A 57,280-nucleotide genomic window follows, 5' to 3' on the forward strand; every position below is an offset into this window, starting at 1 on the left:
ATCGACGCCGTCGGCGATCTGCCGCAGGATCTTCACGCTCCGCTTCACCGGCAGCGTGCCCTCGCGGCGAAGAAGCCGATGGAGCGTTTCGCCCTCGACGTATTCCATCACCAGATAGAAGATGCCTTCGGACGACTCGCCAAAATCGGTAACGCTGACCGTATTCGGATGCTGGATCGAGGCCGCGGCTTGAGCTTCGCGTTCGAATCGGGCGATCGCCTCGCCTTCCTGAAGATCGTCGCTGCTCAGGATGTCTTGCCGAACCGTCTTGACGGCGACCTTGCGGGCGGCGAACTTGTTGTCGTTGGCCAGATAGACCTGCCCCATCGCTCCGCGTCCGAGCCGCTTGGTCAGCAGATATCGCTCGGCAAGAAGTTGCGTTCCCGGAAGGCTATGCTTCGTCGGCGTTTCGTCCTGCGGACAAACGTCGACGGCGTCCGGGTAACACTGTTCACATTTTGGGCACTCTTTCATTCAGCGGCGTAGCCCGCAGCGGGCTCGAGGTGATCGATAGACAACAAACGAGTATTCTACGTCAGAACGCCGTGAATTAAAAAAACCGCCGGCGGGCCGGGCGATGCAACTTGTTTCGTTTCAGTTAACTGGCGGCTTTACACAAAGAAATTCGAGTTGCTATACTTCAAACCTTGGGTCGATAGCTCAGTCGGTAGAGCAGCGGACTCTTAATCCGCGGGTCGCAGGTTCGATCCCTGCTCGGCCTACCATTTCAAAACCGCACAAACCGAATGTGCAAAAACAAAAGGCGTGATCGAAACACTCGGTCACGCCCTTTTTTGTTTTGAACCAGCCCCGATGCCGTAAAATCAGCACACTTCCGCGTAAACCTCACGATTCTAACGAAAATTATCGGCTTAATGAGAGAAATGTTGGCGAACTCTAGAGAAAAGTTGGTCAACTCTAGAGAAAAGTTGGCCAACTCTAGAGAAAAGTTGGCGAACTCTAGAGAAAAGTTGGTGAACGTTTCTTCGGAAAGACGCTTTCAAGAGCGGACACAGGGCATTTCCCGATTCACCATTCACCATTCACCATTCACCAATCAAACCTTGTCCCGCCACCTTAAAACCTCTTCGCGAAGTAATGGATTCTGTTGAAAGCTTCCGGTCTGGCCTTGGGCGGCGGTTGCTCGCTGAATGTGCCAGTAGCTGAGCCCGAGGCTTCCCATAGCTCGTAGATATCTGCTCCGCGCACGGTACTTTCCGGCGAAGATGCCGCTCAAAAGCCATCCAGTGCTCTTAAATGCCGACGTCGCATATTTCGCGTGTTCTTCCGGGATCAGGCCGCGGGCGACGTCGATGGCAAGCATATCTTTGAGTATCCTGCCCTGCCGATACATCACATAAAACGCGAACGCGACGAAGATCAGGAAGAACGGTATTTGAAGGATTACGTAGCCGACCAAGAAGCCCTCGAGCCCGAGGAAGGTTGCCATTCCGTTCCAGAGTGCGTGAAGAAACACGGCGCCGAGATAGCCGAGGAACGGTAGGGCGATCTTGACGAAGGTGTTGTGCGATTCGCGGGCAATTCCGCAGCCGATACCCATCATCGCCGTAAAGGTCACATGAGCAAAGGGCGAAAGTATCCCGCGAAGAACGAAAAGTATGAAGAGCCCGCCAAAGCCGGCCTGGCCCAGAGCTCGGCCATAATACAAAACGTTCTCGACCGTCGCAAAGCCGAGAGCGATAACGCCCGCGAAGACGATGCCGTCAAGAATGTCGTCGAAATAACGGCGGAAGAAGATCAGCAGGATCAACACGCCGGCTCCTTTTGAGGCCTCTTCAACGACCGGTGCAGAGATCACGGCACCGATGATGTCGCCGAGTATCATTCCTTCCTGCCCGCCAATACCGAGCGCAACGCCGATGCCGACGCCTGTATTGATGACGAAGGAAATGATCACTGCAACCAAACCGCCCCAGGCGAAAGCGAGTGCAAGCAGCCAAAGCGGCTCGGGGTCATAGCGGTCGATCCAAATAAGCGGCAGAAGATAGATCATCGCCGGAGTGAACGCAACGACCGCCGCGATGATGGCAGGGATCGGCCCGACGCTTAGGAACATCAGCCCTATGACGATCAGCGAAAGAAAGATTATCGCGAAGAGCGTAATACCGATGCCGAGCATTTTGAGGGCATTACTCTTCGGCGGCTCCGGCGGCTTTATCTCGATCTGGCCGAGGCCGATATTGGCGAGCGACGTCTGCACGCTCTCCACCTTATGAGCCGCGGCCTGCTCAAACTCGCGGATCTGCATCTCGCGGAAATCGATGTTCGCGTTTGCCGTCGGTACGGAATCGAACGAATCGATCTGCACCGTTGCGGTCACGCCATTGCGGCCAAACTGGACCGTATCGCCATTGTTGAGCTTCTGACGCTGAGCCCTCGTCCCGTTGACGATAGTCCCATTCGTACTGTTGTTATCGACGATATAGAAACCATCCGGCCCGGCCTCGATTATCGCGTGCTGTTTCGACGCGATCCTTTCATTGTTCGGGTCAAACCGGACGGTGCACGTCTGCCCGCGGCCGATGGTCATAAAACCCGTATCGAGGTCAAACGATTGGCCAGAAAGCCCGCCGCTGGTGATCGTCAGTTTGAGATGCATAGGGCAATAATAGAAATAAAATGCCCGATGTCAAGCAGACGCCTGACACCGGGCCGTATGTTGTTCAGATAGAAAAGTTTATTGTGGCTGAACCGACGAAGGTGCCGGCCTGTCAGCGGGCGATCCGAAGACGCGGGACGAGATCGCCTGGTCCGAGCTGTTTACCCGATACCAAACGTTCGTGCTCGGCCGGTAAACCGAGATATCTGCCTTGCCGTCGCCGTCGTAATCGCCGGGAACCGGAATGTCCTCTTCGATGCCGAACTGGTAGGCCGTGAAGTTACCCGTGGTGCTGAAAAGCTTGTACCAAACACCGGTCGAAGGCCGATAGACCGTGTAATCTGCCCGCCCGTCGCCGTCAAAATCGCCAAAGAGCGGCTTGTCGCCGTCGGCTCCGAACTGCGTGTAGATCGGCAGGCTCGACGAGCTCTGATTCACATACCAGACGCCGTTCGAAGGCCGCCATACGGCGAAATCCGCCTTGCCGTCGCCTTCAAAATCGCCGACGACCGGGATATCCGTTGAGACGCCCCACTGAACGAACCGCAGCCCGAGCGTGCTCTGGTTGATGTACCAAACACCGTTCGAAGGCCGCCAAACGGCGAAATCGGTCCTGCCGTCGGCATCGTAATCTCCGGGTACAGGCACATCCCCATTTTGCCCGAACTGCAACGCCTGAAATCCGCCGGTGCTCGGCAGGATATACCACGTGCCGTTCGAAGGCCGCCAAACGGCGATGTCCGACTTTCCGTCTCCGTCATAATCTCCGGCTACGAGTCGGTCTTCGGCAATGCCGAAATAGGCTGACGTCATCTGACTGTTCGAGCTGGTCTCGACCTGCCAAAGTCCTGCGTCTGGTGTGTAGACCGAAAAGTCGGTCTTCCGGTCTCCGTCGAAATCCGCGACGCGGTTACTGGCGGGAGCATTGAGCCCGGTTACATCCACAAAGATCAGGCCCGAAGTAAGATCGCCGATGAGCACCTTATCTTCGCCGAGGAACGGATAAACGGCCCAAAGGCCGCCATACGTTGTCGGCAGCGTCATCCCAAAGCTGTCGCGGCCGCAGAAAATGTCCCACGGCTCGACCGAATTATCGAATGCCGATTCCTCCGGAACGAACGCGGGCGTAAAAGTATCGTACTGGCCGGTCCGGACCGGATTTACCGGGTCCGTAATATCGAAAACCTGAAGCCCGGCCTGATACCAAGAGACATATAGCTTGTTGCCCATCACGACCGGGTTGTGCGGCGTCACGGCATTGATGCCGAGGTCGGTCATCGTTATCCGGTTGACGAGCGTCGGAGCAGCCGGATTTGAGACGTTATAGATCCGAATATCGCCTGGGCTCGCGCCGTTGCTCAGCGTCGTTTCGCGGGCACTGTAAAGATAGTTTCCGTCCTCGGTGGTCCAAGCGCTGTGGTTCGACCCCAGGCCGACGGCGACCGAGCCCAAAAGAGCCGGTGCCTGAGAAGCCAGGTTTGAAATGTCGAGGATGTCGATCTTGGTCGTTTGCGAAAATCCGGAGAGAAACAATCGATTTCCGCGAATGTGCATGGCGTGGACCCATCCGTTGTCGCTTGCGCTAAATTCCCATTTCAGCACCGCAGCCGCAGGGTTCGTTACGTCAATGATCCGAAGCGGCCTTAGCGAGGTCGAATTTGAGTTCTCGAGCAGGTAACGCGCATTTCCCTGATCAAAGACCATCATTTCATGGATCGTCGAATAACCGCCACCATTTGAAGCATTAACGATGCCAAGAAGTTGCGGACTCCCCGGGTTCGTCAGATCGACAATATGGACGCCGCCGGTATTTCCGGTTCCGAAATAGCCACGGTTGCCGATGACGATAGCCTCGAGGAACTGAAGGTTCGCTCCCGGATTGTACCAATTTGCGAGGACCGGGTTATCCGGGTCGGAGATATCAAAAATGAAGACGCCGCGGCAGTTGAAGCTGCCGAGAACGGCGATGTTTCCGTCCGCGTGCAGGTCAGCGAATTTCATCGAGGATGAGGTAGCGCAGGCCGGTACGGTTTGGGACCGAAGTTTGACCTTCTGTGCAGAGGAAGCGAGCGGAAAGAGGATCGAGATACAGACCGCCGCGAGTAAAGCGCCAAGCAGGCGAGATCGGAAAATGTTCATTTGAATTCGACGTTCCTGAAACGTAATGGCCCGAATGAACGGGCCGGCAATTTGCTAAGCAGGGTCAAAAAAACAACTGTGAAGATTATAGCGGAAAGTCGCCGCACGTCTACTAGAAAAAGCTCGTTTAAGATGCAGCCTGCAAGGCCTCGCGCATTACAAGGTCAAAGGTCCCCGGCCCGACTTTGCTGAACCGCCGATTTCGGTTGAGCGAAACGGCGACCGAGATGGTCGGATTATTGCCCTTGAACTGCATTCCGCCCGCGACCAGCAGGTTATAAAGCTCGTTAACATGGAGCGGCCGGCCCGCCTCGCGGAGCAGGAGCGTGCATGCCTGTGTGATCGTCCGGTCTGCAAATCGCTGGCTTAGAGCCTCGACGTTTACGGAACGCGACGGCACCGACCGATGCCGGTCAAAATAAGCGACCGAACCCTGCCTTTCCCGCGGCTCCTCGCTGTAACTTCTGCCGGGCGGTGGCAACTTGGCTTCGATCTCGGAAACGTCATCTTCGATCTGTATCGTCGTTCCGAGACCCTTACGGCCTGTTGATGAGCCCATCATCACCAGCAGGCGATCGATCGAGGACTCAGTTTGCGAGGCGAAATTTTCGAGCTCACGGATCTCGCTTCGCAGTTTGTCGGCTTCACTTTCAACCTCGTTAAGGCGCGCCATTAGCCGATGCTGGGCGTTGCGTGTCTGGCGCAGGCTCTGCTCGAGCGTTGAAATAAGGTTCTCGTCTAACATCGGAAATTAATTTGCGAGGGACGGCCGCCGCGTCGCGGCGACGATGAAAACTCAGCGATTTCGCTCGATAACGTAGTCAAGTATCGAGCTTAAAGACTCACGATACTCGTTTTTGGGCAGAATTTCAAGATTTTTTCTCGCGGCCTGTGTATGTTCCGCCGCGATATCCCTTATCTTGTCAAGGATTTGCAGTGACCGCATTTCTTCCGAAAGCCGTTCCCTTACGCCCTCCGGATAGCTACCCGCGTACATTATCGCTTCGAGTTCGGCACGAAGGCTCGGTCGCTCGCGCATGAGGAGTATCAGCGGCAGAGTTACCTTGCCTTCCAAAAGATCGGAACCCGCGGCCTTGCCGAGCGATGTATCGTCGGAGGTCAGGTCCAGAAGATCATCGGCAAGTTGAAACGCGATGCCGAGGTTCATCCCGTAGTCTCGCACCGCGACCTGTACCTCGGGCCTCGCGTTACCGAGTATCGCACCGATCTCGCAACAGCCCGAGAAAAGATACGCCGTCTTTCGCCGCAGAATGTCGTAATATTCATCCTCGCTGATCTCGACGTTTCCGATCATCGTTAGCTGGATCAGCTCGCCTTCGGTCATCTTGCGGGTCAGCCGCGTCAGGATGTCGAGGATCTCAAGCGACCGTTCGCGGAGCGATGTCTCGAACGCCGACATATAGAGCCAATCGCCCATCAGCACGGCCGTCTGATTGCCGAAGCGTGCATTGACCGAGGAACGATTGCGGCGAAGGTCGGCGTTGTCGATGATGTCGTCGTGGACGAGCGTCGCCGTATGGAGCATCTCCATCACGGTCGCCAGCCGAATGACATTCTCCGCCGAGCCGCGGCCACCGACGGCATGATTGGTGAGGATCAAAAGAGCCGGACGCACCCGCTTGCCACCCGAGGAACGCAGGTAGTCGCCAAGATAATTGATGACCTGAATGTTTGATGCCGCCTGCCGCTCGAACTCGTCCTCAACCAGCGACATTTCGCGCTTGATAAGGCCGAAGATCCGGCGGGCGGTCGAATCGGGAAAGAGTTCCCTCTTTGTAGCCGCAAACGTCTGCATATGGTCTTACCGACTTGAACCTGACGCGTACTTCCAATAATACTTTCTCTCTATAAGCGATTCTTCGACGGTTCCCCATAATCGAGAATCCGATGAATTATCTCGATTGTCTCCGAGAACATAATAATGACCATGCGGGATCAATCGTGGTGGGACAGCGGTTTTCATTTGGTTGTACTGAGAGTCAACGTAAGGTTCATCCAAGCGAACGTCATTAACAAAGACCTCTCCATCCCTGATCTCAATCGTTTCCTGCGGCAGGCCGACAACCCGCTTTACGTAAGACTTCTGTGGTTCCTTTGGGTGTCTGAACTGGATGATATCTCCACGTTCAACCTCACTCACATACATTGAGAAAAGAATCCGATCGCCATCTTCGATCGCCGGACTCATCGACATCCCCTCAAACACAACCGGCACCAAGCAGGAACTCGCCACCATGCTAAGTGCCAAAATTGCTAGTAAACGAAACGACGATCTCATTCCCCAAAAAAAGGTATTCAGTTACTCCGATAATTATCAAACTGCATATCGATGCCAAAGTCGGTTGCCTTTAGCTTCGCGATCACGTCCTGGAGCGTGTCGCGGTCCTTGCCGGAAACGCGGACAGTCTCGCCCTGGATCGACGCCTGGACCTTCAGCTTCTCGTCTTTGATGAACTTGACGATCTCCTTTGCCTTGTCGATGGGGATTCCCTGTTGGATCTTTACCGTTTGACGAACCGTGCTGCCGGCGGCGGCTTCGACCTTTTGATAATCAAGAGCCTTGAGCGAAATCCCACGTTTGACCAGCTTGCCCTGCAGGATGTCGTTCATATTGCGGAGCTTCGTTTCGTCCTCGGCCGCAAGCAGAAGGTCCTTGTCCTGAAGCTCGACCGTCGCCTTGCTGCCCTTAAAATCGAACCGCTGCGAGACCTCTTTTGTCGTCTGGTTTATCGCGTTCGTTACCTCGGCGTAGTCGGTCTTAGAAACGATATCGAATGAGTTTTCCTTTGCCATATGAGTATTCTGCCACAGAGCGTACGGAGAAGGTATTCAATAGGACTAGCTTGTCGCAACCGATGGATCGATGCGGAAGAGGCTCGAGAAATTTTCGGTGGTCTGCCTGGCCAGCACATCGAACTCAACGCCCTTTAGCTCCGCCAAAAACTGCGCAGTATGCACGACCATCGCCGGTTCGTTCCGCTTGCCGCGATGCGGGACCGGCGTAAGGAACGGACAATCTGTTTCGACCAGCAGACGCTCGAGCGGGACGACCCGCGCCGCCTCGCGAAGCTCCTCAGCCTTTTTGAACGTAACGTTCCCCGCGAAGGAGATGAAAAAACCAACTTCCATTAACGCCAACGCCATCTCCGACGTCCCGCCAAAACAATGCATTATTCCCGGAGCGCGGACACTCTTGTCCGCATCGCCGGTTCCCCCGGCGACAACACCGTTAACACCAACACCTTCTAATTCAGCCGCGCTCTTTCGCGTCGAAACGACGCTCATGCGGACAAGAGTGTCCGCTCTCCGTCCGAATTCCTCGGTTAATATTTCTACCGTGTCGTCGTTGGCGTCGCGGCTGTGGACGATGATCGGCAATTCAAGCTCTTTCGCGAGCCGGATCTGCCGGCGGAAGACCTCGCGTTGGACGTCCCGCGGGCTGTGGTCGTAATAATAATCGAGGCCAATCTCGCCCCAGGCGATGACCTTCTCTGAGCTTCGGGCAAGTTCGAGCAAGTGCTCCTCGGCCCGATCATCATAAAGCTTCGCATCGTGGGGATGAACCCCAACGCTTGCCCAAACGTTTTCATACTTTTCTGCCACCTGCACGGCACGCCGAAAATCATCAGAATGCGGGTCGCCCGTCCCAACATTGAGCATCGCCGATACTCCGGCCTCCATCGCCCGCTGAACAACATCATCGCGGTCCTCGTCGAACTGCGGCCCGTCAATATGGCAATGCGAATCGATCAGCATTACTTTTCGAATTCGATCTTAGAAACCGCTTCGAGCGCGGTCGTACAGTCAGCCGCCACCGTGCATGTGACCGTGATACCAAGTACACGGCCGCGTCTCAATAGAAAAAAGAAGTACTGATCCTGAGAAGCTCCAGCTAAGGTTATCCGATTTTTCATTCGCATCGCCGAAATATTCCCAAGGTTCACCTGCGTCGGGGGCTCAACGACCTTATAGGATGAAATTCCTGAAAGAAGCGTCGCGGTCACCCCGGACAATCGTTTGACCTCCGCGAACGAGCTCGCTTCATTCGCAACAGTGATGTTGATCATCCCAAGCCCATCCATTCCGATCGGTCCGGAAAGGAACGCCGCGAGATTTGTTCTTCTTTGAGGCGCCGGCAGCGTTCGCCCGCCCGTCTCATCTCGGATGGTTGAGCGGCCCCAGTTTTGAATGTCTGCGACATCTTCCTGTGTGATTCGGATCCAGCCTTCTGGAACGCTTAACTTGAATCTAAAGAAATTGCTCCGAAAAAGCTGGCTCTCAAATGTGGCTACGAAGATCGGCGGGTCAGGCGTCGGAGCCGGAGAACCCTGCTCGCTGATGACGATAGAATTGAAAAATCTCTCAAACTCGGCGGTGCGGGCCTTGATCAATTCTTCCGAGGGCGGTTCGTCATCTTCTTCATCCTCAACGGGCATTGCGATCATTATGAACACATCACGCCCAACGATAAATGCCCGGCTTAACGTCGATTGAAAACGGACGTCATTCGGCAGCGAACGCAACTCGACCGCAAGATTTCCGGCGATCTCAAGATCCCTAATGTGCTGAAAAGGAGACGGCCCTTCCCCTGACATTCCATTGGCAAACTCACGGTAATAATCTCTAAGCAACTTCGGATCCGTAACCCGATAGGGCAACGATGTTTTGCCTAGCACATAGACCGCATTTTCCCCAACCGATAGGTAAATGATCGAAGTCATCCGTCCAAGCCCAACCTGGAAACCCGTCTCGGTCTGTCGGATCGGTTCCCTTGGCATCAAGGCCTTTACAGAAAACCCCTCGAACTCCCTAAGTTTCCACTCGATCGGTTCTTCGGCGGAACGTATGATCTCCGCGGCGAACTCCTCGTCGGTTTTCTCGAGAGTTTCCGCCGGTGTCGGTTTTGCAATCGGTGGCGGCGGTGCCGGTTTTGGAGGTGGTGGCGGCGGTGCTTTTTGGGCGAAAGATGTCAGGCCGAGAAAGACAAAGAGTGCAAATGCAGGAGCAAGTCTTTTCATTACAATCTGAACCCCTAATACAAACGATCGCCAACCGAAGCACGAACGAGCTCTGGGAGACGGTGGATTCCGGAACTTTCGCTATTCTAACCTCGATCCGCCATTTTGGGAAGAAAATTGTTTAATGCCGGAAAGGCTCTACTACTTGAGTCGGGCGCCGATATCGACGTTCTCGAAAAACGTTGTGAGGGCCGGTTTTTCGCCGGTGCCGTCTTCGAGCGAGGCGGCGCAGATCATTCCTTGCGATTCGAGGCCGCGCATTTTTCGGGGCTTGAGGTTTGCGACCACGCCTGCTTGGCCCGCCCTCGTGGCAACCTCATCCCGATCCTCATCGAACTGCGGCCCGTCAATATGGCAATGCGAATCGATCAACATCAGCGCGCTGGAATCTCGGGTTTCTCTTGGCGGGTGATCCGGATGTAATCCCTTAACGCTTCATTGACGGATTGTTCTGTGGGAAATTCCTCGGCAACATCGGGAGCCAATCCGACCCTTACGACCATACGATTGTAGGCCGCGGCAAATCGATTCGGTTTCGATTTCGCAAAATCGAGATCGTACTCCGGGAGGAGATCATCATTCTCGTCAAGTTCAATTTGCATACCTTCGGCTCTCTTTAGGCGTAGCTTGCCTTGCACTAATAATCCTGATTTTATCACCACCGCGTTCGGTAAAGCCCACAATTAGCAAATTATTCAAAGACGAATGTCCGAAGATCACATGCCGTTTTTCCTCGAAGGAGTGAATTTCATCATCAAAGATGCGTGCCAATTCGTCTCCAAACACCGTCTGAGCCTCGTCAAAGCTAACTCCGTGCTTTTTCAGATTTCTCTCGGCCTTTTCTTGATCCCATTCAAATCGCATTCTTCGTAAACAATGAGCAATTCCCCGTCATTGTGGCGGTGGGAGTCCAGGAGTGTCATTTCAATCTGGCTCCGATGTCGACGTTCTCTATGAATGTGGCAAGGGCCGGTTTTTCGCCGGTGCCGTCTTCGAGCGAGGCGGCGCAGATCATTCCTTGCGATTCGAGGCCGCGCATTTTTCTTGGCTTTAGGTTCGCGACGACGACGACCTTCCGGCCGACGAGCGGTTCGGGGTCGTAATATTCGGCGAGGCCGGCGAGAATCTGCCGCGGTTTTTCTTCGCCGAGATCAACCTCGAAACGCAGAAGCTTGTCGGCGTTCGGCACGCGTTCGGCAACCTTTATCTCGCCGACGCGGAGATCGACCTTGATGAAATCATCGATGGTGATGAACTTGCCTTCTTCGACCTGAGCATCAATAGATGCCGGAGTTTCTTGCTGGCCGCCTTCCGAGGCAGGCGCCTCAACTACACTTTCTTTTATTTCGCTCATTGTTTTAGCTTTATCGATCCTTGGAAAAATCCCTTCGGCCGCTCCGATCGCCGCCCCGGCCTCGAGCCCGCCCCATTTTAACTTTGCCGGGTCGAGTCGCGAGAGATCATCGCCGCCGAGCCCAAGCTGTGCAAATATCCTCGTCGCCGATGACGGCATCACCGGATAGACCATCGCCCCGATCCAGCGGAGCGTTTCGGCCGCCCGGTATAGCACGGCGTTGAGCGTCTCGGCCTGCCGTTCGTCCTTGACCAACTCCCAGGGCTTTGCGTCCGAGATCATCTTGTCGATCCTGGCGATTACCGCCCAAATGCCCTCAAGTGCCTGGCTGAACTCAAAATTATCGAACCGACGAAGAAACTCATCGCGTGCATGTTCGAGGACGTGAACTATCTCGCCGCCGTCGGGGTCAAGCCCGGCACGCCTTGCGTGGATGTAATTCTCTTCAGCAATCTTGCCGTTCGGCACTCGGCCATCTCGATATTTATGAAGCATCGAGATGGTTCGGCTCAGCAAATTGCCAAGCCCGCTCGCTAGGTCGGCATTTGCCCGGTCGATCAGGTTCTCATAGCCAAATTTGCCGTCCTGCCCGAAAACCATCTCCCGCAGGCAAAAATACCGAACCGCATCCACTTGAAAATGCTTATGAAGCAGATCGACGTCGATGACATTGCCGAGCGTCTTGCCCATCTTGCGGCCGTCGGCATCAAGCCACATGCCATGGGCGTAAACTGTTTTCGGCAGCGGCAGTCCCGCGGCCTTGAGGAACGAGAACCAATAGACGGTGTGAAACCTCAGAATGTCCTTTCCGACCAGGTGAACGGCATTCTGCCAATATTTCTCAAATCCCGGTGCATTTTCGCGGCCGTTCCCATAGCCGAGGGCCGTTATGTAGTTCGAAAGGGCGTCGAGCCAAACGTACATTACGTGGTCATCATCGCCCGGAACCGGCACGCCCCATGCGACGGATCGCTTTTCGCGGCTGATCGAGAGATCCTGTAACCCGCCTTTTATGAATGAGATGGCCTCATTACGCCGAGATTCCGGTTTAAGTATTTCCGGGTCGCCCTCGATGGTCTGAAGTAGGAATTCATCGAAGTCCGAAAGCCGAAAGAAATAGCTTTCTTCAGAGACGCGGTCGAGGGGACGTTCGTGGATCAGGCAATTCGGAATATCTGAACCTTCCGGAGTTATATACTCATCTTCCTGCTTGAACGCCGCGCAAGGGGCGCAGAACCAGCCCTCGTAATGGCCTTTGTAGATATTGTCGTTACCTTTCGGCGTTTTCCCCGCCGCGATCCGCTGCCAGAGATGCCGTACGCCCTCGTAGTGAAAGGGCTCGGTCGTCCGCATAAAGATGTCGTATCCGCCGCTCTCCGGCCCAAGGCCGAAATCACTGAACATCCGCTTTAGCTCGCCCGCAATAAAATCTACTTGCTCTTTCGGCGTTTTACCGGCCTTTTCCGCTGCCCGCTGGATGTTTATTCCGTGCTCATCCGTACCGGTTAAGAAAAGCACATCAAACCCTCGCTGCGTCTTATAGCGATGCAGGACATCCGCGACGATGGTCGTGTAGAGATGCCCGAGATGCGGCAGGCTGTTGGCGTAGTAGATCGGGGTTGTGACGTAAAAAGAGTTCATCTTCAAAAAAGAAAAAGTGTAGCGTGTATTGGCAAAATTCGCCACACGCTACACTTTTGTGAGTCTTCTTTCTGACCCTACTTCGCCATCCGCTTCTTGTCGGCGTCCGCGAACTCGTCGGTTTCAAGATATCGCGGCATCGCTGCAGCGTTTGCTATCTTTAGTCCGATAGCAAGCCCGAGCTCGGCATTCTGTACCATCGCCGCGGCGTCCCACCAATCGTAATATTGATCTGATGGCTGATGATAATACTTCGCCGTGTAATTGCTGAAGAATTCGAGCGCCGTTCCCTCGAGCGGCTTAACAAAATCGTCTCCGTGGCGGAGCGAAACCGCCGGCACGCCGACCTTTGCAAACGGGAAATGATCCGAGCGGAAGAAAAACCCCTGCTCAGGCCGCATATCGCCTTCGAGCGTCATGCTGCGTTCGCGGCCGACTGCCTCGACCAATGGACCGAGCGTTGAACGCTCAGCCCCGAGTGCCGAAAAGTCCTTTGTTCGCCCGAAGAAGTTGACTCCGTCGATGTTCACATTTCCGGCGATCTTGTTGAGCGGAATAAGCGGATTCTGAGCGAAATACTCAGCCCCGAGCAAGCCTTGCTCCTCGGCAGCGGGAAACAAGAAATAGATCGAACGCTTTGGCCGCTCGGCCTTTTTCATCTTCACGATCGCCTCGCCGATACCGATGACTGCAGAAACTCCCGAGGCGTTATCATACGCTCCGTTGTAGATTCGATCACCGCTAGCGTCGGGCTCGCCGATACCCAAATGGTCCCAGTGGGCTGTGTAGATCACATACTGGTCGCGAAGTGCCTTATCGCTTCCTTCGATCTTGCCGACGATGTTTGGCGATTCAAAGGTAGTCGTCGCGGCTTTGAGGTCGATCTTGACCCTGAGCCCCGTCTTTACCGGACGGAAGTCGCGTGTTGCCGCCTTTTTCCTCAGTCCTTCGTAATCAACACCCGCCTGCTTCATCATTGCGGCCGCGGTGTCGTTGGTGACCCAAGACATCAAGTCGAGGTACGGAGTCTTGTCGCCGGGAGCCCTGAATATCTCCGACCGCGGCCCGCCGAATGACGTGCGGACGACGTTCCAGCCATAGCCTGCCGATTCGTTCGTGTGAATAAGGATCACGCCCGCAGCACCGCGTCGGGCAGCCTCTTCGTACTTGTACGTCCAGCGGCCGTAATACGTCAGTGCCTTGCCGCCGAAAAGGTTCGGCTCCTCGGCGGTCGCGGGCGGGTCATTGACCATTATCATCAGCACCTTGCCGCGGTAATCCTCGGCCGGGCCGCTGTAGTCGTTCCATTTGTAGAGCGGTGCCTCGACGCCGTATCCCATGAAAACGACATCGGCATCGACCGAGACATTGCTTCGCTGAGCACCGGTCGTCGCCACAAAATCATCGCCGAACTTGAAATTCTTTGTCTCGTTCCCGCGGCTAACAGCGAGCTGCGTTGCCGGATCCACCTTCACTCCGACAAGCTTCACATTCTGAAAATAGCTCTTGCCGTTTCCGGGTTTGATGCCCGCGGCTTTCATCTGGGCGGCGATGTAATCAGCCGCTTTCTTGCTCCCGGCATTTCCCGGCCCGCGGCCTTCGAAATCGTCGGCCGAAAGCCTTTTAACCCTTTCGCGAATTTTCGCGGCATCGAACCTGGCTTCCATTGTCTGAGCCGGAATTCCGGACACCAGCACGGACATCGCAACAACGAATAAAAGTATCTTTTTCATAGCTAAAGTTGTGTCTGAAGTGTCGGAACCCGACAGCTAAACGATTTTGTGAAGTTAAAGTTACCCCTTAATTAATGACATCGCCTCGGCACGAGTTCTTGGATCACGCCGGAAGCCGCCAAGCACGGCCGATGTTATCGTGATCGCCCCCGGCTTCTTTACGCCGCGGAGCGTCATGCAAGTATGTTCGGCCTCGATAACGACCATAACGCCGAGCGGTTTCAGCCCCTCGAACAGCGTATTTGCTATCTCTTGCGTCAGCCGTTCCTGAACCTGCAGCCGCCGGGAAAAGATCTCGGCGATCCGGGCGAGCTTTGAGAGCCCGACTATTCGGCCGCCTTTCGGAATATAGGCAATATGGCATTTCCCAACGAACGGTGCCAGATGATGCTCGCAGACAGATGCGATCGAAATGTCCTTGACCAGAACCATCTCGTCGTGCGAATCGCCGGGCAGCGGGACGATATGCTCCTTCGCATTCTGCCACATGCCTTCGGTCAGCTCGACGTAAAAATCAGCCACCCGCTCGGGCGTTTTTATGAGCCCGTCGCGGTCCGGGTCTTCGCCCATCCCCTCGAGCATCAATCTAACGCCCGCTGCGATCTTTGCCGTATCCACCGTTCTTTTCTTTGTTTTCGCCATTTATCTTCCGTTAGGCCCCGACAGCCGTCGCCTTCTCACCTGCAGCTTTGCACGCTGCTTCCCATACGATACGGAAAGGGACATCTTTCTCCAAAGCTAAACGACGGACGTCCTCGTATTCAGGCATCGCATTCACCACGCGGCCGTCCCGCATAGCGATCTTTATCCGGCACTCGCCAAACTGGGTGCTGACAGTCTCGAACCGCCGTTCAAGGCTGACGCGGGCGACCTGTAAAGTTCTAATGCCGATCGTCGTCGTCTCAGAAAAAAGCATCGCGAGCAATGCGTCCCTGTTTTCAGGCGAGGAAAGCACCGAAATGACCACGCCCGGGCGATTCTTCTTCATCTGCACCGGCGTGAACCAGCAATCGAGGGCACCGAGTTCAAACGCCCGCTCCATCACAAACCCGACCACCTGCGGCGTCGAATCATCGACGTTCGTCTCCATCAGCACGAGGTCATCATGATCTTTCGCGGGCTTCTTTCCGAACTCGGCCGCTTCGCCGACCATTAACCGCAAGACATTCGGAAAGTCCTTATACTCCCGCGTTCCCGCTCCGTATCCGGTTGCCTCGACGGACATTTCGGGGATGGTGCCGAAACTTTCACAAACCGCGGCAATGATCGCGGCTCCGGTCGGTGTGATCAACTCGCCTTCGATCTCGGTCGCGTAGATCGGCTTGCCTTTAAGAAGTTCCGCAACGGCCGGCGGAGGCACGGGAAACATTCCGTGGGCCATCGTGACAAAGCCGCTCCCGACGTGGAGCTTCGATGACGCAAATTGCTCGACGCCCAACATCTCAATGCCAATGCACGCCCCGACAATATCAACTATCGCATCGAGAGCTCCGACCTCATGAAAATGTACCTTTGTAACGTCCGTGCCGTGAACGCGGGCCTCGGCTTCGGCTAAAAGTGTGAAGATCTTGATCGCTCGTTCTTTTACGCCATCTGAAAGCTCGGCCTCGTTGATTATCTTCTCGATGTGGTGCAAATGCCGGTGCGATTCGACCTCGGGCACGATGACATTTACGTGGCACGAGGAAATCCCGGAGCGGTCGACCGTCTCGGGCTTCAGTGCGAAGCCCTCGATCCGGAGCCCGGAAAGACGGCGCTCGAACTCATCGCGGTCGAGTCCAAGGTCGAATAAGGCTCCGAGGATCATGTTGCCACTTGCGCCGGCAAAGCAGTCAAAATAAAGGGTTCGCATAAGAACTAGGTTAAATCTTAGCCTTTTCGCCGAGTTCGATGAAATCGGCGGTGATATCTTTTTGCAAGTTTCAACGCGTTATGTAAGTGAAGGACACTTCCAGAGAGGAAAACTATGCGAACGCTCGGAACATTTCTCGTAACCGCCGCTCTTTTGTTTGGGGTAAATTCCGCCTTCGGCCAGCCCTATAAAAAGATCCGCTTTGCCAAAGGCCGCACGTCCGCGACCGTCGCCGGAACTCTTACAGCCGGCGGCCGAGTCTGCTATTTCGCCAATGCCCGCCGCGGCCAGACGCTTACGGCGACTATAAGCTCACGCACTGGCAAGGTGAACATTTTCGAAAGCGGCGAGACGAGCTATACGCTCGAGGTCGAATACCCCGGCGATCAGAGCATTTGCGTCGATAACCTCAACCGGGCGACCAGCTATTCATTGACGGTCTCGATACTTTGACCGGCTTGTTTTGCTAATAGCTTCGGGCAAAACGTATAATTTCGGTTTTATCTCCTGTTGGGGAAATTTACCGAATGACACTGCTCGAACTTCAAACAGCCCTTCGAACCGCGATCCGCGATGCCGCATCGGAAGAGTTTGGCATTTCGCTGGAAAACATCGCTGCCGAAACACCACCAAAAACCGAGCTCGGCGACCTTGCCTTCCCGGCCGCCTTTGAACTCGCAAAGCTTGTAAAACAAGCAACCGGCGAGAAGCAAAATCCCCGTGCAATAGCTGAAAAGCTGAAGGCTCGAATAGAAAAGTTCGATTTCATCGACCGTGTCGAGATCGCCGGACCAGGCTATTTGAACGTTTTTTACGACCGGGCTCGTTTTCTGGTCGAAAATCTCGACTCAGCTCCGATTCCCGCTCGGGCCGGGACCGTGGCGAAGGTCTGCGTCGAGCACACTTCCGTCAACCCCAATAAAGCTGCCCACATCGGGCACGTGCGGAATTCCGTTCTCGGCGACACGTTCGTCCGCATTCTGAATGCCAACGGAAAAGCGGTTGAGGTCCAGAATTATATCGACAATACAGGTGTTCAAGTAGCCGATGTGGTCGTCGGGTTTATGTTCATCGAACACTTGAACTTGGACGCGATAAAGACTCTGGATAGTGAGCTTAGTGTAAAGGGCATCTCGTTCGATTACTACTGCTGGAACCTCTATGCCAGGGTCGGCCAAGCATATCTCGCCGACGAGGAGCTGAAGGCAAAACGGGCCGAAGTACTTCACTTGATCGAAGAAGGCAACAACCCGACCGCCGAGCTTGCCGACTACGTCGCGACCCGAAACGTCGAGTGCATACTCAAGACGATGGAGCGCTTCGGTATCCGGTACGATCTATTGCCCCGTGAGTCTGAGATCCTTCATCTTCACTTCTGGGACAAGGCGTTCGAGCAGATGAAGCAGCTCGGTGTTGTTCACCATGAGACCGAAGGCAAGAATGCGGGATGCTGGGTGATGCCCTTTGAGGAGCACTCCGGAACGGATGAGCACGACTCGGACAAGATCCTCGTCCGCTCGAACGGAACCGTGACCTACACCGGCAAGGACATCGCCTATCAGATGTGGAAGCTCGGGATACTCGGGCTCGATTTCCATTACCGGCCGTTTCATAAGTATGCCGACGGCAAAGAGGTTTGGATAACGACGGCTGATGCTTCACAAGCCTCGGCGGAGTTTCCGGAGTTTGGCCACGGCGAGACGGTCTACAACGTCATCGACACGCGGCAGTCCTATCCGCAGGAGATCGTAAAGCGAGGCGTTGCCGCGATCTATCCCGAACGCGGGGAGAATGCGAGCGTTCACCTTTCATATGAGATGGTCGCCCTCTCGCCGGCGGCGGCTGAAGAACTTGGATTTCAGCTTTCCGACGAGGACAAGAAGCGGACGTTCATCGAAATGAGCGGCCGAAAAGGCCTCGGCGTAAAGGCCGACGACCTGATCGACCGGCTCGAAGCGAATGCATTCGCCGAGGTCGAGTCGCGGCATCAGGATATCTCGGTTGACGAGAAAAAGCACATCGCTCACCAGATCGCCGTCGGTGCTTTGCGGTACTTTTTGCTAAAGTTCACACGGACGACGGTGATCGTTTTTGATTTCAAGGAAGCGCTTTCATTCGAAGGCGAGACGGGTTGCTTTTGCCAGTACTCGGCGGTCCGAGCGAATTCGATCTTTCGAAAGCTTGCCGAACGCAGCGAGGATCTTTCGGCTATAAAGGCCACGCTAAAAGGTTCAGAGAGGATCAGCGAAATGCTGTCGGCGGAGGACGCGAACGACATTTGGGCGATGCTGACGCTTGCTTCGCGGCTCGAGGAAACCCTTCAGCAGGCAGCGAACGCCAATGAGCCCGCGATTTTAGCCAAATATACATTCAACCTCGCGAAGGCTTTTAACCTTTTCTACCACAACCACAAGATCCTGCCCGAGCCGGATGAAACGAAGCGGGCGGTGCTCTTGACCGTCGCCGAGCGGGCTCGCGACACCCTGACCACCGCGCTTGCGACGATGGGAATTGAGGTGCCGGAGAAGATGTAGTTGACAGCCATGCATTCGTTTTGCTATTTCTTACGACAAGGATATGAAACCCGTTACCGCAAATCTCACGACAGCAAACCGCCATTGGGGATGGTGGCATTTGTCGTTTGCGGTATTGGGAGATCAATCCGCTTAGCTCAATGTGTTGCTAAGCCGAATGTTCAAAAAGATCGAACCCGATGCCGCCTTTTGAAGGGCGGCATTTTTTATTTGTGACCAAAGAGTATCCAAAAACATTGCAGCCGGTGGTCGCGAGAATTCCCGCCGACCTCCACACGCCGCTTTCGGTTTACCTGAAAATTGCGGCCGGCGAGGATCATTCATTCCTGCTCGAATCGGTCGAGGGCGGTTCGGCGTTGGCTCGATATTCCTTCATCGGAGCCGGGCCGGAAATGGTCGCAACGGGCCGTCGGCAGACGGTAGATCTGATTCGCGGAGGCGAAGTCGAAGAACTCCCGATCGACCTTATCGCTTTTCTAAGAGAGGAACTCGGCAGATATAGAGTTGAGCCCGACGCCGGACTTCCCTCGTTTACCGGCGGAGCCATCGGCTATCTCGGCTTCCCTTGCTCGGAGTGGTTCGAGCCCTCGCTTGCACGGCCGAAAGGGCTCGATCGCGAGTTTGGAATGATGATGTTCTTCCGCTCGGTCGTCGCCTTTGACCATGCTCGGCAACAGATATTGATCATCACTAATTCCGAAGCTGGCGACGAGGGATCGCTTGCCGTTGCACACGAAAGGAATGCCCGCATTCGCGAACAGATAGAGTCCTCGGAACTCCGAGTTCCCCGCTCCGAACCCTCTCAAGAAGGAGAAACATCGGTCGCTTCGAACTTCACCCGTGAAGGATTCATTGAAGCCGTTAGTCTGGCAAAGGAATACATAGCAGCCGGCGATTGCTATCAGGTTGTGATATCACAGCGATTTTCTCGTCCGACCACGGCGGGCCCGGTCTCGCTTTATAGAGCGATCCGTTCGCTTAACCCATCGCCGTATATGTTCCTGATCAAAACGCCGAAGCGGTCCGTAATCGGAGCTTCGCCGGAGATGCTGGTAAGAGTGCGGGAGTCTGAGATCCACTACCGCCCGATCGCCGGCACGCGGCCGCGGGGCGCCATTGAGGCCGACGACCGGCGTTTTGCCGAGGAAATGGCCGCCGATCCGAAAGAGGTCGCCGAACACCAAATGCTGGTCGACCTCGGGCGAAACGATGTCGGCCGAGTGTCCGAATACGGTTCTGTGCGGGTCGAGCGTTTGATGACGGTGGAGAAATATTCGCACGTTCAGCATCTTGTAAGCGACGTAACGGGCCGTCTGCGCCCGGGGCTCGACCGTTTTGATGCCCTCGCGTCGTGTTTCCCGGCAGGCACGGTTTCCGGAGCCCCAAAGGTGCGGGCGATCGAGATCATCCGCGAACTCGAGCCCGACGAAAGGTCGATCTATTCCGGTGCGGTCGGCCATTTTGACCACGCCGGGAACATGGACACGTGCATAGCGATCCGCACGATCGTCCTTGAGAATGGTGTCGCCGAGGTCCAGGCCGGAGCCGGCATCGTCGCGGATTCGAACCCGGAGTCAGAATATGAGGAAACCGTGAACAAAGCGGCGGCGTTGCTGCGGGCGATTGAGATCGCTGAAAAGGAATTATGAGCCTGCTCCTAAGGAAATATCGCGACGATTTCGCGGCCGGCCGGTCATTTGACGCGGCCGATGCCGAAGCTCTCCTTGACGCATTAATAACCGAAACCGTCGAGCAACCTATCGCCGACGTGCTCACAGCATGGAACGCAAAGGGTGTTTCGTCCGATGAGATCTATGAGTTTGCCCGCATTCTTCGCTCGCGAATGAATCGTGTGAATTCGGTTCATGAGACGTTCGTTGACATAGTCGGGACCGGTGGCAGTTCGGCCAAGACGTTCAATGTCTCGACCGCGGCCTCGTTCGTTGTTGCGGGTGCGGGCGTTGCGGTAGCAAAGCACGGCAACAAAGCGGCAACGAGCAACTCGGGAAGTGCTGACGTCCTATCGGTGCTCGGAATCGACCCGGCGGTCTCGCCCGAAACCGCCGAAACTTGCCTTAACACGGTCGGCATCTGCTTTATGTTTGCCCCGAATTTTCATCGCCTCTCGCCAACTCTTGCAAAGGTCCGCCGCGGACTCGGCTTCCCGACGATCTTCAATTGCGTCGGCCCGCTTTGCAATCCCGCGTCCGCACCGCACCAGTTGATCGGGGTTTGGGACAAGGAACTTGTGCCGAAAATGGCCGAGGCTCTCGCCCGTTTGGTAACAAAGCGGTCGTGGATAGTGCACGGCGAGGACGGTCTGGATGAAATATCGCCGACCGGGCGAACCTTTGTTGCGGAGATAGAGGGCGATTCGATTCGCCGATTCGAGATAGCTGCCCGTGATTTCGGACTCGGGACTGACGAGCCAAGCGGGCTTCGTTCGAGAGACTCGGCGCACAGCGGCGAGATGATCCGCGGCGTTTTGCTCGGACAGCCGCATTCGCAGAGCGCCGAGGACCTCGTTCTCGTTAACGCCGCCGCTGCACTTTTCATCTCAAACGCCGCGGACAGCTTTGAAAATTCTGTAGACATGGCACGCGAAAGCCTAACCTCGGGCGCGGCCCACAATAAATTGGAGGAGCTGGCCGCCGCGGCACCGATAAAATGAGCACATTTCTCGAAGAGATCATAGCTGCAAAACGGGAACGTATCGCGGCCGCGAAGCGCGTCGCAAACATGCCAGACCTTAAATCGATTGCCGCGGAGAATTCCAATCGGCCCGGAAGGCTTTCCGACGCCCTCGGCAAGCCAGGCCCCGCGATCATTGCGGAATTCAAGCGTGCGTCGCCTTCGAAGGGTGTGATCAACGATCGGCTCGATCCGGCCGCGACTGCGAAAGCCTACGAAGCCGGCGGTGCGGCCGCGATCTCCGTGCTTACCGAGGAAGACTTTTTCGCTGGTTCAATGGCAGACCTCATAGCGATCAGAGATGCCGTCTCGATCCCCGTCCTTCGCAAAGATTTCACGATCGATGAATTCCAGATCGTCGAGTCAGCCGCGGCCGGTGCTGCGGCGATCCTGCTGATAGTCGCTGCACTTAAGCAAGAACAATTGCGTGATTTTTTATCCGTTGCGAAAGGCTTTGGGCTCGATACGATCGTCGAGGTCCATGACCGTGAAGAAATGGAGATAGCGGTCGATTCGGGAGCATCGATCATCGGCGTCAATAGCCGCAACCTGAAAACGTTCGAGGTCTCGCTCGATATTTCACGCTCGCTCATTGAGCTCCGGCCCGAAGGCGTTTTGACGATCACCGAAAGCGGCATATCCAAAGCGGAAGAGATAGCCGAACTCCACGCGCTCGGCTTCGACGCATTTCTGATAGGCGAGATGCTAATGCGGAGCGGCGACCCGAGAGGCGAATTGAAACGACTACTCAACACGACGGAGACGGCGGGAGCGTAGTGATGGTGAAGGTCAAGATCTGCGGAATTACAAATCTTGAGGACGCTCTCGCGACGGCGGAACTCGGTGCGGATATGCTCGGTTTTAACTTTTATAGTGGAAGCAAGCGACACATCGAGCTCGCAACGGCGGCTGGAATTGTGAAACGCTTGGAGAGCGGTATCGAATCGATCGGTGTCTTCGTGAATGCAGATATGGAGGCTATTCAAAGGACGGTCGACATCGTCGGCCTCACCGCCGTTCAGCTTCACGGCGACGAGACGCCGGAGTTTGTTGCGAAGATCAGTGAGGCCTGCGGCGTGCCGGTGATAAAGGCGATTCGTGTCTCTGCCGATTTCCGTGCGGAAGCAGTTCGCGACATCCCTGTGGATTCAATTCTGCTCGACGTTTATTCGCCAGAGGCATACGGCGGAACGGGCGAGCAGTTTGATTGGAGAATTGCATCAGAGGTGAGACAGCACGTTGAACGGCTTTTTCTCGCCGGCGGCCTAACGCCTAAAAACGTAGGCGAGGCGGTCAAGCTTGTGCGGCCCTATGCCGTTGATGTGGCGAGTGGGGTAGAAAGCTCGGCGAGGAAAAAGGATGCGAAAAAGATGGAGGCGTTCATCCGAAACGCGAAAGGAATATGAACAAATACGAACCAGATGAACGCGGATATTGGGGCGAATTTGGCGGGCGTTTTGTCCCGGAGACGCTGGTCGCTCCGCTCGATGAATTAACCGCCGGATACTTTGCGTTACGTAACAATGAGGAGTTTCATCGCGAGTTCAATTACTACCTCCGCGATTTCGCCGGCCGCCCGACGCCGCTTTACTTTGCCGAAAGGCTTACCGAACGGCTCGGTCGTGCCCGCATTTTTCTGAAACGCGAGGATCTGACCCACACCGGGGCTCATAAAATTAATAACGCTATCGGCCAGATACTTCTTGCCCGCCGGATGGGGAAAACTCGGATCATCGCCGAGACCGGTGCCGGTCAACACGGCGTTGCCACAGCGACTGTCTGTGCGAGGTTCGGGCTCGAGTGCGTCATCTACATGGGCACCGAGGACATTCGCCGGCAGGAGCTCAACGTCTTCCGAATGCGGATGCTCGGAGCCGAGGTTCGCGGTGTCGATTCGGGCTCGCGAACGCTGAAAGATGCTATTAACGAATCTTTACGCGACTGGGTAACGAATGTAAGCAATACTTATTACTTGCTCGGGTCGGCGCTTGGCCCGCACCCGTATCCGCTGATGGTCAGAGATTTTCAAAGCGTTATCGGCCGAGAGGCCCGCGAGCAGTTTCTCGAACGCGAGGGCTCGCTCCCGGACGCTCTCGTTGCCTGTGTCGGCGGCGGCTCGAATGCGATCGGGCTTTTTCATCCATTTCTCGCAGACGATGTCCGTATGATCGGAGTCGAGGCCGGTGGCAACGGGCTCGAGGTTGGGATGCACGCGGCACGCTTTGCCGCCGGCGGGCACATCGGCATTTTGCAGGGCACAAAAAGCTACGTCCTTCAGGATGATGCCGGGCAGGTCGCGGCAACGCATTCTATCTCGGCCGGGCTCGATTATGCCTCGATCGGCCCGGAGCACGCCTATCTTCGCTCCATCGGCCGCGTTGAGTACGCCTCGGCGAGCGACGACGAAGCATTGGCCGCTTTCAAGGAACTTTCCGCGACCGAAGGCATAATCCCGGCACTCGAGACCGCTCACGGAATAGCCCACGCGATCAAGATAGCCCCAACGCTTTCGCGCGACGCGACAATGATCGTCAATCTTTCCGGCCGCGGCGATAAGGACCTTATGTCGGTTGCCGAATATGAGAACAGGAGGTCGGAACGATGAGCAGGATCGCATTGACATTCGCAGAGCTGCATTCGGCCGGGCGGAAAGGCTTTATACCGTTCGTGTCGGCGGGCGATCCTGACCTCGAAACTTCTCTTGAGATCGTTCACGCTCTTGCCGAGCTTGGCTCCGATATCATCGAGCTTGGAGTTCCCTTCTCCGACCCAATGGCCGACGGCCCGACGATCCAGGCATCATCGATGCGAGCTCTCGCCAACGGCGTGCGGCTGGACGATGTGATCGGGCTGAGCCGTCGTTTTCGTGAAAAGAGCGACGTGCCAATAGTGCTTTTCAGCTACCTTAACCCGCTTCACCGCTATGGCCTTGAGCGGCTGGCTCGCGATGCGGCGGCGGCCGGGATCGACGGTGTGCTTGTAACTGATGCGGTCGATGAAGAAGCAGCCGAGATCGGCTCGCTTCTTCGTGCTAACGGCCTCGACCTGATATCGCTTATCGCTCCGACGACGAGCGACGAAAGGCTTGCGAAGATAGCTGCGAATGCGAGCGGATTTCTTTACGCCGTTTCGCGAGCCGGTGTAACCGGTGCCCGTGCGGAGACGAGTTCGTCGGCTGAAGAACTCGTCCGACGCGCGAGGAAATTTACCGATCTGCCGGTAGCCGTCGGGTTCGGTATTTCGACCCGCGAACAGATCGAGGAAGTTTGGGAATATGCCGATGCCGCGGTGGTCGGATCGGCGATCGTGGCGGAGATCGAGCGCTCGATCCCGTCGGGTAATGTGCCGGAACGCGTTCGCTCGTTCGTCGGCGGACTGCTGCCCGAGGTTGCAAATGCGGGCACGGAAAATTAAAGTCTTAGCTTTGTATCAAGGACGCAATTTATGCTTATCGTAATGAAGGCCGACGCCTCACAGTCGGATATCGAAAGGGTTGTTCAGGTAATCGAAAGGCTCGGGTTCAAAGGCCATGCGATGCCTGGCGAGAGCCGGACGGCGATCGGCATTACCGGCAATCGCGGCTCAGTTGACCCGACGCATTTCGAAAATCTGCCCGGCGTCGCCGAAGCTATCCGGGTTACCAAACCCTACAAGCTGATCTCGAGTGATCTGAAGCCCGGCCGATCGGTCGTCAAAGTAGGCACTGCATCGATCGGCGGCGGCAGCCTGGCAATGATCGCGGGGCCCTGCGCGGTCGAATCAGCCGAGCAGGTTTTCGCAGCCGCTGAGGCCGTCGCTGCGAGCGGAGCGAAATTCTTCCGCGGTGGTGCGTTCAAGCCGCGAACATCGCCTTACGCCTTTCAGGGTAAAGGCGAAGATGGGCTGAAGATCCTTGCCGAGGTTCGCGACCGCTTTGGGCTGAATATCGTAACGGAAGCGATGGACGAGCATGGTATCGATCTGGTCGAACAATACGGCGATTGCATACAGATCGGCGCCCGCAATATGCAGAATTTCTCGCTGCTTAAATATGCTGGAAAGGCCTCGAAACCGGTGCTTTTAAAACGCGGGCTTTCCGCGACTCTCGACGAATTTCTCCTGGCGGCCGAGTACATCATGGCCGAGGGAAACTACAACGTGATCCTTTGCGAACGCGGCATTCGCACATTCGCCGACCACGCTCGGAACACAATGGACCTCTCGATCGTCCCGGCGGTCCGAAGGCTCTCGCACCTGCCGATCATAATCGATCCCTCGCACGGCACCGGCCATAACTACATGGTCGAGCCGCTTGCTCTTGCAGGAACCGCCGTTGGCGCGGACGGCCTCATCATCGAGGTGCATCCCTGTCCCGAAGAAGCCCTTTGCGACGGAGCCCAAGCCCTGACGACTGATCAGTTTTCCAGATTGTATTCGAAGGTCCGGCAAGTTCACTCAGTTATTGCGGCCCAAAACGATACGGAAGAAATACACCAGTCGCTCGAACAAATTGCTTGAAATTCGCGACGGTCTGTTATAACATTGTTAGTATGCGAAAGTCGCTTACAATGATTGGTAACAGCATGGGTATCATAATTGACAAGCCCATTCTTGACCTGCTTGGCATCGGAAGAGAATCAGAGGTCGAGATCACCACCGACGGACGCCGATTGATCATCGAACCGGCTGAAGAGCTAGGTGATACGGCTGAAGTGCGGAAGCTTTCGAAAAAAGTCCTTAAAACCCACTCGAAAACCTTTCGAAAACTGGCTGAATGACGGAACCCAGATTTCTGACGCTGGAGGAGGTCTTCGTTATTCACGAGGAGTCGCTTGACGCATATGGCGGCCTTGACGGGATACGCGACCGCAACCTTCTTGAATCGGCTGTAATGATGCCGCAGTCGTCCTTCGGCGGTGAATATCTTCATACAGATCTATTCGAAATGGCCGCGGCGTATGCTTTTCATATCGCGGAGAATCAGCCGTTCCTCGATGGCAATAAACGAACGGCCCTCGCATCGGCGATGGTGTTTCTAGAGCTCAACGGCTGGGAATTTGGCGACGAAGATGATCTCACGCTCTACCACGCAATGATCGCCGTCGCTAGACGCGAAAAGGACAAGCAGGATCTATCCGAACTTTTTCGTCAAATGGTCCACAAAAAATAAAATTCCGCATACCATTCCCGAGCGGTATGCGGAATTTTGTGTTGTTTGACGCCTTTTGCCTATCGGGCCAAACTAGCTTTAATCATAACATAGAGCTGCATAAGGCAGCTGACAAAGGCGGCGAAGATGAGGAGCGTCATCGGGAGGGACGCATATGCCGGTGCGGCTCCGGGAGCTACCGCGTAAGCGAATCCGAGGCCTGCAAAGGCCCCGACAAGGGCGATAGCGGTTCGTCCGATGAGCCAATGCGTTAATTGCATCGTTTCATGGCGGCCGGGTAAAAAGTACGGCAGGACGACAAATGCAGCGATCGCCAGCAGCGAAAGCCCCTTATCCAAACCATTGCCGCCTGCCGAAGCCGCGAGTTCCATTGCGAGAAAGAAAAGGACAATGGACGTATCGACCGAATGAAAACTGCTTGCATCTTCCGCGACGTCTGCCCTTACAAGTGCCTGCTCCATCATCTTCGTTTACCTCGATTCCCTATTTAAGCTCTTATTTCTTTCCCTTTTGCTGCTGCTGAGGCGTGCTGAACTGTTTATAAGCCACCCGGAAAAGCTCCGAAAGTGCTTGAGCAGTCTCTGAGCTGAGGTTCTTATCTGCCCTCAGATGAGCTTCTACGATCTCGGGCGTTGCCTCATGCGGGTAATAGATCACCGGTTCGACCTCTTCAGCCTTCTTTGTCATAAGGCGGTCGATCGGCATATCAAGCCAGGCCGAAAGCCGTGCGATATTGTCCGAATCCGGCTTTCCGGTGCCATTTTCTATCCGCGAAAGCGTTGAGGCCGAGACATTGGTCACATCGGCCACGTCGCGCAAGCTAAGCTTTAATTCTTCCCGACGCCGCTTGACCGCTCTTCCAAGCTCCGCAGTATCCAGAAATTTTTCGTTGCTATAAGCCATAATTATTCTCCGTTAGTCTGAAGTGTCACAAATGCACTTTCTATTTCACAAATAAAACATAACACGGATGATTTTTAATTGCAACACCAAGTTTCATGCTTGCAACATTTCTTTTGCCGTGGTACGCTGTTTCACGGATGGCACACCGACTGCCGATAAAGGAGATGAATATGAATACCGACGCAACCAATGTGAACATCGCCAATACGACCATGCCCGCAGCAAACGGCGCCGCGGACAATGTTTATAGCTTTTCGACGACGCTGCGTGAGCTTCGTGAAAACCTCGAGCCCGCAATGCTCCGACAGCGAACGGGTTGGCGTTCGAAGGACGGCTCGGCCCGGACGATCGAATATATAGAGTGGCATACCGTCGCCGACATTTTGGACACGACGGCACCGGATTGGAGCCACAGCGTTAAGGACATCCGCAACATCGGCGAGATCGCGATCGTCACCGTTGCCATAACCATCGGCGGGATCACCCGCGAAGGCATCGGCACCGGCTCGGCGACGAGCGAGACCGGTATCAAGAAGGCCGAACACGACGCCCTTAAACGTGCGGCGGTTAAATTCGGCATCGCCCGCGATCTTTATAAGAACGAGAACCGCGGACGCGAAACCCCGCAAGACGAAATCACGGAAGCGATCTCGCCGGTCGCAGCGAGCCTTGCTGATATGGTCACCTCCAAACAACTCGGGATGATTCGCGGGCTTGCCCGTCAACTCAAAATCAATGCGGAGACGGAGTGCTCAGCGGAGTTCAACTGCAGCGTGACGGAACTTTCCCGACGGGCGGCGTCGCGTTTCATTGACAAGCTTCAGTCGATGGCTCCCGTCGCACAGATGCGAATGGCCGGCTGAACTAGTTGCTCTCCCGCCACCAAAAGTTTTGAGTTGCGGCCGGCTTCCCTGCATCGTGGAACGGCCGCCTCCCATTTACCGCAACTCAAAACTCCTCTTTCCCGTATTAGTTTTACTTTTCTCTCGGCCGGTGATATTTTGTCGGCCTTATTAGTTTTAGGAGGACCATTATGTCTGAAGCTACAGAAGGTTACGGCCCGATGCCGGCACATGGCGAGTTTTGCTGGGTCGAGATCGCCTCGACCGAACTTGAAAAGTGCCGGTCGTTCTACGGCAACGTATTTGGCTGGGAGTTCAAGCGGAGTCAGGCGGCCGGCGAGGACTTTCCATACCTCGAGTTTTCGTCTTGCGGTACTGAACAGCCCGATGGCGCGCTCTACGCGATGACGCCCGAGATGTTCGGTGGAGAACCGATGCCGCCGGCCCATATTGCTCATTACATCGCCGTAGATGACTGCGATGCGGCGGCTGCGAAAGCCTCCGGGCTTGGTGCGACCATCCTGAAAGGCCCGGAAGATATCCCGAACGTAGGAAAAATGGCTTTTCTCTCCGACCCGAGCGGGGCAATGTTCGCGATGATCGCTCTCGGGCAGCAAGGAGGAAAACAATGACCATCCAAGACGTGTTTTCTTCGCTTGAAGGTGAATGGAAAGGAACGAACCGGCTCAATCTTTCATTCCTACCCGACCCGATATTCGAATCGCCCTCAATGGCAAAAGCGGTGAAGCGGATCAACGGCCAATGCCTCGAGATCGCCTATACGTGGGTTTACGAGGGCGAGCAGCATGAAGGCGTAATCCTGATATCCGGCAGCGGGAAGGACAACTCGGTCTCGGCATTTTGGACCGATTCGTGGCACTCAAAATATGTGGTGATGGAATGCAAGGGAACGATCTCGGACGCGGGTGTCTTAAACCTGATGGGACATTACTCGGTGCCCGGCCATCCTGATTGGGGCTGGCGGACGGAGATCGTCCCCGGCAGCGACACGTTCAAGTATTTGATGTTCAATGTCTCGCCCGAGGGCGAAGAGGATTGGGCGGTCGAGACCGTTTTCGAACGAGCGTAGAGGAGAATTGAAATGGCGGAATTTTCAGTACCAACGCACGGCACGATCTGCTGGCACGAGCTTGCCTCGCGTGACCTGGAGGCGGCAAAAGCATTTTACAAGGAGATGTTCGGCTGGGAGCTTGCGAAGAGCAAGGTCTCGCCCCTCGCTTACGACGAGATTCACATCGGCGGCCCCGTCGGCGGGATGATGGCGATCGATGAAAGCTGGGGGCCGGAGCCGCCGCCCTCGAATTGGACCGCATACATCGCGGTCGATAATGCCGATGAAACGGCCGAGGCAATCAAGGCGAACGGCGGTGCGGTAAACCATGGGCCTTTCGACGCACCGGGCGTTGGCCGTATAGTTCTCTGTGCCGATCCGTGCGGAGCTAATTTTGCGTTGATACAGTTCAGCTCCCCGGCCTAAGCGGCACGCGTTCCTTTGAATTCGAGGTCGCCGGGAAGCATCTCTGAGGTGATCACACCGGAGAGCTCGTCGCCTTCCGCCGTTCCGGTTATCGCGAATTCGACTTCCTGGCCCTGTAGCTCCGTAATAGCCGTCGCCGTGACCCTGCTCCCATTCACACGGCCGCCGTTTATGGTTCCTTCGCCGAGCATCGTCACAAGCTTTCCGCTGACGCTACTTCCGTCCTGCTCAAGGTGCATCTTGATCTCGACATCGCTGCCCATGAAATTGAGCGCGAGCGTCCACTCGCCTGCGACATCGGCCGCATCAGTATTAGCGACGATCTCGTATTCTTTCATATCGCGTTCATTCCCATCCTTGTCAAATATTTCGACCGTCTCTGCCCATTCGCGTGCCTGCGGCAAGATCTCTCCTGCGTCACCGACGATCACGATCGCCATCTCAGCCGGCCGTATGTATTCGTTCGCGACCCTCTGGATGTCGTCTGCGGTCACAGCCTCGATATGCGAGCGATAAGTATCAAGATAGTCATGCGGCAGCCCGTAAAGCTCCTGGCTTACGACGAGGCTCGTCAAGCCTTCCTGCGTCTCTGCCCGGATCGGGAAAACGCCGGTCAGGAAGTTCTTCGCGTCGTCGATCTCTTCATCGATCACACGTTCGTCACGGATGCGGTTGAGCTCATAGAAAAACTCTTTGAGCGATTCGCCGGTAACCGCCGTCCGGACCTCTGCGGTCGCTTCTATCGAACCGTCAAGCCGCTTTGTATCAAGACGCGTATAAGCCCCGTACGTATAGCCCTTTTCCTCGCGGAGATTCATAAACACCCGCGACGAAGCTCCGGCTCCCAAGACCTGGTTCATCACGATCAGCGGAAAATAGTCCGCGTGATTTCGCGGGATGGTCCGGTTTGCGATGACGATATTGGCCTGTGCCGAACCGGGCCGGTCAACGATCGTGAGCGATCTCGCCGTTCGCACCGGCGGCTGCGAGAGTTCGTGAACATGCCGGTCGCCTGGCTCCCAATCACCAAAGTGCTCTTCGAGTTGCAGAAGCAGTTCGTCTTTTCGAACGTCGCCAACCGCAATGAACACGGCATTATTTGGCAGAAACTCCCGACGCCTCGCCTTCTCAAGAGCATCGCGTGTTAAGCGTTCGATGTCCGCCAGTTTCGGCGAGATGGTGGCGTAAGGGTGTTGGCCATAAAGGAGCTTCGCGACCTGCTCGTTGGCAAGAAATGACGGCTGCGACCGCTGAAACTTCAGCCCCTCGATCGAGTTTCGCCGGTAAAGGTCGAGCTCGTTCTCCGGAAATGTAGGCGAGAAAACGATCTCTGCTAATAGCTCGATCATGTCTGCAGCATACATCGAAAGAGCTGAGGCGGCGATCATCGTGAAGTCGTCGTTCGAACTCGCCGAAAGGCTCGCTCCAAGCCGTTCGATCTTCTCCGCCAATTCCCTGCTCGAATGATTCTCTGTACCTTCGGTCAGCATCGATGCCAATGCGGAGTTGATACCGATCTCATTTCGCGGTTCATTTGCGTCGCCGGTCAGAAAAACAAGCCGATAGCTCGAGAGCGGAATTCGTTCGTCATCAACGATCACGACACGAAGGCCGTTCGCCATGGTGGTCCGGAAAGCTGTCGGCACTCCAAAAGGCACCGGTTCAAGCGGTTCGGGCGGTCTGTTTCTATCAAGGGTCATAGTAAGTTCCTGTAAAGGATAAATGGCGATAGGTCTCGCCTAGCCCCGTCCTGCGGGGACAACATCGAGCAGCGAACGGTTCTCCGTATTCAGAAATTCCGAGACGGCTTTTCTTATCTCATCCGGCCTGATCGCGAGAAGCTCGTCGAGTTCCCTATTGATCAGATTCGGGTCGCCGTCGTAGAGTGCAAACTCAGCGATATGCTGTGCCCGGACCATCGAACTCTGCCGCATACGGACAGCATCATTAACAAGTTGGTTATGAAGCTTCTGCATCTCATCCGCGGTCGGACCATGGGCGGCAATGTTGTCGATCTCGGCCATTATCACCGTGCGGATCTTGCTCAGGTCTTCGTCCGGTTTCGGTATCGCGCCGATGTAGATGCTCGAAGGCCCGCGGCGTTCATCTGTAAAGCCGAAAAGCTGGACCACCGATTCATCTCCCTTAACGAGCTTCTGATAAAGCCTCGAGCTGTCGCCGTCGTAAAGCAGCTTCCCTGCCAGATAAAGTGCCTTGAATTCGTGCGTGTTTCGGGGCGGTATCTTCCATCCCATCAGGAACGCCGGGAGCGGAGCGTGCGGATCGTGCCATTCGCGATAGTCATCGGCGACCTCGGGCGGTTCGGTAACGTCTAATGACGGCGGTGCGGGCTGCGATGGAATATCGCCGAAATACGTTTCGACAATTTCCTTCGCCGTCGCCGGGTCAAATGAGCCGGAGAGCGTCAGCACCGCGTTGTTCGGTGCATAATAAACGCGGAAGAACTCCTGCACATCCTCGACCGTCGCGTCGTCCAGGTCCTCCATCGAACCGATGGTCGAATGGGCGTTGGCGAAATTTTTGAAGATCATCGATGTGATGATGTCGAAGATCTGCCCGTAAGGCTGATTATCGTAACGCAGCCGCTTTTCTTCCTTTACCGCTTCGCGTTGGTTGTCGAGGTTTTCCTGCGTGACGGCAAGCGACCGCATACGGTCAGATTCGAGCCAAAGTGCCAACGGAAGCTGGTTTGCCGGCATCGTCTCAAAGTAATTGGTCCGCTCGCTCGAGGTTGTGCCGTTCATCGTCCCGCCGGCTTTCATAACGTATTGAAAGTGCCCGGCCTTCGGCACATTTGCTGAGCCCTGGAACATCATGTGCTCAAACAGATGGGCAAAGCCCGTTCGCCCTTCCCGCTCATTCCGCGACCCGACATCGTAATAAACGGCGACAGCGACCACCGGCACCGAATCATCGCGGTTCAAAACGACCCGAAGCCCGTTCTCAAGCTTGTATTCCTCGATATCTACAGACGGCAATTCGAACTTCATTGACATTCTTCAAGTTTATCAGCCTCGGCGGCTTTTTCTCCAATCCCTATGTAAGGCTGCCTAGTAAAATCACAAAATACCTCGTCTTCAAGGCTTGATCGGGACGATCAATGAGCAAGTCACCCAGATTTCTTTCATGCAGGGCAAAAAATACCCCATTTTGGCGACTGACCCAGTTGCATTTTCGTTCAGTTTGCGTTAACTTTCTTACGGTTCGTATATGGGCGGCCCCAAAACCGTTCGTTGCGGATCAGAGAAGGACTGAGGTTGCGGTGTGGGAGACGTGATCGCGGTCCTTCTCGCTTTTTACATAGAGCTCTCTTTTAATAGTTGGTGCAAGACTATTCCGGCTGCTTACCTTCCTGATTTTCCTGTGCAATGGCGTAGAGTGCGGACTTCACCTGAAACGGAGTCAGCGTCGGATGCCTTTCAAGCAGAAGCGCGATGATGGCCGCGATGTGCGGGCAAGCGAAGCTGTTTCCGGTCAGGTTTCGATAGCCGCCGCCCGGCCAGGGGGTTCGTACGTTCACGCCCGGAGCGGTCAATTCGATCACCTGCCCATAATGGAACCCGAATTTCATCGGGTCCGTTTCCTCGCTCTTTACAACAGAGATCAAAGACGACGAAAAAACGCTCGGGAAGCTCGGCTGCGGCAGATTGTTTGCCGCGGCCACGACGATGCAGCCGGCCTGATAGGCTCGGTCGAGAAGATCGTGGAGCGGCGCAAAGAACTGCGGCTTCGTTGTGCCGAGGCTGAGGTTGATCACGCGATAGCGGTTCTTTACGGCCCATTCAAGCCCGGCGAGGAATGCGTGCCCATCGCCCAGGCCGCCCGCTCCGAGCACCTTGATGCTGAAGAGTTCCGCATCGGGAGCGATCCGCGAGATGATGCCGGCACACGCGGTCCCATGGCCTGCCGAGTCGCCCGCTTCGGACGGATCAAAGATCACCTTTTTGTTATCGACCCGAGCCTCGAACGATTGCTTGACTCGCCCATTGATCTCCGGATGAGTTGTGTCGATGCCGCTATCGATAACGGCGACAGAGACACCTCGGCCCGTCGCCGAACGCCAATCGTCGTCGAGCTGAAAGAAAGTCATTTGCGAACCGAATCGCGTATCTTCAAAGCCGGTGACAGTTGTCATCTTTAGGGATCAAAACCCGAGGAAACTCGTTTCGGATCTGGAATCGGAATACCGCAGGACCGCATCTAAAAGCTCACGGCACATTGCCCGCTCGGCGTCGCCGCGGCTGGCAAGCTCGCGTAAGAGCACGGCGAGCTCCATCATTTCTTTATGCTCTGCTGTGTCGCGAATTCCCGTGAGCCACTCGCGAACGGCGCCAAGTTCGGCACCTTGATCGGACATCAGCCTTTCGCCAAGATCGCGGAAGAGCTTCGCTGATTCATAAGCGTTGACCAGCGAGGCGATCGCATCGGCACACAAAGCGGCTTTGTCCATTTCTGCGGGAGTGAAGGGTTCCCAGGGCGGCGGGCCAGAGCGATTGATGTACTCAAGCACGCCGATCACCTCATCGTTGTGGCGGAGCGGCGTTGCGAGCATCATCTGGGTCGAGTAACCGGTTGCCTTGTCCACCTCGGCGTAGAATGTTTCCTCACCACCAACATCCGAAACAACCATCGGCTGTCCCGAGGAAAGGACGAAACCCGCAATTCCCTTCCCGGCCGGCACTGACATATCCCTGAGCTGATCGGCCACCTCACCAATCGCTGCGAGAAAGCGCAGGTCGCCTTCGTTGCCGTCGCGTATGAGCACGGAGGCCTCGTTCGAACCCATAGTTGCAGCCGATGCGGAGAGAAGCTGTTCGATCGACCGTGTGAGCGGTTCGACGAGCAAATTCCCGATGTCTATCGTTTCGATGACTTGACGGAGTTTCGCGTTCAGGTCGTTGTTTTCGGTGCCTGGCATAGAGGGATTTTACTCGATAAGTGTTTGGTCACCAACCGGCTAGCAGCACGAAAAAAGTTCTGGAACTTTCCGCTAATTGATTATATTTTGAGGGCAAATCACAGCTCGGAAGGTATGTGCGGCAGGCCAATCGATAGACGGAGAACGGAATGTGACCGTTCTCCTCGACTCTAACAGCCCGCTCGGAGGAATATTCTATGCGGCGGACAGCAACAGCTCTATTGATATGTTTCCTTGTTGCCCCCTCGGCTGCTCAGACTCTCTCGCTTCCGAAAGAGAACGACGACTTCAGGATCTCCGAAGGCTCAACCTTTTCCGCAACGCGCTCCGGATCGAATCCCTCGCCGAAACAACCAAGCCCGCTCGCTTCGCTGTCGGACGATTTAGCCGAGGCCCTCGGTGTCATAGGCCGCAATCATGCATCCGCAGTATCTCGACAGCCGGAGCAACTTATCGACTCCGCCCTACGGTCCGCTCTACGCTCTCTCGATCCGCACTCGAAATATTACGACCGACGGGAATTCGGTGAGCTTATCAGCGAGCACGAAGGTCAATACTTTGGCACCGGTGCGACGATAATTTCAGTAAAGACCGGCAGCGACTACGAGACCTATGTGCTTTCGGTCGCCGCGGGTTCGCCCGCTGATGCTGCAGGAATGCGGTTCGGCGACCGGATCGTGGGCGTGGATGGCAAAGACATCAGTGGGCTTTCTTCCTATGAGGTTCGCGAGTTGATGCGAGGCGAAATCGGCACTGAGGTAACGGTCCGGCTTGAACGGGCGATCGATGGCTCGACCGCAGATATGAAACTCACCCGCGACCGCGTTGCGTACAAGACCGTGCCGCACACGTTCACGCTTGAAGGGGGCGTTGGCTACATTGACCTTTCGGGAGGGTTTGGCTACACGACCGTTACCGAGCTTGACGACGCACTTCTGAGGTTACGGGCCCGGGGGATGACGTCGCTTGTACTCGATCTTCGCGGCAATACCGGCGGGATCGTTGACCAATCGGTCGCCGTCGCAGAACGTTTTCTTCCCTTTGGCACAAAAATCCTTTCACAGCAGGGCCGTAATCCGAACGAAGATCGGACGTGGCGTTCGGCGAATCGCCAACCGGTCTCCGTCCCGCTTGTTGTTCTGGTGGATGGCGATACCGCCTCGGCGGCGGAAATAGTTGCCGGAGCTTTGCAGGACAACGACCGGGCCTTGATCATCGGAGAACGGACCTTCGGAAAGGGCCTTGTCCAGAACCTTATCGAGCTCGAAAATGGCTCGGCTCTCGCACTCACCGCCGCACGCTACTACACGCCGACGGGCCGGTCGATCCAACGGGACTATTCGGACGTCGGGCTTTATGAATATTTCAGCGGCATCCGCAAGGCGGAGCTGATCGATCGTCCGGCATACGCAGTCCGGACGATCACCGACCGCGTGCTCCACGGTGGCAACGGTATTGCCCCGGACGTCGCCATATCGAGACCGGAAACGCTGGCGGCCGATGATTCTGACGCGATCTTTCTGCTCGCCCGCGAGCTTGCAAATGGACGCATCGCTGGACAACCGACTCCCGAAGAGCTTCGGCAGTCACTCATTTTTGGTAGTGAGTTACTCAGCGATGCCGATGCCCAAACGTACCTGGCAAGATACAAAGCCGGAGCCGCTATGTTAGCGATCACAAAGGATGTTCGTTCTGAACTCCGCTGGTATCTGGCCATGGCACTTTTCGGTACGGATGCCGCGGCAAAGGCACGGATCGAATCCGATGCGGCTATCGCAGCCGCTCTTGACGCCTTGCCGGCCGCCGGAAAGCTCTATGCCCGAGCCGCCGAACTCCGATCAAACTCAGCTCGTAAAGAAAAAGGCCCGCAGGGTCGCATACCCGGCGGGCTAAGGTAGAAACAGGAGGAATTAGAAAGAACAGAACCTCCCGGCAGGTGATGCCAATGGCTCGGACTTCTTATTCGCATAATTCTTGATGCCGCCCGCTCTGCACCGGTTGCCCAGAACGAGAAAAAATAAAAGCCCCGGCCCTAATATAGAGCCGGGGCTTTTTCAATGTCTCAGCAGGTTCTAGAAATTGAACTTGGCCGAGAGCTGTATTCTGCGCGATGCGCTTACAACGGACGTCCTGATACGGCCAAAAACGGACGAATTGGCCGTCGCGGTCGGAAGGCCGAACGACGCAGTGTTCGTCAAGTTTCGAGCATCAACACGGAAATCCAGGCTGTACCGTTCTGAGAACCGAAGCTTCTTTGAGAGCGATACATCAGTTTGGAACCGGCTTGGGCCTATGAAATAGTTGCGGCCCGTATTGCCGAATTCGCCCGGAGCGGGCTGCGAGAACAGGTTCTCAGATGCTTCCGAGAACCAGTACCAGGTACCGTTCCGCTCGACAAGTTCGCCGAGATCACGCGAGCAGCCATTGCAGCTTGCAAACGACTGGTTAACGTTGCTCACCGTGTTCAGTCCCGAATAGACCGTGAACGGTCGGCCGGAGCCCCAGTTGTAGGTCCCTGCGAGCTGCCAACCGCCGACGAAGAAATCGAGAGCACGTGACATGTCCTTGCCATAAGCACGGTCACGCCCAACCGGGATCTCCCAGACGTACGTACCGTTGATCACATGCCGACGGTCGAAATCGGACCATGCATAGTTAAGGCTCCGATCATTGATGTCGAACGGCGTGCTCGATGCCGACTGGTTGTTAGCACGAGATACCGTCGTGAACGTCGGATCGAACGAACGCGTGTCCTTCGAGAGCGAATAAGTGTATCCGATCTGGAAGCCAAGCCCGCCCTTCAACCTTCGCTTGAAGATGAAGTCCAAACCGTTATACCGCGAGTAGTCGTTGCTATCGAGCACGTTGACAACGCCGAACTGCGGATACCGCTGGAAGAAGAACGGATTGTTGATCGTGTTCGAGATCATCTGCTGCCCGCCGACGGTCCGCTGCGAGACGACCTGTGCTGCCGTTGCGACACTTCCGCCGGTCTCGCCGGATCCGAGTGTCGTGTTGATCGTACCAATACCCCTGAACGTGGTCGTTCCCGCGTTATTGGTCGGGTCGCCCGTGAATAGGAGATTGATCAGGCAGGAAGTCGCCGTCGTATCGCCCCGGAGCGTATTGAATGCTTCGAGGAAGCTCTCCGGACAGGATGGATGGCGAGAGTTAATGTTCACCTGATTCGAGTCGTAACCGCCAAAGAGATGCGTTCCGCGGCGGCCGATATAGTTGACCTCGAGAACGTTGCCGTCCCAAAGTTCACGCTGGAAGCCGATGAACCACTGATGGCTCTCCGGATAACGCGTGTCCGGGTCAACAACCGTAACGGTGCTCAAGCCGAAAGCAGCCGGCTGCCTAAGAGCAGACGGTGTTGCCGGCGGTGACACAACCGGAATTCCATCACGAAGCAGACGGTTCTGCTGTGCGATGCTGGTGTCTGAAAACGCAAACGTATTTCCCGGTGCGCTCTGGTAAACGCTGTTCGCGAAGACCTGCGACGGGAACCGGTCATACGAAAGCCGGTAGTTGGCCCGAATGGAAGTTTTTCCGCTGCTGAAAGGATCCCAAGCAAACCCGACCGACGGAGCGAAGTTGTTCGTATCGTTCTTGAACAGATCGCCTTCTTCCCATCGAAGCGTGTTGGAAGGAGCAGCTCCGATCGTAAAGGGCTGTTCCGGCCTGAGGATCGGAATGTCCTTCGATGAAGGGCTAAGCTTAAGCTCGTAGCGAAGTCCGATATCAAAGGTCAGGTTCGGGCGAAAACGCCAGGTATCCTGAACATAGAAATCATATTCCGGATAGTAAGCACGCCAGTTCCAGCGGGTTCCGCCGGGGGCGTAAACATTTGGGTTGTTCGGATCAACAACAAAGCCTTGGGCAAAGCTGCCGATGCGGCCGATCCAGTTGTTGATCTGCGAACGCAGTAGCGCAAGGTCAGAGGAGTTGATACCAGTTGCACCTCCCGATGTCGGCAGGCCGAATCCGGTAAAGCTGCTCTGGCCGGCACCGAAGCCGATGGTCGGTTCGATCGAGCCACCCGCAGAAGAGCGGTCGTCAAACTGACGGCCAAGCCGGATGTTGAAGCCGGCTTTAATTGTGTGGGGCGAGAAGTCGAACGTCATATTGTCGACGATCTGGAACGTTCTGGCCTCACGAGCATTATAGGCAAAGTTGGTGAAGGCGTCCGTTACCGTGTTTAGGATGAATGGAACATCTGCCCGCGGTTCTTCGGTTGCAAAGCTGAACGAGAACGTGCTGTAACCGAAAATGAACTCGTTAGTGAAACGCGGTGTCGGCGACCAGCGATAGTTCACAGCAAGGTTCTTTGGCCGACGTATCGTATTCACCAGATTCGGATACCCCGGGAAGGGAGGAAGGCCGCCATTGACGCTGTCACCGATGGTATCCTGTGCACCCTGTGCCCAACGCACATAAAGGCTGCTGTTCTTTGTCACGTTGACGTCAAAACGCATCACGAGGTCCCACTGCTTTTCGGTCTGCGGTGCGTTGAAGTTAAAGCCCGCTGAGTTCAGGCCGTCGCCACGTGAGAAGTCGTTCGGGAGCGGGTAATCGTTCAGAAGCCCCACGATAAAGTTATCAGGAGTGATCGGGGACATCGTGTTGATGTTGTAGGTCTCAACGCAAAGCGTCGTTACCGTCCCACTACACGCCGGATAGATCGGCTGGCCGGCTGCGTTTACCGAAGCAGTTGACGATCCGGCAGGAGCGTTTCTCTGTCCCCGAATATACCGATAAAGGCCGTTTCGGGCCTCAGCCGTGTAAACGGTTCTTTGTGCAAGCCGGGTTTCCACAGCGCTAAGCCGCTGCAGATTGACGAAGAAGAACGCACGGTCCTTGAGCGGTTGGAAGAGCGGAGTTCCTTCACCAAATCCAGGGTTGATGATCGGGCCGCCAAAGCTGCCGCCATAGATGTGCTGAACGAACTGGGGACGTCCGATTCCAAGCAGGTTGTTCTCAAATTCATTGGCATTGAATCGCGGCGTCTGGTAATACTCGAAAAGATTACCGGAGTAACGATTCGTTCCCGACTTTGTGACGAGCGTGACCTGGGCTCCGCTGCTGCGGCCAAGTTCTGCGGTAGCGTTGCTGGTGACGATCTGGAATTCCTGAACCGAATCCGGGTTTGGCCTAAGCGGCGTGAAGTTGGAACCGCCTGCCGTAGATTCGTTGATGTCGATGCCGTCGAGCGTGAAGTTGAACGCACGGTCACGCGAACCATTGACGTGGACGCCGCCGCCCGTGTTCGACCCGACAACAACTCCAGGCTGATAGTTCAGCAGGTCAAGCGGGTTGCGGCCGCGGAGTCCGACGATCGGTAAGCTCTCAAGCGTACGCTGTTCGATGGTCGATCCAACGTTGCCTGATGTCGAGGTCTGCACCTGCTCGGCAGTTGCTTCGACCGAAACCACAGCCGAAACATCGCCCACCTCAAGCGATACATTGACCACTGCCGGCTGATTGATGAACGCCGAGTTGTTTCGGGAAACATATCGCTTGAAGCCGTCCCGCTCTACCGAAATAGAGTAGGCTCCCGGCTGGATCAAGTCGAAAACATATGCTCCGCTTGCACTTGTGGTCGTCGAAAGAGAAACGTTCGTGGAATTATTGGTAAGCGTTACCGTAGCTCCGGCTACTGCCGCTCCCGACGTATCCGTCACCGTACCGATGAAGCGGGTCGTCGTTCCCTGCGCAGAAACCAAAAAGCTAAAGCAACACGTAAAAGCAAAAACGAATATCGCTCTCGCCAAAGGTAGTTTGCCCATCATACTCCTCCAATTTTTAGTTTTAACTGTATAACCTTTCCTTATGAATAAAAGGCCTGTGTGAAGAAATTATGATGTAAGATAGCACAGCTTTTACAAAAGTGTTAACGAAATGCGGCGAAATAGCAAAAAATCCCTATCTGAGGTATTCAAGTAGGGTTCCGGAAGCCCCGACGGCCCAACCGACACGCTTATTCATGAAGAGTCCGAAGATCCGTTCCTCGGTTTTGCTTTCCTGCTTTAGCCAAGTCTTGCCGCGGTCACCCGAACGAAGAATCACGCCACCGTGACCGACGATCCAGCCGTTCCTATCATCGGCAAAATCAACCCGCATGAACGTGCTCGGGAAGCTTGTGGCAACCCTGATCCAAGCATTGCCCCCGTCCTCGGTTCGCAAGATCGTTCCGCGACCGCCGACCGCGTAGCCTTCGTTTCTATCGCGGAAATCGACGTTATAAAGAGCACGTTCGACACCGGTCTGCTGCTGCCGGAACGACTCTCCGCCGTTATCGGAAAATAGGACCACACCGCGGTCGCCGACTATCCAAACCCGCGAGCTCCCGACAAAATCGAGGTGAAAGAGCTCTGTTTTTGGCGGAACGACGACCCTTTGCCACGTCTCGCCGCCATCCTCGGTTCGGAGAACGAGCGAATCGATGACGGCACCGCGGCTGTTCAAGATCGAGCCGATGGCGATTCCCCGACGCCGGTCGGCAAACTTGATACTGAGGAATTCCGGCGTCCCGCGTGCCTCTACCTCGCGATATAGCGAGACCTTGCGCCACGTACCTCCGGCGTCATCGGTCTGAAACATCTCCCTGCCCGCAACAAGATATCCGTTTTTCTCATTGCGAAAATATATTTCGTTGATATTTGCCGTCGTGTCGAGTTCGACCTTGGTCCAGGTGGCTCCGCGGTTGGTTGTATGGGCGAGAAATCCGTTATCGCCGGCTATCCAGCCTTTGTCGTTCTCGGCAAAATAGACCGAAACAAGGTCTTCGGCCGTCCCAGAAACACGCGGCTGCCAGCTCTGTTGGGCCGCGACGGCGCCCGAAAACGCGAAAATTGTGAGTATTAGAACGGCCCTGCGGGAAATGCTCTGCACCAGTTGTCCTCCTTTGAAAACGAAAAGAAAAAGGTGATCTCCAACAGGATACCGAAACCCTTCGTGAAAATCACCTTTTATTGGACGGCGTTAACAGTCCTGTTTTGCCTATCGCTTTATTTCACGACACGATAGACGCGGCCATTCCAGATGACCGAGACCTGTTCGCCGAGAGCGAAATACTGAGCCAGCATCGGTTCGCGACTAATAAGACGGTAGTACTCTTCGCTTCCAAATTGCACTTCTGTCTCTGGCAGCTTGGTCTCCGGCCGGATGTCGGCATCGACCCAGACCTCGTTCTCAAGGAAGAAGTTCCGGTTCGCGACGAACTGGTTCTCCGCCGAACGCTTAACGGTCACCTGATCCTCGGCCCGCATATCTGACCGCTCGGCGAGCGTGACATTCGACTTCTGCGTGTTCTGCTGAACGCTCAGGGCAACGGCATCACGGCCGCTTTCGTCCTCAAGTGATCGTGGCCTGACAGCCGGCGGTGCAATAAGACCGCTGCCCGCCCTGCGGGACGAAACGAAGCTTCCATCGGTCGCGAGGTATGAGGTGTAGGGCGTAACGATGCCGAAACGCGTTCCGAGCTCGACGATCTCGTCCTTGACCTCCTTTGTCTCGCCGTTCGCACGGATCGCTTCGACCAGCCAGCCGACCCGCCGCGTCGCCCAGAGCCTTGGCAAGAAGTCATTTTGAGTCGCCCGCCTGGGGAAATCGAGCCCGCGAAAATCGTATGCCTTTGGCGCATTTCCGGTCTTGCCGCTGAGCGTCACGACCACATCCCGCAGGTCGCTTTCATTGCGGTATCGTCCGATCAGCGTCGTCTGCATCCCCTTGAAAAGGTCGCCCGGCTTTCGCGGATAGACCATTTCGGCCTGGATCGGCCCGAGGTCGATCTCAACGTCCGAAAGCACCGGCGAACTTACCCTCGCGAAGAAGCTCGAGACTTTTACCTCGAGGTCTTCCTGCGGCTGGACGTAATCGGAAATGCCCGAGTTCTCAGTGCCGAGCTTATCGAGCAATGCCGTGTTGACGTCATAACCAAACCCGAACGGAAAGACGCGGACGTCTATCTTCCGAGCGGCCTTGAAGTTAGAAAGTATCTTTGTTGCGTTCGTTTCGCCGACCGTCGGCAAGCCATCCGTCATAAAGACAAGCATCTTCGGCCGGTTGCCGGACTCGAATTGCTTGAGCGAGGCGATCAGCGCATCGTTGATATTGGTTCCGCCCGTCGGCTGCAGACGTTCAACGAATTCCTCGCCCTTCTTCTTGCCGCCGGCGTCCGCCCGGATCAATCCGCTTTCCATCAACCGCTCTTCGCCCGCAAAGCCGATGACGTTAAAGCGGTCGCTGTCTCGCAGAGTCCTAATGCCAAATAACAGTGCGGCTCGCGCCTTTTCCATCTTGCCGGCATCGGCCATCGAACCGCTGGTGTCCAATACGAAAACGATGTCCTTGCTGACGATCTCACGTTCGCCGAGGTCATCACGCGGCGAGAGCGTAAGCAAAAAGTACCCGTCCTTTCCGGGTTCGCGATAGGTCAGGAGTGACATGCTGAAATCAGCTTCGGAAAGCCCGTAGAAGAGCTGAACATCCTTATCGTTATCGCTCGATTCAAAGGAAACAACAGCCCGCCGGTCATCGCGGCGATTGACCTCGATCGCGTGCGAAGGCGAGTAAATATTTCGCAATGGCTCGCGGCCGACGATCTCGATCTTGCCCGAAACCGTCCCGAAAGACTGCGGCGGCATATTTGCGACACCGCCTTCCGCCCCGGGCCTTCCCCGCCAGAGGTTGCGGCCCGTCCCGAGCGGATATCGGTATGCGACGGTGCCCGATTCGGCTTTCAGGATCTGTGTGTATCGAAGCTCGACCTTCTTATCGGAATTTGGCGGGATCGGAAATATCGAGGCCTGAAGCAGGTCCTTGCCCGCATACTCGAGCAAGCCCGGGTCTCGCTGACGGCGGACTATCTCGTCGTAAATGCGGCGGGCCTCCTCGCGACTGCGGACCTCGCCGACAAGCCGCTTCCCGTCCTCCCAAATGGCAAATTCGACGACCGACGCACCATCGGGGATCGGGAAAAAATACGTTCCCTCAAGCGTAAATCGCGTGTCGTTGCGGAAGACCTGTTCCACGTGTGTCGTCGCGACCTGGCCCTCGATTTTCGTGTCGAGCTTTATCGATTTGACCGGCAAGACATTCGGCAAAGGCTGCGGGACCGGCCTTGGCCGGCAGGGCCGCGAATCACATGGAATAGGCAAAATAACGCCCTGGGCAAACGCCCCGGACACAGCGATCGCTCCGAACAGTGCCGGACCGAACATCAAACTCAAAAGGATCTTTTTCATTATTTTCTCCGCAATTTCGTTGGACTTGGAGAGCTGAAGGCATAAGCCGATATCTATTGAACGCCTCAGCAAGGCCAACCTTGCACGCAAATTTTGCAACTTTTTCGCTTGCCAGGGCATGTAATATAGAAATACGTTTCCCGAATGGCTTCGGGCATCCCATGTTTTACGGAGGCTATGATGCGGTATCTCTCAATTCTGTTCGTTTCGGCGATATTGTTTTCTTCGGCCATCGGGCAAGTTCCCGAGACCGGTTCGGAGGTCTGCACAGTCGAGAACTCGCGTTTCCTCGTCGGTCAGCTTGCGGCTGAGAGTCGCACGGTCCGCGAGGCTGATAAGCGAGTAAATATTCTCGTCCGCCTCGCAGATTTCTCATGGCCTTTCGACGAACCGACCGCCCGCCAATACTTCACCGAAGCATGGGGCGTTGCGGGCGCACATTTCAAAGAGAAAGGTTTTGAAACTGTTCGCCCAAGTTCGGCCATGGCCCTCACTTCGCAAAAGCCTGACCTTCGTATGACCGTGATAAAGGGGATTGCCAAGCACGATGCAAAATGGGCGGAGCGGCTTAGCGAAGAGGTACTCAAGGAGTTTGAAAAAGCGGCGTCAGAGCGGAATGAATTGAATCGCCAACGGGAGATCCAGGAAATGATCACACTCGCCGGCGAGCGGGTTGAAGAGGATCCGGCCTTTAGCATGATGATCTTCCGCCGGTTGATGCGTTATCCGCTCGAGCAGCACTGGTTCTGGGCTCTTTATAACACGGCAGGTAAGAACCCGTCGCTCGCCGCAACGCTTTATTCAGAACTTCTCCAAAACTATCGAAGCGAAACAGCCCGCCGGTTATTGATACTCTCTGCCTATCCATTCGGCCGAGAACGGATGTTCGGAATCGACCGCTTTACGATCTCGTCCTCGATGCCGACGAACTCGACCGCAGACCCGATGCTTCAACGGCAGTTTCTTGAAACGTTCTTCGCCCGAATTGCCGCCGCCGCGACCAACCCCGAAGAAAGACTGCGGCAGCCGGAGCCCAACCGTCAGCCCAAGCGGTTTATATGTATTCGGCGTTGCTGGAACTCGAACCGATCATCATCAGCGAGCACCCAAGCCTTATCCAGAGATTTACGCTCGCCAAATCGCAAGCAAATTCGCTTCTAACCGATGAAATGCGTGCCGGAATGGATCAGCGAGAATCTTCGAACCTCAGTATGAACACGTCGTTTGACGAACTTCTGGAACAGGCCGAAGAGGCTGATAAAGAAGGTAAACTGACGGACAATATGATAATCACAATGGTGATCCGGCAGCGGAAGACCGAGGAGCAATTTGCAAGGATCGAGCCTTGGCTCGACAAGATCAAAGAGGATCAGGTCCGCAAGGATTCGACCAACTACTTCTGGTTCACCCGATCGAAACTTGCCATTACCGAGACGCGATTTGCCGAGGCTGTACGCTTTCAGGGAAAAGTGACGGAAGCTGAGGACAGGGCGGTGCTTGCTTTTGACCTCGCCGAAAAGCAGCTCGAAGACTTGAGCGAGGCCGCGAGTGTCTATCAAACGCTCAGCGAGGTTGCCAAGATCGCCCAGTCGCTTCCGGACACGGCAACCAAGGCCAAGATACTGATGGGGCTCGCCTATCAGTATGAGCCGTTCAATCCGGGCTTTGCGATCCAGGAACTATCGGACTCGGTCGCCGTCATCAATCGACTTCAAGACCCCGACCTGGGCTCGACCGCCGTGTATCGGCAGATAATCGGTAAGTCATACAGTTTCTTTACGGTATATACCGTTCCCGGCTACGACCTTGAACGGACGTATTCGAAGCTCGCCGCCCGCGACCTCGGGCTTTCGCTCTCAAACGCAAGATCGATCGACGACAAATTCCTGCGGACGATCGCCGTGCTTGCCGTGACCCGCGAATGCGCGAAAAAGCCGCATCAGAACGCGGCCGATCCGGTAGTGAATTGAAGAAAGAATTAGGCTAAAGATCCTGATCCGGCGGCTTGTTTGCCGGGTTGGTTTCATCAAGAGCGGCGTCGATCTCGCGCTCGATCCGAACACGCAGGCGTTCGACAAGGTCGTCAGCTTTTTGCAAATTCACCTCGAGATTCGAACGGTTACGGCGGATCTCATTGAGCAGGTTTTCCTGATTCGCTTTTTCGGCAGTAAGTTGCCGGCGGCGGGCTTCCCTTAACTCCTCGGGCCGCAGCGTTCCAGCAAATGCGACACCCCGGTCGATCATCTCCGGCCGCATGTCCATCTCAATCGAATCGAGTTTTGCCAGGACCGTACCTTCCTTTTCAAGCATCTCGAAAAGCTGTCTGCGGAGAGTGTCCGACCGCTGCTCGGCACGCGTCAGTATGTCAAGATTGAGCGCCAGCCGCTTTTGAACTGCATCAGGGTCGCGGCTTCGCGTCGACTCAAGCAACTTGATCCGAGCCTCGAGTGTCTCGATCGTCTGCTGGTCGCGCGTCTCGCTATCTACCACCGGCCGGCCTGCCGGTTCGTTGCTGTCCGGAATGCTAACCCAAGGGAGGTCGTCGGCCCGGCTGATCACCTCGGGAATCGCCGGCGTCGCCGTTGGCCTAGGGGTCGGCGTACGCGTCGGCTGCGGCCGTTGGGCGTCTGCTGCGATCGCTCCTGCTCCGATCAATAAAGCTAATCCCGCCGCCACTGAAATTTTGCGAAGCACCTTATTTTCTCTTGCCATTTTTCTTCTCCGCTTCGTCCTTATCCGCCAGAAAATCGCCCCTGACGAGTTCGATGCCGTTCTTAACCAGCCCAACGACCGGAATGGCATCGATGCCGGAGTTTATGACGCCCCTGACCACGCCCTTTCGCCGGATATCGCTCCCGACGAGCGCGGTGGCGACAACCGTTCCGCCAAAGGGCAACATTTTTGCCCCGCGACGGAAGACCTGCCACCCGGCCGCCCGGACCACCTTCTGCTTTATGCTCCGCTCTGACATAGCCTCAGTCTAAACTTGCCATAATCAGATGACAACAGCATACTTTTCTTTGCACGATAAGACCTTCGATTTGTTCCTTTTTTCCTGATGGACCTTAAGCTTACGGATATTTCCAAGCGGTACGGCAATCGGTGGGCTCTCCGCGACGTTTCTTTCGAGACCGAAGCGGGCCGCGTTGTTGGTGTTTATGGCCTCAACGGTGCCGGCAAGACCTCACTGCTTCGGGTCGCCGCGGGCGTTGAGCCGAGCAACGGCGGGAAGGTCGAGGCTCCTTCGGCTTATTTTCTGCCGACATTTCCCGAAGTCCCTCTTCTACAAAGGCTCCGAGGCGTTCAGCCGGATACGGCCGAGCTTGCGGCGATCCAGTCGGCAAAGATCGACGAAACACTCAAAAGCGATGCAAAGCTCCTTTGCCTTGATGATCCATTTAGATTTTTTGATGCGGGCGAGCGGCGGCAGGCGATGGAGAAGCTCCGGACCGCCGCCCGGGATTCGGGAAAGCTGATCTTTTTCGCAACTAATAGCTTTGAGCAAATACTCGGATTTGCCGATGACCTTTTAGTGCTTGTTGGCGGATATTTGGGACAATACGGGCCGGCGTCGGAGGTTTACAATTCGCCGCTTACGGCCGCTGTTGCCTCCATTACCGGTCGCTGCAATATCTTCGAAGCCCGGCGGCTGACCTCAAGCAAAACTGACCTGCCCGAATTTCAAACCTTGAAAGGCAGCCATCGCCTTTTCACAGGCGAGCTCGAACGTACGCGGCTCGGCCCGATAAACCAGAACATCCCGCTCGCGATCCGGCCCGAGTATATCTCGATCTCATTCGGAGCTTCCTTTCCGGAAGACAATCTGCTCAAAGCGGTAGTAACCGAAGTCTCGTTCCTCGGCCCGATGACGCTCGTTCGGCTCGACGCAGGCGGGCTCGAACTCGAGGCCCTAGTCCTGCGTCTCATCGGACTAAACGTCGGTGAAGAATGCATGGTCGGCCTCCCGCCAAACCGCATCACCGTACTTTCCTAGCGAACAAAGGCAGATGGCACCGGGACGTCGGTCGGTAGCCCGAAGCCGGTTATGCCGACTCCGCCGGTCGAGCGATTAATGAACCACGTCGCCGAGCCGGGCCGGAAAACGGCCGCATCCGTCTTTCCATCGCCGTCATAATCTCCGGGAACCGCAACGTCGCCGGCAACGCCGAACGGGAACGCAAAGAACGTCGTGTCCTCGCTTCTCAGCACAAACCATTCGCCCGTTCCCGGCCGATAGAACGCGATGTCGGCTTTGCCGTCTCCGGTATGATCACCCGGAACTGTCTTATCAGTCGGCGAGCCAAACTGCACTGCGAAAAGCCCTGCCGTGCTGCGGTTGATCCACCATTCGGAACCGGTCGCTCCATTCGGACGAAAGACGCCGACATCCGCTTTTCCGTCGCCGTCGTAATCGGCTACGGCCGGAATATCGCCATTGGTTCCAAACACCTGGATCTCGACTCCGCCCGAAGAGCGAAGTATGAACCACGTGCCGGTCGCGGCCCTGAACACCGCCACATCGGCCTTTCCATCGCCGTCGAAATCACCCGGCGTCGGCACATCGCCTAGGGCACCAAACGGAAATGAAAAGAACGTCGAATCTTCGCTGCGAAGGACAAACCATTCGCTGGTCGCCGGCCGCCAAAATGCAAGATCGGCCTTGCCGTCACCGGTGTAGTCGGCCGGGACCATCGTGTCCGAAGCCGAACCGAACTGGAATGCGCGATTGGCACCATCCGAGCTGCGGAGATACCACCACTCGCCCGGGCCTTGACGGAAGATCGAGATGTCCGTCTTGCCGTCGCCGTCAAAATCGAACGGAGCTGCGGCCGTCTCCGAAGGCTCGGCGTAGTTATAAGCAATAAGTGCAAAATGCTGATCGGTCGTGTCGGCATTTCCGAGAATGCCGTCGCCATTCAGAGCCGTTGCCGCGACGGTGATCGTCACCGGAGTTCCGGCCGCAATTCCTTCGGCGAGCCGCACCTGCTCGACATTATCCACGACCGAATGCGTTCCGCCCGTGATCGAAACGCCGCCGGTGAAAAAGTTACCGCGATATGAATTGCCGCCGACTTGCACGGTCAGATCAAGATTATTGACCAGAGCCGGGTTCGAAACTCCGGGCGGGTCGGTCCAAACCAAAGAAACGCGGAACGGCTTCGAAGGATCAGCAACCGTGCCGGTATAAACGACGTTCTCGCCATTGTTTGAGAAGGCGTGCGTCTGATCGACGTGCTTCATTGGGACGCCGGTGTTCATCATCAGCCGCATGTTCATCCGGCCCCAGCCCTCATTTCCGTTCGGGATCGACGAGCTGGTCAGGTTTCCGTTCATTTCCTGGCCCGAAAGAATGATCGCCGACTTGATCATCGCCGGGCTCGGATAGGCTCCGCCGTTGCGGTCGCGCCAATATTGCGTGAATAACGCAGCCGCACCAGCCACCTGCGGTGCCGCATGTGAGGTGCCGGTGCTGTAAGCGTGATTTGCGTCAAAGCACGACGAAACACTGCCGCACGATCCGGCCCTGCTTCCCGTGATCACCGTTCCCGGAGCGGTAATGTCCGGTTTGATTCGTCCGTCCAATGCGATTCCTCGACTTGAGCTCGATCTTAGGTCGTCCATGTTGTCAGCGCCGGTCCCGCCGAGTTCAGTTCGAATGTTTTCGGAGTTCGCAACGGCGATCGTGTTCTTCGACATCTTCGGTCGCGTGAGTCCGCTGGTTCCGGAGTTGCCGGCAGAAAAAACAATGGTAAACGGATCGATCGAGGCTGCAAACGATCCATCTCTGACCAGCCCGTCATAGGTGGCGGCAAATGAATCGTACGAGTTCCCGTTCGTGCCCGAGCCCCAACTGTTGTTCGAGATGGTTCCGCGAACTCCGTTCGGCCCGAGCGTGTTCAAAGTGTCATCCACCGCCTGTGCGTCCGAGGTCGTGTTGCCCGACTTCAAAAATGGGATGTTGATGATGTTCGCCCGCGGTGCAATGCCGACGCCGTAATTAAAGCCCTGCCCATCGACCGGCCCGAATGGCGTGTAGCCGGCGATGATGCTTGCGTTGATGTGGCCATGGCCGCCACTCGCCCCGGCGGTCGCTCCTCGAAGCGGCCCGTCGATCGTGTTGTTTGCAGTTACGTAAAAACCGCCGTTGCCTGGAATGCTTATACCGTCATCCGAAACCATTACGGTCACGTTCGTGCCATCCGCCCCGAACTGCGTAAGCGGGTCGTAGCCCGGCGGGTTGAGCGTCGTTACGTTCACATAATTTCCCGCAACGATCTGCGCCGCACGCTCGTCCTCTGTCGTCGGCTTTATGTAAGGATCGATGCGAAAGACATGGTCCATCGCAGCCGCGTTCTCAAGCTGCGAGACAGGCATCTCGACACGTAGAACATTGAAGAAATTATTCGCAAGCTCGCTCTCCGCGACGATCCTGCCGCCGACCTTCGAGCGAAATTCCCAGCCCGCTGCACGCAGATCCGAACGTGAAAAGACCGCGATGTCATAAACCGCCATTTCGCTTTCGCCGGCAGCGAACGACCGGGCAAAACCATCGACCCGATGCTCAGGCAGGTAGTCTCCGACCCAGCGAACCCTTGAGTGTCCGGCGGCTTTCACGGCCGCCGATCGTTCGCCATAAACCAGATACGCCTGATGCGGTACATACTGCACGACCTCAAGCCCGACCTCGCGAATGCTTTCGAGCCAATCGTCCGAAGCGGTCGCCCCAAACTGAACCACGAAATATCCCTTGCCGCCTTCGCTTTCTGCTCCCGGTTCGATTGCAAAATCTTCGCTCGTCACAAGCGGCTCGAACTTCCTGCCCGGCAGGTGAAGCGTCGTTTCGATCCGCTGACTTCCCTCACCCGCAAGGCTGTCTCTCTTATTCGCCGCCGCTATCACGAAACTCCCGTAGTCCGCGACTATCTCACCGCGTTCGGCGATCCGGCCGCGGTCAGCGGGATTCGAGACCGGCACACGGACCAACTCGGTCGACGCGTTTCTGATCGTCTCGGTGACGCGGTCGCTCGCAGCAAACTCAGCGCGAAGTTCACGCCGGACTTGAGCTTCCTTTGATTGAGCTTTTTGCCCGGTCTCCGAAATAAAATAAACAGCGACGATAGCTGCTGCACAAAACAAAAACGCAGCGACCCGGAGCGGGCGTCGGTTCATTACGATCATTCTTTTCTCCAAAATGTGAGGTTTATAAGGACGGTCCTCTTACCGCGAGTTTATAGATTTTTTCTGTATATAACAAGAAAAATACCTGCCGGCCCAAAGGGCTAACGGCAGGCACTTCTCTTGTCTATTTCCATGGTTCAGATAACAGGGACCATTATCACGTGCACTCGGCGATTGCGGGCCCGATTCGCATTCGTGTTATTCGGAGCGACCGGAATGCTGGCACCCAGTCCGCGGGGCTCCATTCGGTTGTTTGGAATTCCGAAAACAGAAAGCCTTTCGGCGATCACCCTCGAGCGCCGCTCCGTGAGCGACTCAAGCTCCGAAGGCGTTCCCTGGTTGTCGGTATGCGACTCGATCTCGATCCGGTAGTCCGGATTCTCGTTCAGTATCTGACCGATGGCCGTCAATCGGTTATCTGCTCCGGGGGCAAAATCGGCCGAACGGGTCGCCGACCAAAAGTTCTCCGGCAAGGTGAGAATAATTCCCCGCTCGCTCTTCGAAACGGTGCCGTAGCGACGAAGTGCCTGCATCATAGAACCTTCGTTCGCCTGCAATGCATTCAATCGGGCCTCGCGTTGCCGCTGCTGTTCGGCCTCACGCTGCTGTTGGTCGATAGCATCGAGACGCGACTTCGCATTCGTCGCCTCAAGCTGAACGCGGCCAAGGTCCTCGCGGAGTTTGCCGTTCTCTGCTCGAAGGTCCCGGATCTGCTTCAAATAGTTTTCAACATCGCGTTGCGAGAGCTCCTTTGATCGCGTCTCATCGGCAAGCTGCCGTTTCAGTTCGTCGATCTCAGATTGAGCCGCCGTCAGTCGGTCTTCGACCTTCTGCATATCGGCGTCGGCCCGGATCTGTTCGTTCCGCTGTCGACGGGCGTCCGCTCTTTCATATGCCAGTTGCTCGGCAGCAACGGCGGCGCTGATCGACCTTCTCGCAGTGATATCGACCTCGTCCTCTTTGCGGCCGGCACGCCACGCCTCTTCTGAGTTATTGAGCAGCGTCTCGGCTTCTACAAGCTGTTCCGGAGCGTCGCGTTCCGCACCGGCAAACTTGGCCAAAGCGATCGCCTGCTTTGCCTGCAGAACGGTCGAGGGCGTCCGCGAATAATCGATCTCCGCGATCTCCGGTGTTCGCGAGTCCTTAAAGTAATCGCTCGTGTTGCCGAAGTACTGAACCGAAGCTGCGGTCGTCAATTGCTGCCCGCTTCTCGCGACCGGGTTCAGGTTCTCAAGCATGATCTCCTGCGACGGCCGCTTGACCAGGAAGTGCGGTTCGGCGGTGATAATGAGTGCAAAGGTCTGCAGCCGTGTCGTGACATCGATCTTTGAATCAAATTCGAAGAAACCCCGCCGCTTGATCTCGCCAAGATTATCAACCTGCCCTTCAGGCGATACAGCCCAAAGAACATAGGTCGCATATCCGCGTCCGAGTTCGAACGGACGCGGCATCTTGGATACCAAGACCTCAACCTCGGTGCCGTTGCGGGCAGTTCGCCGAATTATGGCTCGGCCGCTCATCCGCGGAAAACGCGTCGTTCCGCGAAACTGGACATCGACCCGCTCATTGAGCGGATAGGTGATCGCAGTGGTCCGGCGACCTACGTCTGCCTGTGCCGGCAGCTCGACCGTAAAGATAAGGCCAAAGAATAGTAAAAAGAGTAATGCGGAGGGCCTGAGTATTTTCATAATTATTTGGATCTCCGGAGTTGTTATGTCCTCTGTCAAGATGCCATACACAGGTTACGGGTTGCAAATTTCTCGCGTTTTTTGGACAACACGCATCACGCTAACGTATAGTCATTACCTTAGTTACCGATAGTTACCAGATGTCTGACCTGAACCGCCTGCTCACTTATGTCCGCCCCCACAAGGCCACATTCGCCGTTGCGATAGTCGCGATGGTGGTGGTCGCGGTCTTTGAAACGGCGATCGGCCTTTTGCTGATGCCGATATTTGAGCAGTTCATACCGGAGAACACGGGCTCGCGGTCGCTTCCCTTTAGCCTTCACGAGCTGATACCAAAAGAGCCGTGGTATTCCGCCTGGTTCGCGATTTCGGGGCTATTGATCTTTTTCACGCTTGCCAAGGGCATCGCCGAGTATTACTCATCGTACTTGATGGCAAAGATCGGCCAGTCCGCTGTTCTCGACATCCGAAGGCAGCTTTACGATCACCTGCTTTCGCAGTCGGCGACTTTCTTTGAAAAACACCGTACAAATTTTCTCGTCTCTCGGTTGGTCGTGAGCTGCTCGGCGATCGAACTTGCGGTTTCAGCGAATCTCCGCGACGTCCTTCGCGAGAGCTTTATGCTCGTCGCATTTCTCGGAGCGGCGTTCTATCTCAACTGGCGGCTAATGCTCGGTGCCTTGATCATTGCGCCGATCATTGCGTTTCTCACCAGCAAATTTAGCCGAGCTCTTCGCAAGCTCGCCGAGATGTCGTACGAGGGCAACAAGCTTCTCACGGACACCGCCCAGGAAACTCTCGCGAACCACAATATCGTCACTGCCTATCGAGCCGAAGATCGCGAACGCAAGCGTTTTGGCCGGGTCGCGGAGATCATTGCGAAAGCCAATCTGCGTTCGGGCCGGATCGCCGCGACCTCGCCGCCGACGATCGAGATGATCGGCACCATCGCTCTCGTCGTACTTCTTTATTTCGGGCTTCGCGAGATAAACGCGGCGGCAATGGACGCCGGCGAGTTTTTTGCCTTCCTCTATTTCCTTTTCCGCAGCTACGACCCGATGCGGAAGATCTCTCGCCAGCATAATGAGATCTCGCGTGCATTCGCTGCGGCCCGCGACGTTTGGGACGTGCTCGATAGCCACGAACATCTGCCAGAACGGCCGGACGCAAAACCGGTCGCCGGGCTCGACCGCTCGATCGAACTGAAAGATGTCTCATTCAGCTACGGCGATAGCGGAAAGCCGATCCTCGCCTCGGTCTCGCTTGAGATCGAAAAAGGCAAGGTCGTCGCTCTCGTCGGCGAAAGCGGCGGCGGAAAATCGACGCTGATCAAGCTCATTCAGCGGCTCTACGACCCGGTCTCGGGCTCGATAGAATGGGATGGCGCCGATCTTCGCGAATTGAAACTCACTGACCTAAAACGGCAGATCGCCCTGGTCACTCAAGAGACCGTTCTCTTTAACGACACCGTCCGCTACAACATTTCTTACGGCGACCCCAACGCGACCGAGGAAGACATCCGCCGGGCAGCCGAGATCGCCTTCGCTGCCGATTTCATCGAAGAACTTCCGGAGAAATACGACACCATCGTCGGCGAACGTGGCACTTTTTTATCGGGCGGACAAAGGCAGCGGATCGCCATTGCTCGTGCCGTGCTGACCGACGCGCCGGTCCTCATACTCGATGAAGCGACATCAGCGCTCGATGCCGAGTCGGAACGGTTGGTCCAGAAGGCGGTCGGAAATTTGATGCTCGACCGAACGTCGATCGTCATCGCCCACCGGCTTTCGACCATTCGGCGTGCGGATAAGATCGTTGTTATGGAACGCGGAAGAATTATCGAGGCCGGAAATCACGAGGAGCTTATCGAAACGGGCGGAATTTACAAAAAGCTTTTCGATCTGCAGTTCGCCATTGAGGACAGGGATGTAGCAGATGCCTAGTCAACTCCATCTTCGACCCGCTTCTTAAGGCGTTTAAGATCGCCGGCAAGCCATTCTGCAATTGCCCTATTCAAAGCCGGAGCGGGCAGTTTGTATTCGTGTTCGCCGATGCTTTGAATACGAATTTTTGTCGTCGTGCCGCCGTCTGCATCCGACAGCTCGTATCGGACCTTCATCTGAAATGGCTCGTCCGCGGCGAACTCGGCAAAGCTCTCGCCGTCCGATCTTGAGACTATGTACTGGCACGAGTAATGCCGACCTAGCAGCGTGCCGATCCGCTCAAACTTAAGCCCCGGATGCATCAACCCCGGCGATTGCGGAAAACAGTTCGTCAGCCCGGTGATCCAAAGTTTGTCGTACTTTGGTTCAAACATCACCTCGGCGACATCTTTACGCGGTCGCTCGATCACGATCTCGGCTCGGGCATCAACTGACATAATTTTCGAAAATTCGTGAGGGGATCTCAGGTAAAGCACGAAGAGGATATCAATACTTGTGCGGGCTGTAAAGAGCCGCAGCGAGCCCTCAAGAGGCCACCGATTTCGTCTATTGCAGAGTCTATTGCATAATTGGGTTTCAGTAGTTCACCTTGGTAGCAAATTATGCGATCGATGACAGGATACGGCAGCGGCTCTGCGGGGTCGGAAGGGACAACGGTCTCGGTTGAGATGAAAACCGTCAACAACCGCTTTCTCGATGTCCATCTCAGGATGCCATCGAGCCTTCAGCACTTCGAGGGCGCTCTTAAAAAGCAGCTGTCGGCGAGCCTTACCCGCGGACGTGTCGATGTTTCGATTCAGTTAGAACGTTCGTCCGAGGTCACTTACGAGGTGAACAAGGAACTCGTCGCCGGATATCTTGCGTCGTTTCGTGAGATCGGTGAAGAATTCACTCTGCCCGGCGAGGTGGATATCGCAACCATCGCGAAACTCCCGGGCGTGCTCACGGCTAGAGAATCTTCGGCGGACGATACGCTCGAAACGTTGATCGCCGAAGCCGTTGGCGATGCGATCGTGCGGTTGCAAGAGATGCGTGCCAATGAAGGAGCATCGCTTCGTGAAGATCTCGAGCTTCGGCTCAGCAACATCGAACGCCACCTCGACCCGATCGAATCGGAGAGCTCCAATGTCTCGGAGGAGTATTTCAAGAAGCTCTTAAAGCGCATCGGTGAACTGCTCGAAAAGGCCGAAGCCAAGACCGAGATCGACGAAGGCCGGCTTGCTCAAGAGGTCGCCTATCTTGCCGACCGCTCGGACATAAGCGAAGAGATAACCCGCCTCCGGGCACATATCTCGCATTTTCGGACGATAATGGACGAAGAAAACGAGGTCGGCAAACGACTCGATTTTCTTACGCAGGAGCTCAACCGCGAAGCAAATACGATCACGTCAAAGACCTCAAATCTCGTCGTAAAGGAAAATGCTCTCGGCATTAAGAGCGAGATCGAGAAGATACGAGAGCAAGTACAGAACATCGAGTAACGATGCAGAAAGGAAACCTGATAATCATTAGTTCACCCTCGGGCGGCGGCAAAGGCACGCTGGTCCGGGAGATAATGCCGTCACTTCCTGACCTTGGTTATTCGATCTCTCACACGACCCGCAAGCCGCGATTTGGCGAGGAACACGGCCGGGAATATTACTTTGTCTCACGCGAGCAGTTCGATGCAAGCATCGCAAAAGGTCGCTTTCTTGAATATGCCGAGGTCCACGGGAATATGTACGGCACCTCACGCGAACAGATCGAGGACATAACATCCTCAGGCCGCGATGCGATACTCGAGATAGACGTGCAAGGGGCACTTGCCGTTATGGAGAAAGTGCCGACCGCGGTCAGCATCTTCATCTTGCCGCCCTCGTTCGAGGTGCTGCGGGCAAGGCTAACCGCTCGCAATACCGAAGACCCGAACGACCTTGCCATCCGTCTCCGCAATTCTTTCACAGAGGTGCAGAAGTACTCTCATTTCGACTACGTCATCGTCAACGAAGAGGTGCCCGTCGCTTCGCGACAACTGGCCTCGGTGATATGCGGCGAAAGACAACGCCGTGATAGACAAATGGCTCACATCGGGTCTATAATTGAGAGTTTCGCGGGAGCGAATCATTCAATTATCGGAATTTGACCTAATATGATCGAAGAAACAGAGCTTGCTGAGAACGAAATTAACCTTGATGAGATCGATCCGCCCGCGATCGACTCGAAATATCGGATGATCATTCTTGCTGCCCAGCGGAGCAAGCAACTTCAGCGCGGAGCACTTCCGAGAGTGGATTTTGATCCTCGCAAGA

General features: G+C 55.7%; 53 protein-coding genes and 1 tRNA gene (2 of these 54 cut by a window edge). 24 read left to right on the plus strand and 30 right to left on the minus strand.

Annotated features, from left to right (window positions below):
* Positions 1-474, minus strand: the beginning of a protein-coding gene (locus tag IPM21_17495) for a protein kinase (GenBank protein ID MBK9165667.1). The gene continues 1,125 nt to the left of window position 1, outside the view; 474 of the gene's 1,599 nt are visible here — the first part of the coding sequence; its start codon is at positions 472-474; the stop codon falls past the left edge of the window.
* Positions 475-649: 175 nt separating this feature from the next.
* On the opposite strand from IPM21_17495, the gene IPM21_17500 reads away from it, so the two are divergent.
* Positions 650-725, plus strand: a tRNA-Lys gene (locus tag IPM21_17500).
* A gap of 332 nt (positions 726-1,057) precedes the next feature.
* On the opposite strand, the gene IPM21_17505 is transcribed toward IPM21_17500, so the two are convergent.
* From IPM21_17505 to larC, 15 genes are all read right to left on the minus strand, one after another.
* Positions 1,058-2,620 carry a PrsW family intramembrane metalloprotease gene (locus IPM21_17505; GenBank protein ID MBK9165668.1) on the minus strand — a complete coding sequence of 521 codons (1,563 nt, stop codon included), beginning with the start codon at positions 2,618-2,620 and terminating at the stop codon, positions 1,058-1,060.
* A gap of 78 nt (positions 2,621-2,698) precedes the next feature.
* Positions 2,699-4,759, minus strand: coding sequence for a VCBS repeat-containing protein (locus IPM21_17510; protein MBK9165669.1), 2,061 nt, complete (start codon positions 4,757-4,759; stop codon positions 2,699-2,701).
* Positions 4,760-4,886: 127 nt separating this feature from the next.
* Complete coding sequence (locus IPM21_17515) at positions 4,887-5,504, minus strand: hypothetical protein (GenBank protein ID MBK9165670.1); 618 nt, start codon at positions 5,502-5,504, stop codon at positions 4,887-4,889.
* 51 nt (positions 5,505-5,555) lie between these two features.
* Positions 5,556-6,575: a polyprenyl synthetase family protein gene (locus tag IPM21_17520; protein ID MBK9165671.1), complete on the minus strand. Its 1,020-nt coding sequence runs from the start codon at positions 6,573-6,575 to the stop codon at positions 5,556-5,558.
* Positions 6,576-6,581: 6 nt separating this feature from the next.
* Positions 6,582-7,028 carry a signal peptidase I gene (gene lepB, locus IPM21_17525; GenBank protein MBK9165672.1) on the minus strand — a complete coding sequence of 149 codons (447 nt, stop codon included), beginning with the start codon at positions 7,026-7,028 and terminating at the stop codon, positions 6,582-6,584.
* A 47-nt stretch (positions 7,029-7,075) separates the two neighbouring features.
* A complete protein-coding gene (locus tag IPM21_17530; GenBank protein ID MBK9165673.1) occupies positions 7,076-7,573 on the minus strand; it encodes a YajQ family cyclic di-GMP-binding protein in 498 nt (165 codons plus the stop codon).
* A 45-nt stretch (positions 7,574-7,618) separates the two neighbouring features.
* Positions 7,619-8,536: a TatD family hydrolase gene (locus IPM21_17535; GenBank protein ID MBK9165674.1), complete on the minus strand. Its 918-nt coding sequence runs from the start codon at positions 8,534-8,536 to the stop codon at positions 7,619-7,621.
* Positions 8,536-9,798, minus strand: coding sequence for a hypothetical protein (locus tag IPM21_17540; GenBank protein ID MBK9165675.1), 1,263 nt, complete (start codon positions 9,796-9,798; stop codon positions 8,536-8,538). The genes IPM21_17535 and IPM21_17540 overlap by 1 nt, the downstream gene beginning before the upstream one ends.
* Positions 9,799-9,939: 141 nt before the next feature.
* On the minus strand, positions 9,940-10,173 hold the full coding sequence (locus tag IPM21_17545; GenBank protein ID MBK9165676.1) for a TatD family hydrolase: 234 nt from the start codon (positions 10,171-10,173) through the stop codon (positions 9,940-9,942).
* Positions 10,173-10,400, minus strand: coding sequence for a hypothetical protein (locus IPM21_17550; GenBank protein MBK9165677.1), 228 nt, complete (start codon positions 10,398-10,400; stop codon positions 10,173-10,175). Before IPM21_17550 ends, IPM21_17545 begins: the two co-directional genes overlap by 1 nt.
* A complete protein-coding gene (locus IPM21_17555; protein ID MBK9165678.1) occupies positions 10,390-10,662 on the minus strand; it encodes a BrnT family toxin in 273 nt (90 codons plus the stop codon). Before IPM21_17555 ends, IPM21_17550 begins: the two co-directional genes overlap by 11 nt.
* Positions 10,663-10,717: 55 nt before the next feature.
* Complete coding sequence (metG, locus tag IPM21_17560) at positions 10,718-12,793, minus strand: methionine--tRNA ligase (GenBank protein ID MBK9165679.1); 2,076 nt, start codon at positions 12,791-12,793, stop codon at positions 10,718-10,720.
* Between the two features lie 77 nt (positions 12,794-12,870).
* Positions 12,871-14,526, minus strand: a complete 1,656-nt coding sequence (locus IPM21_17565; GenBank protein ID MBK9165680.1) for a M28 family peptidase — start codon at positions 14,524-14,526, stop codon at positions 12,871-12,873.
* Positions 14,527-14,586: 60 nt separating this feature from the next.
* Positions 14,587-15,168 carry a GTP cyclohydrolase I FolE gene (gene folE / locus IPM21_17570; protein MBK9165681.1) on the minus strand — a complete coding sequence of 194 codons (582 nt, stop codon included), beginning with the start codon at positions 15,166-15,168 and terminating at the stop codon, positions 14,587-14,589.
* A 10-nt stretch (positions 15,169-15,178) separates the two neighbouring features.
* Positions 15,179-16,378: a nickel pincer cofactor biosynthesis protein LarC gene (gene larC / locus IPM21_17575; protein ID MBK9165682.1), complete on the minus strand. Its 1,200-nt coding sequence runs from the start codon at positions 16,376-16,378 to the stop codon at positions 15,179-15,181.
* Between the two features lie 114 nt (positions 16,379-16,492).
* On the opposite strand from larC, the gene IPM21_17580 reads away from it, so the two are divergent.
* From IPM21_17580 to IPM21_17630, 11 genes are all read left to right on the plus strand, one after another.
* Positions 16,493-16,831, plus strand: coding sequence for a hypothetical protein (locus IPM21_17580; protein ID MBK9165683.1), 339 nt, complete (start codon positions 16,493-16,495; stop codon positions 16,829-16,831).
* Positions 16,832-16,905: 74 nt separating this feature from the next.
* Positions 16,906-18,912, plus strand: a complete 2,007-nt coding sequence (argS, locus tag IPM21_17585; GenBank protein MBK9165684.1) for an arginine--tRNA ligase — start codon at positions 16,906-16,908, stop codon at positions 18,910-18,912.
* 179 nt (positions 18,913-19,091) lie between these two features.
* Positions 19,092-20,561, plus strand: coding sequence for an anthranilate synthase component I (gene trpE, locus IPM21_17590; GenBank protein MBK9165685.1), 1,470 nt, complete (start codon positions 19,092-19,094; stop codon positions 20,559-20,561).
* A complete protein-coding gene (gene trpD / locus IPM21_17595; protein MBK9165686.1) occupies positions 20,558-21,583 on the plus strand; it encodes an anthranilate phosphoribosyltransferase in 1,026 nt (341 codons plus the stop codon). Before trpE ends, trpD begins: the two co-directional genes overlap by 4 nt.
* A complete protein-coding gene (trpC, locus tag IPM21_17600; GenBank protein ID MBK9165687.1) occupies positions 21,580-22,380 on the plus strand; it encodes an indole-3-glycerol phosphate synthase TrpC in 801 nt (266 codons plus the stop codon). Before trpD ends, trpC begins: the two co-directional genes overlap by 4 nt.
* A 2-nt stretch (positions 22,381-22,382) precedes the next feature.
* On the plus strand, positions 22,383-23,009 hold the full coding sequence (locus IPM21_17605) for a phosphoribosylanthranilate isomerase (protein ID MBK9165688.1): 627 nt from the start codon (positions 22,383-22,385) through the stop codon (positions 23,007-23,009).
* The gene (gene trpB / locus IPM21_17610) at positions 23,006-24,208 is read left to right on the plus strand and encodes a tryptophan synthase subunit beta (GenBank protein ID MBK9165689.1); all 1,203 of its coding nucleotides are present in this window, start codon (positions 23,006-23,008) and stop codon (positions 24,206-24,208) included. Before IPM21_17605 ends, trpB begins: the two co-directional genes overlap by 4 nt.
* Positions 24,205-25,017 (plus strand): tryptophan synthase subunit alpha, encoded by an 813-nt coding sequence (locus IPM21_17615; protein MBK9165690.1) that lies wholly within the window; start codon positions 24,205-24,207, stop codon positions 25,015-25,017. Before trpB ends, IPM21_17615 begins: the two co-directional genes overlap by 4 nt.
* A gap of 30 nt (positions 25,018-25,047) precedes the next feature.
* Positions 25,048-26,100, plus strand: coding sequence for a 3-deoxy-7-phosphoheptulonate synthase (aroF, locus tag IPM21_17620; protein MBK9165691.1), 1,053 nt, complete (start codon positions 25,048-25,050; stop codon positions 26,098-26,100).
* A 32-nt stretch (positions 26,101-26,132) separates the two neighbouring features.
* Positions 26,133-26,360, plus strand: coding sequence for an AbrB/MazE/SpoVT family DNA-binding domain-containing protein (locus IPM21_17625; GenBank protein ID MBK9165692.1), 228 nt, complete (start codon positions 26,133-26,135; stop codon positions 26,358-26,360).
* Entirely contained in the window at positions 26,357-26,752 is a 396-nt protein-coding gene (locus IPM21_17630; protein MBK9165693.1) for a type II toxin-antitoxin system death-on-curing family toxin, read from the plus strand. The genes IPM21_17625 and IPM21_17630 overlap by 4 nt, the downstream gene beginning before the upstream one ends.
* Positions 26,753-26,811: 59 nt before the next feature.
* Here IPM21_17630 and IPM21_17635 read toward each other — a convergent pair whose 3' ends face one another.
* Both IPM21_17635 and IPM21_17640 read right to left on the minus strand, forming a co-directional pair.
* Positions 26,812-27,213 carry a hypothetical protein gene (locus IPM21_17635; GenBank protein MBK9165694.1) on the minus strand — a complete coding sequence of 134 codons (402 nt, stop codon included), beginning with the start codon at positions 27,211-27,213 and terminating at the stop codon, positions 26,812-26,814.
* Between the two features lie 34 nt (positions 27,214-27,247).
* A complete protein-coding gene (locus IPM21_17640; GenBank protein ID MBK9165695.1) occupies positions 27,248-27,655 on the minus strand; it encodes a helix-turn-helix transcriptional regulator in 408 nt (135 codons plus the stop codon).
* Positions 27,656-27,825: 170 nt separating this feature from the next.
* Between IPM21_17640 and IPM21_17645 the strand changes: the two genes are divergently transcribed.
* The 4 genes from IPM21_17645 (at position 27,826) to IPM21_17660 (ending at position 29,995) form a co-directional block, all read left to right on the plus strand.
* Positions 27,826-28,518 (plus strand): hypothetical protein, encoded by a 693-nt coding sequence (locus tag IPM21_17645; protein ID MBK9165696.1) that lies wholly within the window; start codon positions 27,826-27,828, stop codon positions 28,516-28,518.
* Positions 28,519-28,688: 170 nt separating this feature from the next.
* Entirely contained in the window at positions 28,689-29,129 is a 441-nt protein-coding gene (locus IPM21_17650; GenBank protein ID MBK9165697.1) for a VOC family protein, read from the plus strand.
* Positions 29,126-29,587, plus strand: a complete 462-nt coding sequence (locus tag IPM21_17655; protein MBK9165698.1) for a DUF1579 family protein — start codon at positions 29,126-29,128, stop codon at positions 29,585-29,587. Before IPM21_17650 ends, IPM21_17655 begins: the two co-directional genes overlap by 4 nt.
* 12 nt (positions 29,588-29,599) lie before the next feature.
* Positions 29,600-29,995: a VOC family protein gene (locus IPM21_17660; GenBank protein MBK9165699.1), complete on the plus strand. Its 396-nt coding sequence runs from the start codon at positions 29,600-29,602 to the stop codon at positions 29,993-29,995.
* Here IPM21_17660 and IPM21_17665 read toward each other — a convergent pair.
* The 4 genes from IPM21_17665 to IPM21_17680 form a co-directional block, all read right to left on the minus strand.
* Entirely contained in the window at positions 29,992-31,695 is a 1,704-nt protein-coding gene (locus IPM21_17665) for an insulinase family protein (GenBank protein MBK9165700.1), read from the minus strand. The two genes, IPM21_17660 and IPM21_17665, sit on opposite strands and share 4 nt — an antisense overlap.
* Positions 31,696-31,734: 39 nt before the next feature.
* A complete protein-coding gene (locus tag IPM21_17670) occupies positions 31,735-33,006 on the minus strand; it encodes an insulinase family protein (protein ID MBK9165701.1) in 1,272 nt (423 codons plus the stop codon).
* 341 nt (positions 33,007-33,347) lie between these two features.
* A complete protein-coding gene (locus IPM21_17675; protein ID MBK9165702.1) occupies positions 33,348-34,151 on the minus strand; it encodes a S8 family serine peptidase in 804 nt (267 codons plus the stop codon).
* A gap of 9 nt (positions 34,152-34,160) precedes the next feature.
* Complete coding sequence (locus IPM21_17680) at positions 34,161-34,934, minus strand: GAF domain-containing protein (GenBank protein MBK9165703.1); 774 nt, start codon at positions 34,932-34,934, stop codon at positions 34,161-34,163.
* A 197-nt stretch (positions 34,935-35,131) separates the two neighbouring features.
* On the opposite strand from IPM21_17680, the gene IPM21_17685 reads away from it, so the two are divergent.
* Positions 35,132-36,832, plus strand: coding sequence for a S41 family peptidase (locus IPM21_17685; GenBank protein ID MBK9165704.1), 1,701 nt, complete (start codon positions 35,132-35,134; stop codon positions 36,830-36,832).
* A 174-nt stretch (positions 36,833-37,006) separates the two neighbouring features.
* Here the strand turns inward: IPM21_17685 and IPM21_17690 are convergent, their stop codons facing one another.
* The 3 genes from IPM21_17690 to IPM21_17700 form a co-directional block, all read right to left on the minus strand.
* Entirely contained in the window at positions 37,007-40,726 is a 3,720-nt protein-coding gene (locus tag IPM21_17690) for a TonB-dependent receptor (GenBank protein MBK9165705.1), read from the minus strand.
* Between the two features lie 133 nt (positions 40,727-40,859).
* On the minus strand, positions 40,860-41,828 hold the full coding sequence (locus tag IPM21_17695) for a hypothetical protein (protein ID MBK9165706.1): 969 nt from the start codon (positions 41,826-41,828) through the stop codon (positions 40,860-40,862).
* A 116-nt stretch (positions 41,829-41,944) separates the two neighbouring features.
* Positions 41,945-44,182, minus strand: coding sequence for a VWA domain-containing protein (locus IPM21_17700; protein MBK9165707.1), 2,238 nt, complete (start codon positions 44,180-44,182; stop codon positions 41,945-41,947).
* Between the two features lie 180 nt (positions 44,183-44,362).
* On the opposite strand from IPM21_17700, the gene IPM21_17705 reads away from it, so the two are divergent.
* Positions 44,363-45,343, plus strand: a complete 981-nt coding sequence (locus IPM21_17705; protein MBK9165708.1) for a hypothetical protein — start codon at positions 44,363-44,365, stop codon at positions 45,341-45,343.
* A 20-nt stretch (positions 45,344-45,363) separates the two neighbouring features.
* Positions 45,364-46,152, plus strand: coding sequence for a hypothetical protein (locus IPM21_17710; protein ID MBK9165709.1), 789 nt, complete (start codon positions 45,364-45,366; stop codon positions 46,150-46,152).
* Between the two features lie 13 nt (positions 46,153-46,165).
* Here IPM21_17710 and IPM21_17715 read toward each other — a convergent pair whose 3' ends face one another.
* On the minus strand, positions 46,166-46,894 hold the full coding sequence (locus tag IPM21_17715) for a hypothetical protein (protein ID MBK9165710.1): 729 nt from the start codon (positions 46,892-46,894) through the stop codon (positions 46,166-46,168).
* Entirely contained in the window at positions 46,878-47,153 is a 276-nt protein-coding gene (locus IPM21_17720; GenBank protein ID MBK9165711.1) for a hypothetical protein, read from the minus strand. Before IPM21_17720 ends, IPM21_17715 begins: the two co-directional genes overlap by 17 nt.
* Positions 47,154-47,240: 87 nt before the next feature.
* Here IPM21_17720 and IPM21_17725 point away from each other — a divergent pair, with 87 nt between their 5' ends.
* The gene (locus IPM21_17725; GenBank protein ID MBK9165712.1) at positions 47,241-48,176 is read left to right on the plus strand and encodes an ATP-binding cassette domain-containing protein; all 936 of its coding nucleotides are present in this window, start codon (positions 47,241-47,243) and stop codon (positions 48,174-48,176) included.
* Here the strand turns inward: IPM21_17725 and IPM21_17730 are convergent.
* Together IPM21_17730 and IPM21_17735 are read right to left on the minus strand one after the other, a co-directional pair.
* Entirely contained in the window at positions 48,173-51,361 is a 3,189-nt protein-coding gene (locus tag IPM21_17730; protein MBK9165713.1) for a S8 family serine peptidase, read from the minus strand. The two genes, IPM21_17725 and IPM21_17730, sit on opposite strands and share 4 nt — an antisense overlap.
* A gap of 137 nt (positions 51,362-51,498) precedes the next feature.
* Complete coding sequence (locus tag IPM21_17735; protein ID MBK9165714.1) at positions 51,499-53,049, minus strand: OmpA family protein; 1,551 nt, start codon at positions 53,047-53,049, stop codon at positions 51,499-51,501.
* 140 nt (positions 53,050-53,189) lie between these two features.
* On the opposite strand from IPM21_17735, the gene IPM21_17740 reads away from it, so the two are divergent.
* Positions 53,190-54,992, plus strand: coding sequence for an ABC transporter ATP-binding protein (locus tag IPM21_17740; protein MBK9165715.1), 1,803 nt, complete (start codon positions 53,190-53,192; stop codon positions 54,990-54,992).
* Here IPM21_17740 and IPM21_17745 read toward each other — a convergent pair.
* The gene (locus tag IPM21_17745; protein ID MBK9165716.1) at positions 54,989-55,429 is read right to left on the minus strand and encodes an SRPBCC family protein; all 441 of its coding nucleotides are present in this window, start codon (positions 55,427-55,429) and stop codon (positions 54,989-54,991) included. The genes IPM21_17740 and IPM21_17745 overlap by 4 nt on opposite strands.
* Positions 55,430-55,594: 165 nt before the next feature.
* Between IPM21_17745 and IPM21_17750 the strand changes: the two genes are divergently transcribed.
* The 3 genes in view from IPM21_17750 to rpoZ are tightly spaced (at most 6 nt apart) and all read left to right on the plus strand, a layout consistent with a single transcriptional unit that may run on beyond the window.
* Complete coding sequence (locus tag IPM21_17750) at positions 55,595-56,473, plus strand: YicC family protein (protein MBK9165717.1); 879 nt, start codon at positions 55,595-55,597, stop codon at positions 56,471-56,473.
* A 2-nt stretch (positions 56,474-56,475) separates the two neighbouring features.
* Positions 56,476-57,114 (plus strand): guanylate kinase, encoded by a 639-nt coding sequence (gene gmk / locus IPM21_17755; protein MBK9165718.1) that lies wholly within the window; start codon positions 56,476-56,478, stop codon positions 57,112-57,114.
* A gap of 6 nt (positions 57,115-57,120) precedes the next feature.
* A protein-coding gene (gene rpoZ / locus IPM21_17760) for a DNA-directed RNA polymerase subunit omega (GenBank protein ID MBK9165719.1) crosses the window boundary here: on the plus strand, positions 57,121-57,280 show its 5' portion. Its footprint extends 89 nt past the window's final position; only the first 160 of its 249 coding nucleotides appear in the window; the start codon lies at positions 57,121-57,123; its stop codon lies off the right edge, out of view.

The organism is Acidobacteriota bacterium, assembly GCA_016716435.1.
Taxonomy (GTDB): domain Bacteria; phylum Acidobacteriota; class Blastocatellia; order Pyrinomonadales; family Pyrinomonadaceae; genus OLB17.

Excerpts from the sequence above, each read along its gene's own strand:
- IPM21_17510 (MBK9165669.1), bottom strand. The coding sequence starts at position 4,759 with ATGAACATTTTCCGATCTCGCCTGCTTGGCGCTTTACTCGCGGCGGTC.
- IPM21_17700 (MBK9165707.1), bottom strand. The coding sequence starts at position 44,182 with ATGAAAAAGATCCTTTTGAGTTTGATGTTCGGTCCGGCACTGTTCGGA.
- IPM21_17565 (MBK9165680.1), bottom strand. The coding sequence starts at position 14,526 with ATGAAAAAGATACTTTTATTCGTTGTTGCGATGTCCGTGCTGGTGTCC.
- IPM21_17535 (MBK9165674.1), bottom strand. The coding sequence starts at position 8,536 with ATGCTGATCGATTCGCATTGCCATATTGACGGGCCGCAGTTCGACGAG.
- folE (MBK9165681.1), bottom strand. The coding sequence starts at position 15,168 with ATGGCGAAAACAAAGAAAAGAACGGTGGATACGGCAAAGATCGCAGCG.
- IPM21_17540 (MBK9165675.1), bottom strand. The coding sequence starts at position 9,798 with ATGAAAAGACTTGCTCCTGCATTTGCACTCTTTGTCTTTCTCGGCCTG.
- IPM21_17670 (MBK9165701.1), bottom strand. The coding sequence starts at position 33,006 with ATGAAGTTCGAATTGCCGTCTGTAGATATCGAGGAATACAAGCTTGAG.
- IPM21_17715 (MBK9165710.1), bottom strand. The coding sequence starts at position 46,894 with ATGGCAAGAGAAAATAAGGTGCTTCGCAAAATTTCAGTGGCGGCGGGA.
- argS (MBK9165684.1), top strand. The coding sequence starts at position 16,906 with ATGACACTGCTCGAACTTCAAACAGCCCTTCGAACCGCGATCCGCGAT.
- IPM21_17730 (MBK9165713.1), bottom strand. The coding sequence starts at position 51,361 with ATGATCGTAATGAACCGACGCCCGCTCCGGGTCGCTGCGTTTTTGTTT.
- metG (MBK9165679.1), bottom strand. The coding sequence starts at position 12,793 with ATGAACTCTTTTTACGTCACAACCCCGATCTACTACGCCAACAGCCTG.
- IPM21_17615 (MBK9165690.1), top strand. The coding sequence starts at position 24,205 with ATGAGCAGGATCGCATTGACATTCGCAGAGCTGCATTCGGCCGGGCGG.
- IPM21_17625 (MBK9165692.1), top strand. The coding sequence starts at position 26,133 with ATGCGAAAGTCGCTTACAATGATTGGTAACAGCATGGGTATCATAATT.
- larC (MBK9165682.1), bottom strand. The coding sequence starts at position 16,378 with ATGCGAACCCTTTATTTTGACTGCTTTGCCGGCGCAAGTGGCAACATG.
- IPM21_17720 (MBK9165711.1), bottom strand. The coding sequence starts at position 47,153 with ATGTCAGAGCGGAGCATAAAGCAGAAGGTGGTCCGGGCGGCCGGGTGG.
- IPM21_17705 (MBK9165708.1), top strand. The coding sequence starts at position 44,363 with ATGCGGTATCTCTCAATTCTGTTCGTTTCGGCGATATTGTTTTCTTCG.
- IPM21_17520 (MBK9165671.1), bottom strand. The coding sequence starts at position 6,575 with ATGCAGACGTTTGCGGCTACAAAGAGGGAACTCTTTCCCGATTCGACC.
- IPM21_17545 (MBK9165676.1), bottom strand. The coding sequence starts at position 10,173 with ATGTTGATCGATTCGCATTGCCATATTGACGGGCCGCAGTTCGATGAG.
- IPM21_17550 (MBK9165677.1), bottom strand. The coding sequence starts at position 10,400 with ATGCAAATTGAACTTGACGAGAATGATGATCTCCTCCCGGAGTACGAT.
- IPM21_17650 (MBK9165697.1), top strand. The coding sequence starts at position 28,689 with ATGTCTGAAGCTACAGAAGGTTACGGCCCGATGCCGGCACATGGCGAG.
- IPM21_17630 (MBK9165693.1), top strand. The coding sequence starts at position 26,357 with ATGACGGAACCCAGATTTCTGACGCTGGAGGAGGTCTTCGTTATTCAC.
- IPM21_17680 (MBK9165703.1), bottom strand. The coding sequence starts at position 34,934 with ATGCCAGGCACCGAAAACAACGACCTGAACGCGAAACTCCGTCAAGTC.
- trpC (MBK9165687.1), top strand. The coding sequence starts at position 21,580 with ATGAGCACATTTCTCGAAGAGATCATAGCTGCAAAACGGGAACGTATC.
- IPM21_17710 (MBK9165709.1), top strand. The coding sequence starts at position 45,364 with ATGGATCAGCGAGAATCTTCGAACCTCAGTATGAACACGTCGTTTGAC.
- IPM21_17655 (MBK9165698.1), top strand. The coding sequence starts at position 29,126 with ATGACCATCCAAGACGTGTTTTCTTCGCTTGAAGGTGAATGGAAAGGA.
- trpB (MBK9165689.1), top strand. The coding sequence starts at position 23,006 with ATGAACAAATACGAACCAGATGAACGCGGATATTGGGGCGAATTTGGC.
- IPM21_17640 (MBK9165695.1), bottom strand. The coding sequence starts at position 27,655 with ATGGCTTATAGCAACGAAAAATTTCTGGATACTGCGGAGCTTGGAAGA.
- IPM21_17690 (MBK9165705.1), bottom strand. The coding sequence starts at position 40,726 with ATGATGGGCAAACTACCTTTGGCGAGAGCGATATTCGTTTTTGCTTTT.
- IPM21_17745 (MBK9165716.1), bottom strand. The coding sequence starts at position 55,429 with ATGTCAGTTGATGCCCGAGCCGAGATCGTGATCGAGCGACCGCGTAAA.
- trpD (MBK9165686.1), top strand. The coding sequence starts at position 20,558 with ATGAGCCTGCTCCTAAGGAAATATCGCGACGATTTCGCGGCCGGCCGG.
- IPM21_17725 (MBK9165712.1), top strand. The coding sequence starts at position 47,241 with ATGGACCTTAAGCTTACGGATATTTCCAAGCGGTACGGCAATCGGTGG.
- IPM21_17555 (MBK9165678.1), bottom strand. The coding sequence starts at position 10,662 with ATGCGATTTGAATGGGATCAAGAAAAGGCCGAGAGAAATCTGAAAAAG.
- IPM21_17675 (MBK9165702.1), bottom strand. The coding sequence starts at position 34,151 with ATGACAACTGTCACCGGCTTTGAAGATACGCGATTCGGTTCGCAAATG.
- IPM21_17750 (MBK9165717.1), top strand. The coding sequence starts at position 55,595 with ATGCGATCGATGACAGGATACGGCAGCGGCTCTGCGGGGTCGGAAGGG.
- aroF (MBK9165691.1), top strand. The coding sequence starts at position 25,048 with ATGCTTATCGTAATGAAGGCCGACGCCTCACAGTCGGATATCGAAAGG.
- IPM21_17740 (MBK9165715.1), top strand. The coding sequence starts at position 53,190 with ATGTCTGACCTGAACCGCCTGCTCACTTATGTCCGCCCCCACAAGGCC.
- IPM21_17515 (MBK9165670.1), bottom strand. The coding sequence starts at position 5,504 with ATGTTAGACGAGAACCTTATTTCAACGCTCGAGCAGAGCCTGCGCCAG.
- IPM21_17735 (MBK9165714.1), bottom strand. The coding sequence starts at position 53,049 with ATGAAAATACTCAGGCCCTCCGCATTACTCTTTTTACTATTCTTTGGC.
- trpE (MBK9165685.1), top strand. The coding sequence starts at position 19,092 with ATGCCGCCTTTTGAAGGGCGGCATTTTTTATTTGTGACCAAAGAGTAT.
- IPM21_17580 (MBK9165683.1), top strand. The coding sequence starts at position 16,493 with ATGCGAACGCTCGGAACATTTCTCGTAACCGCCGCTCTTTTGTTTGGG.
- IPM21_17685 (MBK9165704.1), top strand. The coding sequence starts at position 35,132 with ATGCGGCGGACAGCAACAGCTCTATTGATATGTTTCCTTGTTGCCCCC.
- gmk (MBK9165718.1), top strand. The coding sequence starts at position 56,476 with ATGCAGAAAGGAAACCTGATAATCATTAGTTCACCCTCGGGCGGCGGC.
- IPM21_17665 (MBK9165700.1), bottom strand. The coding sequence starts at position 31,695 with ATGACCCTTGATAGAAACAGACCGCCCGAACCGCTTGAACCGGTGCCT.
- IPM21_17660 (MBK9165699.1), top strand. The coding sequence starts at position 29,600 with ATGGCGGAATTTTCAGTACCAACGCACGGCACGATCTGCTGGCACGAG.
- IPM21_17605 (MBK9165688.1), top strand. The coding sequence starts at position 22,383 with ATGGTGAAGGTCAAGATCTGCGGAATTACAAATCTTGAGGACGCTCTC.
- IPM21_17645 (MBK9165696.1), top strand. The coding sequence starts at position 27,826 with ATGAATACCGACGCAACCAATGTGAACATCGCCAATACGACCATGCCC.
- IPM21_17530 (MBK9165673.1), bottom strand. The coding sequence starts at position 7,573 with ATGGCAAAGGAAAACTCATTCGATATCGTTTCTAAGACCGACTACGCC.
- IPM21_17505 (MBK9165668.1), bottom strand. The coding sequence starts at position 2,620 with ATGCATCTCAAACTGACGATCACCAGCGGCGGGCTTTCTGGCCAATCG.
- IPM21_17635 (MBK9165694.1), bottom strand. The coding sequence starts at position 27,213 with ATGGAGCAGGCACTTGTAAGGGCAGACGTCGCGGAAGATGCAAGCAGT.